Source organism: Sorangiineae bacterium MSr11954 (genome assembly GCA_037157815.1).
Classification (GTDB): domain Bacteria; phylum Myxococcota_A; class Polyangia; order Polyangiales; family Polyangiaceae; genus Pendulispora; species Pendulispora albinea.
The window spans coordinates 5,896,859-5,954,529 of sequence record CP089984.1; the positions used below are offsets into that span (position 1 = coordinate 5,896,859).

Annotated in this window: 46 protein-coding genes (2 of these 46 running past the window's edge); 33 read left to right on the forward strand and 13 right to left on the reverse strand. The window is 68.3% G+C overall.

From position 1 onward, the window contains the following. Positions 1-539: the 5' portion of a MerR family transcriptional regulator gene (locus LZC94_22695; GenBank protein WXB20020.1), read on the reverse strand. It extends 286 nt beyond the left edge of the window; only the first 539 of its 825 coding nucleotides appear in the window; its start codon is at positions 537-539; its stop codon lies beyond the left edge, outside the window. A 71-nt stretch (positions 540-610) separates the two neighbouring features. On the opposite strand from LZC94_22695, the gene LZC94_22700 reads away from it, so the two are divergent. The 3 genes from LZC94_22700 to LZC94_22710 are packed head-to-tail and all read left to right on the forward strand — an operon-like array spanning position 611 to position 4,643. After that, positions 611-2,329, forward strand: a complete 1,719-nt coding sequence (locus LZC94_22700) for an ABC transporter ATP-binding protein/permease (GenBank protein WXB20021.1) — start codon at positions 611-613, stop codon at positions 2,327-2,329. Next, complete coding sequence (locus LZC94_22705) at positions 2,329-4,077, forward strand: ABC transporter ATP-binding protein/permease (protein WXB20022.1); 1,749 nt, start codon at positions 2,329-2,331, stop codon at positions 4,075-4,077. The genes LZC94_22700 and LZC94_22705 overlap by 1 nt, the downstream gene beginning before the upstream one ends. Before the next feature lie 14 nt (positions 4,078-4,091). Then, positions 4,092-4,643, forward strand: coding sequence for an RNA 2'-phosphotransferase (locus LZC94_22710; GenBank protein ID WXB20023.1), 552 nt, complete (start codon positions 4,092-4,094; stop codon positions 4,641-4,643). A gap of 247 nt (positions 4,644-4,890) precedes the next feature. Here the strand turns inward: LZC94_22710 and LZC94_22715 are convergent, their stop codons facing one another. After that, complete coding sequence (locus LZC94_22715) at positions 4,891-5,583, reverse strand: MBL fold metallo-hydrolase (protein ID WXB20024.1); 693 nt, start codon at positions 5,581-5,583, stop codon at positions 4,891-4,893. A gap of 74 nt (positions 5,584-5,657) precedes the next feature. After that, on the reverse strand, positions 5,658-6,722 hold the full coding sequence (locus tag LZC94_22720; protein ID WXB20025.1) for a glycosyltransferase: 1,065 nt from the start codon (positions 6,720-6,722) through the stop codon (positions 5,658-5,660). Between the two features lie 482 nt (positions 6,723-7,204). Between LZC94_22720 and LZC94_22725 the strand changes: the two genes are divergently transcribed. From LZC94_22725 to LZC94_22735, 3 genes are all read left to right on the forward strand, one after another. Then, a complete protein-coding gene (locus tag LZC94_22725) occupies positions 7,205-11,395 on the forward strand; it encodes a protein kinase (GenBank protein ID WXB20026.1) in 4,191 nt (1,396 codons plus the stop codon). 149 nt (positions 11,396-11,544) lie between these two features. Beyond that, positions 11,545-11,757, forward strand: coding sequence for a hypothetical protein (locus LZC94_22730; protein WXB20027.1), 213 nt, complete (start codon positions 11,545-11,547; stop codon positions 11,755-11,757). Between the two features lie 49 nt (positions 11,758-11,806). Beyond that, positions 11,807-12,121, forward strand: coding sequence for a hypothetical protein (locus LZC94_22735; GenBank protein ID WXB20028.1), 315 nt, complete (start codon positions 11,807-11,809; stop codon positions 12,119-12,121). Between the two features lie 152 nt (positions 12,122-12,273). On the opposite strand, the gene LZC94_22740 is transcribed toward LZC94_22735, so the two are convergent. After that, a complete protein-coding gene (locus LZC94_22740; GenBank protein ID WXB20029.1) occupies positions 12,274-12,588 on the reverse strand; it encodes a stress-induced protein in 315 nt (104 codons plus the stop codon). 441 nt (positions 12,589-13,029) lie between these two features. On the opposite strand from LZC94_22740, the gene LZC94_22745 reads away from it, so the two are divergent. From LZC94_22745 to LZC94_22760, 4 genes are all read left to right on the forward strand, one after another. Beyond that, positions 13,030-13,422, forward strand: coding sequence for a YciI family protein (locus LZC94_22745; GenBank protein WXB20030.1), 393 nt, complete (start codon positions 13,030-13,032; stop codon positions 13,420-13,422). A gap of 23 nt (positions 13,423-13,445) precedes the next feature. Continuing rightward, complete coding sequence (locus LZC94_22750; GenBank protein WXB20031.1) at positions 13,446-14,696, forward strand: sigma-70 family RNA polymerase sigma factor; 1,251 nt, start codon at positions 13,446-13,448, stop codon at positions 14,694-14,696. Positions 14,697-14,934: 238 nt separating this feature from the next. Next, complete coding sequence (locus tag LZC94_22755; protein ID WXB20032.1) at positions 14,935-16,206, forward strand: hypothetical protein; 1,272 nt, start codon at positions 14,935-14,937, stop codon at positions 16,204-16,206. After that, the gene (locus LZC94_22760) at positions 16,196-17,011 is read left to right on the forward strand and encodes a hypothetical protein (protein ID WXB20033.1); all 816 of its coding nucleotides are present in this window, start codon (positions 16,196-16,198) and stop codon (positions 17,009-17,011) included. Before LZC94_22755 ends, LZC94_22760 begins: the two co-directional genes overlap by 11 nt. A gap of 24 nt (positions 17,012-17,035) precedes the next feature. On the opposite strand, the gene LZC94_22765 is transcribed toward LZC94_22760, so the two are convergent. The 5 genes from LZC94_22765 to LZC94_22785 all read right to left on the reverse strand — a co-directional run bounded on the left by LZC94_22765 (position 17,036) and on the right by LZC94_22785 (position 22,956). Continuing rightward, positions 17,036-17,884: a class I SAM-dependent methyltransferase gene (locus LZC94_22765; protein ID WXB20034.1), complete on the reverse strand. Its 849-nt coding sequence runs from the start codon at positions 17,882-17,884 to the stop codon at positions 17,036-17,038. A 183-nt stretch (positions 17,885-18,067) separates the two neighbouring features. Next, positions 18,068-19,150, reverse strand: a complete 1,083-nt coding sequence (locus LZC94_22770) for a hypothetical protein (GenBank protein WXB20035.1) — start codon at positions 19,148-19,150, stop codon at positions 18,068-18,070. 55 nt (positions 19,151-19,205) lie between these two features. Then, positions 19,206-19,727, reverse strand: coding sequence for an ester cyclase (locus tag LZC94_22775; protein WXB20036.1), 522 nt, complete (start codon positions 19,725-19,727; stop codon positions 19,206-19,208). Positions 19,728-19,886: 159 nt separating this feature from the next. Continuing rightward, on the reverse strand, positions 19,887-21,410 hold the full coding sequence (locus LZC94_22780) for an ATP-binding protein (protein ID WXB20037.1): 1,524 nt from the start codon (positions 21,408-21,410) through the stop codon (positions 19,887-19,889). 67 nt (positions 21,411-21,477) lie between these two features. Then, positions 21,478-22,956, reverse strand: coding sequence for a serine/threonine protein kinase (locus LZC94_22785; protein ID WXB20038.1), 1,479 nt, complete (start codon positions 22,954-22,956; stop codon positions 21,478-21,480). 162 nt (positions 22,957-23,118) lie between these two features. On the opposite strand from LZC94_22785, the gene LZC94_22790 reads away from it, so the two are divergent. From LZC94_22790 to LZC94_22820, 7 genes are all read left to right on the forward strand, one after another. Beyond that, positions 23,119-24,090: a hypothetical protein gene (locus tag LZC94_22790; protein ID WXB20039.1), complete on the forward strand. Its 972-nt coding sequence runs from the start codon at positions 23,119-23,121 to the stop codon at positions 24,088-24,090. A 96-nt stretch (positions 24,091-24,186) separates the two neighbouring features. Next, positions 24,187-26,901, forward strand: a complete 2,715-nt coding sequence (locus tag LZC94_22795; protein ID WXB20040.1) for a tetratricopeptide repeat protein — start codon at positions 24,187-24,189, stop codon at positions 26,899-26,901. Positions 26,902-27,019: 118 nt separating this feature from the next. Then, a complete protein-coding gene (locus tag LZC94_22800) occupies positions 27,020-29,191 on the forward strand; it encodes a S8 family serine peptidase (protein WXB20041.1) in 2,172 nt (723 codons plus the stop codon). Further along, positions 29,188-29,703, forward strand: coding sequence for a hypothetical protein (locus LZC94_22805; GenBank protein ID WXB20042.1), 516 nt, complete (start codon positions 29,188-29,190; stop codon positions 29,701-29,703). Before LZC94_22800 ends, LZC94_22805 begins: the two co-directional genes overlap by 4 nt. A 233-nt stretch (positions 29,704-29,936) precedes the next feature. Then, entirely contained in the window at positions 29,937-32,501 is a 2,565-nt protein-coding gene (locus LZC94_22810) for a hypothetical protein (protein WXB20043.1), read from the forward strand. Between the two features lie 123 nt (positions 32,502-32,624). After that, a complete protein-coding gene (locus LZC94_22815) occupies positions 32,625-33,869 on the forward strand; it encodes a DUF4360 domain-containing protein (protein WXB20044.1) in 1,245 nt (414 codons plus the stop codon). Between the two features lie 10 nt (positions 33,870-33,879). Beyond that, complete coding sequence (locus LZC94_22820) at positions 33,880-34,878, forward strand: NAD(P)-dependent oxidoreductase (protein WXB20045.1); 999 nt, start codon at positions 33,880-33,882, stop codon at positions 34,876-34,878. 74 nt (positions 34,879-34,952) lie between these two features. Here LZC94_22820 and LZC94_22825 read toward each other — a convergent pair whose 3' ends face one another. Further along, a complete protein-coding gene (locus tag LZC94_22825) occupies positions 34,953-35,684 on the reverse strand; it encodes an amino acid racemase (GenBank protein WXB20046.1) in 732 nt (243 codons plus the stop codon). Between the two features lie 394 nt (positions 35,685-36,078). Between LZC94_22825 and LZC94_22830 the strand changes: the two genes are divergently transcribed. From LZC94_22830 to LZC94_22855, 6 genes are all read left to right on the forward strand, one after another. Further along, on the forward strand, positions 36,079-36,774 hold the full coding sequence (locus tag LZC94_22830; GenBank protein ID WXB20047.1) for a phosphoribosyltransferase: 696 nt from the start codon (positions 36,079-36,081) through the stop codon (positions 36,772-36,774). Continuing rightward, positions 36,771-38,120: an erythromycin esterase family protein gene (locus tag LZC94_22835; GenBank protein ID WXB20229.1), complete on the forward strand. Its 1,350-nt coding sequence runs from the start codon at positions 36,771-36,773 to the stop codon at positions 38,118-38,120. Before LZC94_22830 ends, LZC94_22835 begins: the two co-directional genes overlap by 4 nt. A gap of 68 nt (positions 38,121-38,188) precedes the next feature. Next, on the forward strand, positions 38,189-38,890 hold the full coding sequence (locus tag LZC94_22840) for an alpha/beta fold hydrolase (GenBank protein WXB20048.1): 702 nt from the start codon (positions 38,189-38,191) through the stop codon (positions 38,888-38,890). Between the two features lie 96 nt (positions 38,891-38,986). Beyond that, a complete protein-coding gene (locus LZC94_22845) occupies positions 38,987-39,730 on the forward strand; it encodes a GNAT family N-acetyltransferase (GenBank protein ID WXB20049.1) in 744 nt (247 codons plus the stop codon). Between the two features lie 130 nt (positions 39,731-39,860). After that, positions 39,861-40,928 (forward strand): hypothetical protein, encoded by a 1,068-nt coding sequence (locus tag LZC94_22850; GenBank protein WXB20050.1) that lies wholly within the window; start codon positions 39,861-39,863, stop codon positions 40,926-40,928. A gap of 45 nt (positions 40,929-40,973) precedes the next feature. Then, complete coding sequence (locus tag LZC94_22855; GenBank protein ID WXB20051.1) at positions 40,974-41,777, forward strand: AAA family ATPase; 804 nt, start codon at positions 40,974-40,976, stop codon at positions 41,775-41,777. Positions 41,778-41,821: 44 nt separating this feature from the next. Here the strand turns inward: LZC94_22855 and LZC94_22860 are convergent, their stop codons facing one another. Beyond that, entirely contained in the window at positions 41,822-42,007 is a 186-nt protein-coding gene (locus LZC94_22860) for a hypothetical protein (GenBank protein ID WXB20052.1), read from the reverse strand. Between the two features lie 33 nt (positions 42,008-42,040). On the opposite strand from LZC94_22860, the gene LZC94_22865 reads away from it, so the two are divergent. Beyond that, positions 42,041-42,799, forward strand: coding sequence for a hypothetical protein (locus tag LZC94_22865; protein WXB20053.1), 759 nt, complete (start codon positions 42,041-42,043; stop codon positions 42,797-42,799). Between the two features lie 47 nt (positions 42,800-42,846). On the opposite strand, the gene LZC94_22870 is transcribed toward LZC94_22865, so the two are convergent. Further along, positions 42,847-43,275, reverse strand: coding sequence for a hypothetical protein (locus LZC94_22870; GenBank protein WXB20054.1), 429 nt, complete (start codon positions 43,273-43,275; stop codon positions 42,847-42,849). A 103-nt stretch (positions 43,276-43,378) separates the two neighbouring features. Between LZC94_22870 and LZC94_22875 the strand changes: the two genes are divergently transcribed. From LZC94_22875 to LZC94_22895, 5 genes are all read left to right on the forward strand, one after another. Next, positions 43,379-46,549, forward strand: coding sequence for a lantibiotic dehydratase (locus LZC94_22875; GenBank protein WXB20055.1), 3,171 nt, complete (start codon positions 43,379-43,381; stop codon positions 46,547-46,549). A gap of 44 nt (positions 46,550-46,593) precedes the next feature. Beyond that, on the forward strand, positions 46,594-47,805 hold the full coding sequence (locus LZC94_22880; protein ID WXB20056.1) for an HlyD family efflux transporter periplasmic adaptor subunit: 1,212 nt from the start codon (positions 46,594-46,596) through the stop codon (positions 47,803-47,805). Between the two features lie 14 nt (positions 47,806-47,819). After that, a complete protein-coding gene (locus tag LZC94_22885) occupies positions 47,820-50,549 on the forward strand; it encodes an ATP-binding cassette domain-containing protein (GenBank protein ID WXB20057.1) in 2,730 nt (909 codons plus the stop codon). Further along, positions 50,546-52,663: an ABC transporter ATP-binding protein/permease gene (locus tag LZC94_22890; GenBank protein ID WXB20058.1), complete on the forward strand. Its 2,118-nt coding sequence runs from the start codon at positions 50,546-50,548 to the stop codon at positions 52,661-52,663. The genes LZC94_22885 and LZC94_22890 overlap by 4 nt, the downstream gene beginning before the upstream one ends. An 80-nt stretch (positions 52,664-52,743) precedes the next feature. Continuing rightward, the gene (locus tag LZC94_22895; GenBank protein ID WXB20059.1) at positions 52,744-53,604 is read left to right on the forward strand and encodes a class I SAM-dependent methyltransferase; all 861 of its coding nucleotides are present in this window, start codon (positions 52,744-52,746) and stop codon (positions 53,602-53,604) included. A 6-nt stretch (positions 53,605-53,610) separates the two neighbouring features. Here LZC94_22895 and LZC94_22900 read toward each other — a convergent pair whose 3' ends face one another. Further along, positions 53,611-54,552 carry an AraC family transcriptional regulator gene (locus LZC94_22900; protein WXB20060.1) on the reverse strand — a complete coding sequence of 314 codons (942 nt, stop codon included), beginning with the start codon at positions 54,550-54,552 and terminating at the stop codon, positions 53,611-53,613. A gap of 122 nt (positions 54,553-54,674) precedes the next feature. Between LZC94_22900 and LZC94_22905 the strand changes: the two genes are divergently transcribed. The 4 genes from LZC94_22905 to LZC94_22920 all read left to right on the forward strand — a co-directional run. Continuing rightward, a complete protein-coding gene (locus tag LZC94_22905; GenBank protein ID WXB20061.1) occupies positions 54,675-55,643 on the forward strand; it encodes an SMP-30/gluconolactonase/LRE family protein in 969 nt (322 codons plus the stop codon). Between the two features lie 7 nt (positions 55,644-55,650). Then, a complete protein-coding gene (locus LZC94_22910; protein ID WXB20062.1) occupies positions 55,651-55,788 on the forward strand; it encodes a hypothetical protein in 138 nt (45 codons plus the stop codon). Between the two features lie 7 nt (positions 55,789-55,795). Next, entirely contained in the window at positions 55,796-55,933 is a 138-nt protein-coding gene (locus tag LZC94_22915) for a hypothetical protein (GenBank protein ID WXB20063.1), read from the forward strand. A gap of 492 nt (positions 55,934-56,425) precedes the next feature. Beyond that, positions 56,426-57,671 carry the 5' portion of a M4 family metallopeptidase gene (locus tag LZC94_22920; GenBank protein ID WXB20064.1) on the forward strand. It continues 218 nt past the right edge of the window, so only the first 1,246 of its 1,464 coding nucleotides appear in the window; it begins with the start codon at positions 56,426-56,428; the stop codon falls past the right edge of the window.

The following is a 57,671-nucleotide window of genomic DNA, read 5'->3' on the forward strand; positions in this document are numbered from 1 at the left end:
CGTCCATAATGGCGGCGGCCGCGCACGCGGATGGAGGTCATCAACTTTTCGTCCTCGTAATACCGAATCGTGGAGGTGCGCACGTCGTATCGGCGGGCGAGCGCGCCGATGATGCACGGACCTTCGCCCTGGAATCCGAACATCTCGTCGAGATCGCGACGGATGTAAGGGCATGTTTTCAACGGATTATCACTTGTACACGTCAGGAAATAACGGAGGTATTCGCAGGCCGTGCGGATCACGCGCAGCTCCTCGTCCAGCACGCTCGCCCGGGTCTCGAGCACACCGCGCCATCGGGTGCGCGGGACGGCGGGGACGAAGAGGGTTCCAATGTCGTCGAGCGAGAGGAGCCCGTGCTGCTGCCACATGCGAATCAGCCCCACCCGCCGGACGGAAGCCGGCCCATAAAGGCGCCGTCCGTTCTGGCGGGTGGCGGGGGTGACCAGGCCTTTTTCCTCGTAGAAACGGAGCGCGGAGGTGCGCAGCTGGAAGCGCTCCGCCACATCGCCGATGGAAGCGAGCCCGTCGCTCGCGCGCATTTTCATCTCCAACGGGAGCATAGGCCCCGCCCCCTTGACTTCAAGTTGACTTGAACTCCTAGCGTCCCGCCATGAATCGGGCGAAGACGATCGTTTCGTTGGCTTCGGATGTGCGCTGGCATGTGCTGGGCTCGTCCGGCATGCGCCTTTTGGTCGTGGGAAGTCGGATAAGCATCGGGCTGCTCATGGCCCGGGTGCTGGGCGGGGTGCTTCGGGGCGATGGGCCGTCCGGGGGCGCCGCGCTCGGGCTGGCGGTCGCGATTGCTCTTCAGTTCGCGCTGGTTTGGGCCTCGCACCGGGTGGCGCAGGCCACGGCGGCGGTCACCAAGGAGCGGCTGCGGGCGGCGGCCTTCGCCAAGCTGGTGGAGCTCGGGCCCGGAAAAATCGTGGGGGAGCGCACGGGGGAAATTCAAACGTTGATGGTGGAGAGCATCGAAGCGCTCGAAGCCTACTTCAGTGACTATCTTCCAGCGTTGGTCGTCGCCGTGGTGGTGCCGCTGGCGGTCGTCGCGGGGCTCGGCTTCGTCGATCCATGGCTCGGCGGCACCTTGCTGGCGTTCGTGCTGGGCGCGGCGCTGCTGCCGATCCTCTTCGATCGCCCGCTGGCCGCGAAGAGCGAGGCGGGATGGACGGTGTATTTGGCGCTCGGCGCCGAGTTCCTCGACGCCGTTCAGGGCATGGTGACCCTCAAGGCATTTGGCGCATCGCCGCGGCGCCGGCGGGAGCTCGAGGACAAGTCGGACCGGGTGGCCACCGAGGGCATTCGGACGCTCTTCGTGGCCCTCGGCCGCGCCGCCATCGTGACCGCGATGACCTTGGGCGGCGCGGCGGTCACCATCTGGCTGGCGGCCACGCGCGCCGCCGAGGGAAAGCTCGATCCGGCGACCTTGCTCGGCAGCTTGCTGGTGGTGCGCGAGGCGCTCCGACCCTTCTCGGATCTGGCGCGCGCGGTCCATGCCAGCCTCTCGGCCCATGGCGCCGCCGAGCAGCTTCACGCGTGGTTCGCCCAGACGCCCCCGGTGTCCGAGGTCGAGCAGCCCGAGCCGGTCCCCAAGGGCGCGCTGGACATCGCGTTCGAGCATGTCTCCTTTGGATATTCGCAGCGGGAGGGCACCGTCGTCCACGATGTGTCCTTTCGAGCCTCCGCCGGTGAAACCGTGGCGCTGGTGGGCGCCTCCGGCGCGGGAAAGAGCACGATCCTCGCGCTGCTCTTGGCCTTCGTGGCGCCGCGCAGCGGTCGCATCCTGGTGGGAGGAGCGAACACGCGCACGATGAAGCTCGATGATCTCCGCGCGCGCATCGCGGTGGTCTCTCAAGATACGTATCTCTTCGCGGGCACCGTCCGCGAGAACCTGACGCTGTCGCGGCCGAACGCGACCCCGGCCGAGGTGGAGAAGGCGGCGCGCGCGGCCGATGCGCACGAGTTCATCACCAAGCTGCCCGACGGCTACGATACGGTGCTCGGCGAGAACGCATTGCGCCTCTCGGGCGGGCAGCGCCAGCGCTTGGCGTTGGCGCGCGCGTTCTTGAAGGACGCGCCCATCCTGGTGCTGGACGAGCCGACGGCAAACTTGGACGCGCGCACCGAGGCCACGATCCTGGCGGCGCTTCGCGAGCTCTCGCGGGGGAAGACGACCTTGGTGGTGGCCCACCGGCTCTCCAATGTGCGCGAGGCCGATCGCATCCTGGTGCTGGAGAATGGAAAGGTGGTGGAGATGGGCCGGCATATCGATCTGGTCGCTCGGCGTGGGACCTACGCGCGTCTGATCGATGCGCAGGAGGTGGCGTGATGATGGCGCATTCGTCGAACGCTGGCGCCGAGAGCGCTCGGCCGCTGCTCGGTCTTCTGTCGCGGGTGCGCGATCGGCGCTGGGCCCTGGGCTTGGCCGCCGTTTTGGGCATCGCCGAGCATGGCCTCGGCGTGGTCTCCGCGGGGGCGCTGGGGTGGATCGTGGGGCGCGCGCTCTCGCACGAGTCGCTCGATCCTGGCGGGGTGGTGCTCGCCGCGTCGGTGGCGGGCTCCGCGATCTGCGCCTGGCAAAATACGCACTTCGCGCACCTATTTGCCTATCGCCACCAAGCCGCGCTCCGCCTGACGCTCTTCGACGGCCTGGAACGGTGCGCGCCGCGGCATTTGTTGGGGCAACGCACGGGCGAGCTGGGCGCGACGGCGATGGGCGACGTGGACGCGCTGGAGATGTTCTTCGCGCACTTGGCGTTGGGCGCCGTCGTGGCCATCGCGGTGGGGACCGGGGCGGTCATTTACCTCGGCACCGTCCATCCGGCGCTGGCCGCGGTCGCCGCCATCGGCATGCTGCTCGCGTCGCTCATCCCCGGACGGGCCGCGGCGCGCGCAAAGCCGGCGGGCGATGCGCTCCGGGGCGAGCTCGGCGCGCTGAACGCGGACGTGGTCGACGGCATTCAAGGTCTGCGCGAGCTGGTCCTCTTCCAGCGGACGAAGTCCTTCGCGGAGCGGCTGGGCGATCGAACGCGCAGCTACGTCGGGCAGCAGCGCAAGCTCGCGAGCATCGTGGGCTTTCAGCACGCCGCCACCGACGCCCTGGCCTCGCTCACGACCCTCGGCACCCTCCTGGTCGCGGTGGCGCTGGCATCGCAAAAGGTCATTCCCTTTGCGCTGGCGACCATGGCGGTGGCCGTGGTGGGCGCGGCGCTGGGCTCCGTGCTGGAGGCCATCGCCATCGCCGGCGGCCTCGCGCCGTTGCGGGCGAGCGCGCGCCGGGTGCTGACGGTGCTGGACCAGCCGTCCCCCGTCCCCGACACCGGCCGCTCGAACCTGGGCGAAGCCCTCCCCGACGTGCGCTTCGAGGACGTGCGTTTCGGCTACGAGCCGGGCGCCGAGGTCTTGCGCGGCGTGAGCTTCGAGGCGCGCGCGGGCGAGACGGTGGCGCTGGTCGGCTCCTCGGGCGCGGGAAAGAGCACGTGCTCGAACCTCCTCTTGCGCTTTTGGGACGTGGGCGCGGGGAGGGTCTCCATCGGGGGCCGCGATATCCGGACGATCCCGCTGGCATCACTGCGGCGGCGCATCGCGGTCATTCCCCAAGACGTCTATCTCTTTCACGGGACCATCCGCGACAACCTCCGCATCGGAAACCCCGACGCCACCGACCAAGAGCTGGAAAAGGCGCTGCGCGCGGCCAATCTCACGGAGCTGATGGCGCGCTTGCCCGATGGCCTGGACACGGACGTCGGCGAGCGCGGCGCGCTCTTGTCGGGCGGTCAGCGGCAGCGGCTGGCCATCGCGCGCGCCCTCGCGATGGATGCGCCCGTGTTGGTGATGGACGAGGCGGCGTCGAACCTGGACGCCGAGAACGAGCGCGCCATTCAATCGGCGCTGCGCGCGGCGCGCAAGGGTCGAACGACATTGGTCATCGCGCACCGGCTGGCGACCATCCGCGCGGCGGACCGCATCGTGGTGCTGAAGGACGGGCGCATCGTGGAACAGGGCACGCACGAGGCGCTGCTGCGCGCGGGAGGGGCGTATGCGGGGTTGGTGGCGTCGATGGACGAAGAGGCGTGATACCATCGGGGCGCATGGATCGAGCTCGCGCGACGCGCATCAGCAAGCTCCTGGCCTTCGCCCTTCGCCACGATCCCGGGGCGCTCGGGCTCGACCTCGATGGCGCGGGCTGGACCGACGTGGCGAAGCTGCTCGGCGCCATCGCCGCGCGCGGGGAGCCGCTGTCGCACGCGGAGCTCACGGAGATCGTGCGCGCGAGCGACAAGCAGCGGTTTGCAATCTCCGAAGATGGGACGCGCATCCGCGCCAATCAGGGGCACTCGGTGGCGGTGGACCTGGGGCTCGCGCCGCGCGAGCCTCCCGTGCTCCTCTACCATGGGACGGTAGCCCGGTTCCTCGCGAGCATCCGCCAGAACGGGCTGCTCCGCGGTTCGCGCACCCATGTGCACCTCTCGGTGGATACGCAAACGGCGGAGATCGTGGCACACCGGCGCAGCGGTCCGGCCGTGATCCTGACGGTGCACGCCGGGGAGATGCACGCGGCGGGGCGGAGGTTCTGGCGCTCCGAAAACGGCGTGTGGCTCACCGATCACGTGCCGCCGGCGTACCTCCGGGTGCCGGGCTAAAGTCGGCGGCGCTCGCGTCGACGCCGGCGTGGGAGATACATCGCGGCCCGCGACTGGAAGCCGCTTTCGACAAATTCAATCTTGTCGTCAATGATTTAAAATCACCATTCGAGCGCAGATCAAGAGCGCTCGACCCGCGGAGGGCGCTATCTTCGTATTCGAAAAACGCTGCCATCCACTCGATACGTAGGGATTCGGAGGCTCCCTCGACTTCGATGGGAGCCCGCGCGACTCATGAACAAGATCGTCAACCTATCCGTGAGGGATCCCGCCGCGGAAAGACCGGATTGATCCGGCGCACCTCCGACAGCGGCGCGTGCTCGCCCCCGTACGCGTGCCCCGGATAGAGGACGAGGTCGTCCGGCAGCCGGGCGAGCCTCTGTTGAAGCGTGCGACGCATCTCCTCGGGATCGCCGCCGGGCAGATCGACCCGACCGCACCCTTGGAGGAACAGCGTATCGCCCGAGACGAGCGCGTCGCCCATGCGGAAGCACTGGGACCCGGGGGTGTGCCCGGGCGTGTGGAGCAACTCCACCTCCAGCTCCCCCACCTGCACGCGATCGTTGCCCTCGTGCGGCACCAGATCGCTGGCCGAGAGGCCGGTCACTTTGCGGACGCCTTCGGCTTCGTTCTTGTGGACGTGCACCGGGCACGGGGTGAGCTCGATCAGGCGGGCGAGCCCCTCGATGCTATGGCCATAAAAGGAGCCGCCCACGTGATCGGGGTGGTAGTGCGTGACGAGGGCGCCGGTGATGGTCATGCCGTCGGCGGCGGCGCATTGCGTGATGCCCTCGACGTCCCATGCGGGATCGACGACGAGGCATTGGCCTGCGTCCCGATCCCCAATGAGGTAGACGAAGTTTTGCATTTGCGTGCCGGCGGCGTTCCCGCGCCCGACATCGCGACCCACGAGCAGCTGGCGTAGATAGGGAGAGCTCACATCCTCTCCCTAGCACAGCGCGTATGATGCGGAGGCTCCGTGCTCCAATCGGCGGGGGCCCGAGGCGACCCCCTTCAGCTCGCCCCCTTCAACTCGCGAAAGGCGCGCCGGAGGGGTTGGCCAACCTTGGGCGGAATGCACGCAAAGGCGAACATGCCGGCGGTGTGCAGCTGGTACGGTTTGTGGAAGAGGCTGCGCGCCAGGTGGGGGATGGCCGAGAGGTTCTGGCCGCGCTCCATCAGCTCGTTGCCGACCCACGCGTGGGCCTCGGCCAGCACGTCGTCGATCATTTCTTGGGGCAGCCGAATGCGGTCGCGCTCGCGTTCGATGACCGGGCGAATGGTTTGCAGGAAGCCCTGCGCAAAGTGGATTCGGTTGTCGTTGCGGGTGATCCGGTCGGGCCGGCCGCGCTGATAGAAGATGGTCGACACGTCGGCGTAGGCGACGGGGCCGATGCGGCAGGTGCGCAGGTGGTACTCGTAGTCCTCGCCCGCGTGACGCAGGCCCTCGTTGAACAAGCCGACCTTTTCGACGCGGTTGCGCCGTAGGAGCACGGTCGATGTGTGAACGAGGTTCCCCATGACCATCTGCGAGAAGATATCCCCCGCATAGAGCTTTTTGGCGCCGACGTGGGCCGCCAGAGCCGAGCGGGGCCCCGCCACTTCGGCGAGCGGGTGCGACTCGGTAAAGAGGTCGTCCTTGCCGAACCATTTGTACGCGCTGTACATGTCCCGCAAGAAGTTCTTGGTGACGACCCCCTGGTCGTCAATCGCATCCATGTCGGTCCAGATCATGCCGACGTGCGGCAAGCGCTGCATGGCCGTGACCTGCAGCTCGAGCTTCCAAGGTACCCACCAATCGTCCGAGTCGAGGAGCGCCACGAAGGCCCCCGTGGCGGCGCGCAGACCGTGGTTGCGCGCCGACGATACCCCTCCATTGATCTTTTCGAGGTAACGAAGGCGCGGATCCTTGCCATACGTGTCGAGCACCAGCTCGCGCGTACGATCGGTGGAGCCATCGTCGACGACGAGCAGCTCGAAGTCTTGATGCGTTTGCGCGAATACGCTGTCGAGCGTCTTCGCGATGCAATACGCGCGGTTGTACGTGGGAACGACGACGCTGACGGTAAATTCACTCATGGCGCGATCGCTACGGTAAGACACGGGTCGAGTCCGTCAATCATGCATTACACGCAATTAAACCAATCCGATGAAACGAAGACAGACGCGAAGAGTCCCACCGTCGAAGCTACACCTTTTTGCAGTGTCGCGTCCTAAACCGATATCGACTTCGACGCAAGGTGCCGCGAGGCCATGACCGTGCGCATCGCAGCATCGCGGCATCGCAGCCTGGTGGCAACCTCGCCTCGCGGCAACTCGTAAGTTGCAAGTTGCGCGCTCACGCAACACGCCCTTCACGCCGGAGACCCTCCACGAGCTGCCATGTGCGCCCATACGCGCTCCTACGCGACGGAGGACGCCACGACGGTAAGTCAGCATTAGCTGATCTTCGCTGCCAGATTCACATCCATGCGCCGTTGCCAACTTGGTTTGGCCGCCGTCCGGGATTCATTGACCGTATGATATGGCCGCAGCCGTTCTCGTTTTGGGAGGATCCGTCGATGGGCGTCCGAAATCGCGTGGACAGCTTCGAGGCTTCCGCAAGCTCGGGGGATCGCCCGGGTGGACCTTACGAGGGGGACCCGCTGGCGTCCACCATCACCGGCGGCGCGCGCAATGTATCGGCGGACAAGGTCACGGCCAAAGCCGGCCTCGATGGCACGTTGGTATCGGCGGTCGCCAACACCGTGGAGGTTCATCGCGATCCGGGCCAGCGCCTGGGCGGGCCGGCGGGAACGCGGTTCGAGGTGATCGAGCGGCTCGGTGGCGGCGGGATGTCCGTCGTGTTTCTGGCGCGCGACACGGTGCTCGATCGCACGGTGGCCATCAAGTTCCTCACCACCGGCGGGCTCGACACCGCCGAGGCGCTCGAGCGCATCCAGCTCGAGGCCCGCGCATGCGCCCGATTGAGCCACGAGAACATCGTGCGGATCTTCGATATGGGCGCGGACAAGGGGGTGCCGTTTCTGGTGATGGAGCACCTGGAGGGCCGGTCGCTCGACGCCATCGTTAAAGAGGAGCGGGTCGACGCGCAGCGCGCGGTGCGCATTTTGACCGATGTCGCGCGGGGGCTTTGCCAAGCTCACCGACTGGGCATCGTGCACCGCGATCTGAAGCCGAGCAACGTCTTCGTCACCCGGGATGGAACCGCCAAGATCCTCGACTTCGGGGTGGCCAGCATCGCCGACAAGCCCGGGGCCCCGGGCGATGGGTTCTCCGGAACCCCCGGCTACATGGCCCCGGAACAGTGGAGGGGCCAAGCGCAAGACGGGCGCACGGATCTCTGGGCGGTGGGGATCATGCTCTTCGAGCTGCTGGGCGGGATCCCCCCCTTCCCCATGGATACCCTCATGGCGCTGCGGGACGCGGTCACCTCCCCGGAGCGCGCGCCCTCCCTTCGGGCGGTGCGGCCGGATTTGCCCGAGGAGGCCAGCGTGATCGCCCAGCGCGCCCTGGAGAAGAGCCCCGGCGCCCGTTATGGCACGGCCGAGGAGCTGCTCGATGGGCTGGTCGCGCTGGAGGTCGTGCTGTCCCGCGCCATGCGCAAGAACCGGGAGCGGGGCGAGCGCGCAGGGAGGACCAAGCCCGATCGCCGCCCGGTCACCGTGGTGACGTGCGCGCTGCATGGCGCGTCCGAGCTGCCGGGCGAGTCCGGGCTGGACGAAATCGGGGAGACGCTCGACGAGTTCTTCGAGATTTGCACCACCGTCGTTCGGCAGCTCGAAGGGGCGCTCCTGTCATCCATCGGCCCCCGCATCGTCGCGTGCTTCGGTTACCCGAAGGCCCACGAGGACAACGCGCACCGCGCGCTCCGGGCCGCCTCGCTCATCGTGGACGCCATCCGGGGCTGCACGTCCGAGGGCGGGCAGCCGATGGCCGCGCGCGTCGGCGTGGCGACCAGCCTCGCCATCGCGGAGCGCATCGAGCGCGAGGGCTCCCCGCCCAACATCCGCGGCGACGCCCCGCACTTGGCCCAGTGGCTCGAACGGCGGGCGGGGCCGAACGAGATCCTCATCAGCGAGGTGACGCAGACCCTGGTGCGCAGCGTGTTTCACCTCGAGGCGCTCGGCGAGGCGGTGCCCGACGGCGGGGTGCAGCCCGTTCGCATCCATCGGGTGCTCCGCTCCAAGGAGGCGCCTTCCCGGTTCGACGCCATCACCCGCGGCGAGCTCACGCCGATGGTCGGTCGCGACCAGGAGCTCGAGGAGCTGGCCGCGCTCTGGGAGGAGGTGAAGGCGGGCCACGGACGGTTCGCGTGGATCGTGGGCGAGGCCGGCATTGGAAAGTCGCGGCTGCTCGAGCACCACTTGGAGCGCGCGGCCGCGGACGAGCGCCGCGTCGTGCATGGTCAATGCTGGCCGTATTTTCAGAACAGCGCGCTGCAGCCCGTGGCCGAGGGGCTCCTGCACGCCATGGGGCTGCGCACCGAGACCCCGGCCCACGAGAAGATCCGGCTCTTGGAGGCCGCGCTGGCCGAGATCGATCGGGCGGTCACGCGGCAGACGGCGCTCCTCGCGGCGGCGTTGGGCATTCCCACCGGCGACCGGTACCCCTCCCCGTCGCTCAGCCCCGATTTGCTCAAAAAGGAGACGCTCGAGACCTTGGTGGACCTCTTCGTCCACCTGGCCAAGCGTCAGCCGACGGTGCTGGTGGTGGAGGACGCGCACTGGAGCGACGCATCGACCCTGGAGCTCCTCGATCTTCTGCTCAACGCCATGACCGACGCGCGCCTCATGATCCTGGTGACGGCCCGCCCGGACTTCCACTCGCCGTGGCCGCAGCGCGCGCACCTGCGGCGCCTGCCGCTGGGGAGGCTCTCGGCCGAGCACACCGCCACCATGATCGCCTTCGCCAGCAAGGGGCGGACCTTGCCCGCGCGCGTGGTCGCGCAGCTGGTGCAGCGGACGGACGGGGTGCCGCTGTTCATCGAGGAGCTCACCCACCGGGTGGCCGATGCGATGGATCAGGCCGACTCCACGGACATCCTCCGCGCGCTCGACTCCTATGGATCCGGCGCCATCCCGGCCACCCTCGAGGCGCTCTTGCACGCGCGGCTCGACGCGCTGCCGCAAGAAGGCCGCGACGTCGCGCGCCTGATCGCCGTGCTCGGGCGGGACGTCAGCTACGATCGGATCGCCGCGACGTGGGAGCACACCGAGGGGCTCTTGCGGGTCGGGCTGATGCAGCTGGTGGAGTCGGACGTCCTTCGCAGGAGCGACCGCACGGTGGAGGCGCGCTACACGTTCAAGCACGCCTTGGTGAAGGACGCCGCGTACCAATCGCTCACGCGCGGCCGCCGCGGCGAGCTCCATCGGCGGGCGGCCGAGGTCCTCTCCGAGCGCTTCCCCGGGGTGGTGGAGCAAAATCCGGAGCTGGTGGCCGCGCACTTCATGGAGGCGGGCTGCCACGAGAACGCGGTGGTCTACTTCGAACGCGCCGGGGAGCGGGCGCTCGCGCGCTCGGCCAACGACGACGCCGCGACCCACTTCCGCCACGCGATCGATCAGCTGCGGAGGCTCCCCGAGAACGAGGCGCGTGATCCACGGGAGCTCGCGCTGCAGCTCGGCCTCGGCCGGGCGCTCCTGGCGGCCAACTGGTCCAACGAGATCCGCCAAGTGTACGAGCGGGTTCGCGAGCTGGGGCGCCACGCGGGGGGCTACGATGCGCAGCCCTTCTCCTCGCTGCTGGGGCTCTGGCGGTTTTATTCGCTGGCGGGCGATATCGCGAGCTCGGGCGAGCTGGCCCACCATCTGATGGCGCACCCCGAGACGAGCAAAGACTCCGGGGCGAAGTTCCTCGCGCACGCGGCGATTGGAATGCCCTCGATGCTCGCGGGCGACTTCGTCACCTGCCGCAACCACCAACGGGCGGCGCTCGCGCTCTACGACGAGACGGAGCACAGTGGGCTCACCTTGATGGTGGGGGTCGATCCCTGCGTGGACAGCGGCCTTTGCTTGGGCTTCACGTACTGGACGTTGGGCGCATTGGACGAATCGGTCCAATGCGTGCAGAACACGGTCGAGCACGCGCGCCGCAAGAATCACCCCTTTAGCCTCTCCCTGGCGCTGTTGCACGCGGGGTTCATGCACAACTTCCGCGGCGAGCCGGAGGGGAGCCTGGCGCGGGCCAACGAGGCCACCCGGCTGGCCACCGAGCACGGGCTCGACGCGGCGCTGGCGCTGGCGAAGGTCGTGCGCGGCTGGCGGCGCGCGGGCTTGGGCGAGCCGGGGGCCGTGCAGGAGCTTCAAGAGGGGGTCACCGAGCAGATCGAGTCGGGCCTGGTGACGGCCATCACCCTCTGCTTTGCGCCGCTGATCTGGGCGCGATGGAAGGAGGGCGATCTGGACGGCGCCACCCGCGCTCTGGATCAAGCGATGACCTTCGTGGACAAGGGCGAGCGCATCGCCGCCGTGGAGCTCTTCCGACTTCGAGGCGAGCTCCTACATGCAAAAGGAGCCAATCCCACCGTCGTGTGCGACTGCTTCGAGCGCGGACTGGACCTCGCGCGCGCGCAGCGGGCCCGCTCGTGGGAGCTGCGCCTTTCGCTGAGCTACGCGCGTTTGCTGGTGAGCCTGGAGCGCACGCCCGAGGCCAAGCAGCTCCTGAGCTCCATTCTGGCTCAGTTCACGGAGGGGCTTGGCACCCAAGACGTGCGCGAGGCGCGAGCATTTCGAGAGATGCTGGGGGTGTGATGACGTCATCCGAGCAACGTGCAACGTCTTGGGACGCGGCCCCCGAGCGAGGTACGTTCGATGGACCGTCATGCGCACGGCCGTCTGAAAAGGAGCCCCAGCAGATGCCCACGTCCAAGCCGTTTGATCTTCAAGATCGACTCTCCGAGATGCACTCCCTCAGGCACGACGTGCGCAGCCGCTTGCACCTCGCGGGCGCGGCGGAATTGAAAGAATGGCAAAAGCTCGAACCCGATACGATGGAGATCGAGCGCCAATCGGTGAGCGAGGGCCTGCGGGCGAACCTGGAGTCGGTCATCGCCCGGCTCGCCCGGCTTCGGGCCGCCATCGATCAGGGCATCCCCAGCTCGAAGGGGCACTGAGCGTGCATCGTCCACCGGTGCGCGGGATATCCCCCGCCGGAAAGGAACGATGATGAATACCTCAGGCACCGGCAACATCCCCACGCGGGGCGAGAGCTTTCCCCTCGACAACCTGACGTACGATCTCGTCACCATCATCCAGGAGAAGTCGAAGGCGCTGGAGGCCTATGGCCGCTATTGCGAAGACGCGCGCAACGACGCGGAGGTCCTCCGGGCCCTCGAACAGATCCGGCGCGACGACGCGGCCCACATTCAGCAGCTGACGCAGCACCTGTCGCGTTGTCTGCAAAAGACCGGTTCGTCCGCGCAAGGTTCGTCCGCGCAAGGGCAAGGGCAGCCGCGGACCACGCAGGGCTCGCGGTAAATAAAAGACGCGTAGGCTGCAAGAACCCCTGCATGGCCTTGCAGTCTACGCGTTGACGTTGGCGTCCGGTGTTTACGGACGCCATCATTGCTTATCCTTTATCGCATTTCGAATGTCGCCACTCGAATTCTGACTTTTCTGGTTTCTATTTTCTATCCTTTGTGGCTTTGAGCGCCGGCCTTGGCGTGCTGCTCCGAGCGATCGCCGCGATGCGCGTTGGCGCCCCGGGCTTCCCCGCCCTTGCGGCCGATTTCTGCCATGTGCTGGCGATCTTGGCTCACGGCCTCCCCACCTTTCCGGCCGGCCTCGCGCGCCTCCTCGGGGGTGAACTCGTGCGCGGTGCCCTTGGCGTGCGCAGCGTGACCGCCCTGGCTGGCGATCTTTCGCTGCTTCTCTTCGTCCATCGAGGCAAAGCCACGGTGGCTCGTGCCTTGATTCGAACCCTGCGTATGCTTGTCCTGAGCCATTCGTTGCTCCTTTCTGAGGGCTCACACCCGAGCGTCATCGCCCGAGCGCGCTTTCTCACCCGTCACGTGTCAGCTGGAACTTGGGTGAGTCATCCCTCGTCCTGCAGCCACCGTGCCCTCGCGCCTCGCCTTGGCGGCGCTCGAAGCGCGGCGCGGGTCGAAGGTGAGGCGCCATCGAAATCCATCGACGATTTCGCTCCACAGCGACACCTTGCCCCAGATCATGCCATTTTTGGCTCCCGACGCGTCAGAAGGCTGAACCGGGTGCCCTACCCCTCGACATCCCCGACGATCTTCGCGACATTGACGGGCACGAGCCCGGCTGTTCTGGCCGCTGGGGGGCAAAAAAATCGACGGGGTCATGTCGAGAACCCGGAGCGGGCTCCGACTCACCCCTGAACGCAGCCATCGAGGCGCGACATTCGAACAGGAGCCATGGATATGAAGTTCATTCTGATGATGAATATGCCCCGCGGTACCGGCGAGTACGAGATCTTCAAGTGGGCGCCCGAAGCCATCAAGGCGCACATCGACTTCATGAGGAGCCTCAATAAGGATCTGCGGGAGGCCGGCCAGCTCGTCAGCTGCGAGGGCTTGACCCCGCCGAATCAAGCGCGGATCGTGCGGGCCGGCAAGGGAGGAGCGCCCGAGGTGACGGACGGGCCGTTCGCCGAGTCCAAGGAGTTTCTCGCCGGTTATTGGATCGTCGACGTGGAGTCGCCCGAGCAGGCGTACGCGATCGCCGGGCGGGCATCGACGGCACCCGGGCGCGACGGAGAGCCCCTGAACATGGCCATCGAGGTCCGTGAAGTGATGAGCGGCCCTCCCGCCTAGAAGGTCTCGCGGTATAAGGGGGTGTGGCGGCATTCTCGGGCGAGCACCTGCTTCGCGATCTTGCACCGCAGGTGCTCGGTGTGGTGACCCGACGTTTCGGCGACTTCGCGGCCGCCGAGGACGCGGTCCAAGAAGCGCTCACGGCCGCGGCCATGCAGTGGCCCACGGCCGGCGTGCCCGAGAACCCACGCGCCTGGCTCATTCACGTCGCCGGCCGCCGCATGTCGGATCATTTGCGCGCCGAGAGCGCGCGGCGGCGGCGGGAGACGGCGCTGGTCATGGAGTCGCCATCGGCCGAAGAGCCGGTGGCGGCGGGCGAAGGCGGCGGCGAAGACGGGGCCGAGCACGATGACACGCTCGCGCTCCTCTTCATGTGCTGCCACCCCGCGCTCACGCGGCCATCGGCCATTGCGCTCACCTTGCGCGCGGTCGGCGGATTGACGACCGAGCAAATTGCCAATGCGTTTTTGGTCCCCGAGGCCACGATGGCGCAGCGGATCAGCCGCGCAAAGCAGACCATCAAAAAATCGGGCCTGAGCTTTTGCATGCCCACGGAGGACGAGCGCGCCGAGCGGCTCGGTGCCGTGCTCCACGTGCTCTATTTGATCTTCAACGAGGGCTACGCCAGCAGCGTGGGCACCAGCCTGCAGCGCGCCGATCTCGCGAGCGAGGCCATCCGGCTCACGCGCGCCGTGCACCGGCTGCTCCCGAACCTCGGCGAGGTGGCCGGGCTCTTGGCGCTGATGCTCCTCACCGACGCGCGCCGCCTTGCGCGAACCGGACCGGTCGGCGAATTGATTCCGCTCGACGAGCAGGATCGTTCGCTTTGGGACCGCGCGGCCATCACCGAAGGCGTGGCGCTCGTCAGCGAGACGTTGTCGCGCGGGGCCGTGGGCCCGTATCCGCTTCAGGCTGCGATCGCGGCCGTTCACGCGGAGGCCGCGCACGCGAAGGACACGGACTGGCCGCAAATTTTAGCCTTGTACAGCATTTTGATGCGCATGTCCGACAACCCCATGGTGGCGCTCAATCACGCCATTGCGGCCGCCATGGTGCACGGTCCGAACGCGGGGCTCGAGCTCTTGAAGCCGCTCGACGGCGACGAGCGATTGGCGGGGCATTACCGCCTCTCCGCCGTTCGCGCGCATTTGTTGGAAATGGCCGGCGATCACCCGGCCGCGATAGCCCATTACCGGACGGCGGCCAGTCGAACATCGAGCACGCCCGAACGGAACTATCTCCTCATGAAGGCAAGCCGCCTCGGCACCGCATAAACGGCGCGAGGGCGCGGATCCCCGCGATGACGCCGTCTCCAATCGCCTGACGCAAACGTGTGCGCTCTTGCCACGCCGGGGCAATGTCGCGCGGCCCGTGCCTGATGCGATGCAGGTGCGATGACCCTCGAAACAACGGCGAATTGCCGAGATGGCATGTCTCGTGCGACTTGGCGGCCCAATGGATTCGACCGGCAATGCGGTCGTCTCTTTTCTCGGTGCTTTCTAGGAGGACGAGATGAATCTTATGAAGACAAGGCTTGGCCCGCGGTCTTTGGCGAGGCGCTCGGCGTTGGTCGCAACGGTGCTCGCAGGCACCGCGTTCCTCACGACCACGAGCTGTATCTCCACCACCTCGGGATTGGGCGAAGGCAGCAGCGAAGGGTGCCCCGAGTTCAAATCCCAGACCGGCACGGTGGACGCGAACGTCAAGGTCGACGCGAAGGTTCGCACCTTCATGCAAGCGTCCGTGGACCTTCGCGCCATCGCCGACAAGGTGAAGGTGGACGTGAAGGGCGCCTGCATCAAGGTCGCGACGGATCTGGGTGCGACCGACACCTGGTCGACCTTCGGCGACCGCGACGAGGCCATCGCGAACAAGGACAAGACCGGCGCATGCGACGCCGCCCGCGCGCGCATCGTGGCCATCATGGAGAGCGAAGCCGGCAAACGCGCCAACTTCGCCCTATCCATATCGCGCGGCGCGTGCCACGCCGATTTCGAGGCGCAGGTGGCGTGCGAGGCCAAGTGCAACACGCAGACGAAGTGCGATCCGGGCAAGGTCGAGGAGCGCTGCCAGCCGGGGCAGCTCGCCGTGCAATGCCAGGAGAAGTGCTCGGCGCAGTCGTACTGCGAAGGACGGGTGGACGCCTCCGCCAACTGCGAAGGAAAGTGCGAAGCCGAGTGCACCGGGAAGTGCCAGGGCACGTGCGTCGACGAGAACGGGAAGCGCACGGAGAACGACGAGAACTGCCGCGGGAAGTGCACGGGCGCGTGCAGCGGAAAGTGCACGGGTAGCTGCAAGGTGGAGGCCTCCGCGGGCATCGCGTGCGGCGCCAGCGTGAAGTGCAAGGGCCAGTGCACGTCCACGTACACCGATCCGGTGTGCGAGACCACGTTCACCCCGCCCAAGTGCGAAATCGATCAATCGTGCTTCGCGGGCTGCCGCGCCACCACCGCGGCCAACACCAAGTGCGATCCGCCGCAGGTGAAGCTGGTGTGCGACGCGCAAGGGTCGGCCGACGTGCAGAAGCTGGTGGCCACCATCAACGCGAACCTCCCGACCTTGGTGGCGGCGGCCGAGGTTCGAGGCAAGAGCGTGGTCGAAGTGGGCAAGCAGCTCTCGGCGAGCGGCTCGGCGGTGCTGAAGGCGTCGGGTGATCTCGACGGCAAGTCGCTCTCGTGCGCCACGGCAGCCGTCCAGGCCGTGGATCATGCTTCGGGTACGTTGGACGTCGCCATCAATGCCGGCGTGGACGTGACCGATTCGTGCGGCTCGCATGCGCACTAACGCGCACGCGCTCCTCGGAGCCCGCGCGGTGGCCAGCATGATGGCCGCCGCGTCGCTCCTCCTTGCCTCCTCTCCGGCCTCGGCGCGCGGGCGCGCCGAGCAGGGGGAGGTGCAGGAGGGCGGGGCCGAGAGGGTCGAGAAGAAGGAAGACCGCGCGGAGCAAAGAGACGCGAGCACCAAGGGCGAGCCGCAACCAAAGCGCGAGATCGTGTGGATGAAGGCGGAGGCCGGGTTCGAGAGCTTGCACCTTCGAACGTTCAAAGCGGACATCGACACCGTCTCGTTGGGGATCCTGCCCGCCAACGCCGTGGGGCCCACGGTGGGGGTCGGCGTGGGGGTTCGCTTCGTCTTCGTCACCTTGGGTGTGCGCGGTCGTTTCAGCTCCTTTGGCGGCGATGCGCCCGGGCAACGCGAGGGCTTTCAGCTCTGGACGCTCAACGCGGAGCTGGGCTTGCGCGCGCCGGTCGGACGATTCGAGCCTTACGTTACGTTGGCGGGCGGATATGCCACCTTCGGCGGGCTGTCCACGGCCTTCGATGGGCTGCGGCGCGGGCTGGACGTCAACGGCGTGAACACGCGCCTGGCGATTGGGGTCGACTATTACCTCACGCAAAATATCTCGGTGGGTGCGTCGCTCGGCGGGGAGCTCCTCTTCATCACGCGACATGGCACCTCCGTGCGGGATCTGGCGACCCCGCGCGAGGTCGATACGTTGAACCAAGCCAAGGCGCGCGTGCTGGAGGCCAACGGCTCCAACGTGGGCGCAGCATGGTCGGGCACCGCCGGGCTCGGCGTGCATTTCTAACTTCGAGGCGGCGCGCGCGTCCGCTCAGACGCGCGCGTGCAAAATGCGGCCGACGACGGGACCGACCCGCAAATCGTCCTCGCGATCCGAGAAGTAGCGCGCGTTGATGGCGGGCGGGGCCAGGACATCGATATGCCGAAACCCCATGGCCGAGAGCTCACGGCTGAGGGCGGAGGGATCGAAGGAGGAAATCCAGGGCTCGCCGAGGGAGGCCACGGTCTCGGCGAGCACATCGAAGGCGCGGCGCTCGTCCTCGGCGAGCCCGTCCGGCGGCGCGGCGAAGTCGAAGACGATCTCCGAGCCCGCGGGCCTTTGGGCGACGAAGTGGAGGGTGGCCATCACGGCGCTCTTGGTGAGGTAATTGGCGACGCCGAGCCACGAGAAGAAAGCCGGGCTGGAGAAATCGAAGCCGGCGTTGGCGAGGCCTTCGGAGAGGGTTTGCTTCTCGAAGTCGATGGGCGCAAAGGTGAGCGAGGGCGGGGCTACGATGCCCGCTTCGGCGAGCCGTTCGCGCTTCCAAGCTTGGGTGGCCGGATAATCGACCTCGAAGACCCGCAAGGACGCATCCCGGTTTCGATATGCAAATGTATCGAGCCCAGCGCCGAGGATCACGTATTGGCGGACTCCGCGCAAGGTCGCCCACTCGAGCGCATCCTCCGTAAAGCGACTTCGCGCCACCAAAAAGGCGCGCAATGTCTCACGCGACCACACCTGGCGATCCGCCGGCTCCGATCCAATTTCATCCTTCGCGTGCTCGCCCACGATGCGCACGGCGAGCGGGTCTTCGAAGACCAACGGCCGATCGAGGATTTGATGAACGGCGCGGCGCACGGCGACGTGCATGGCGGTGGTGCTCGGTCGATTCTCTTGCATGGCGATCTCCACGGAGTGTGAAACCCGAAATCCAGAGAGACGGTCCGAGGGATCACGTAGGGCGCCGTGCATTTGAAATAAGTGAAAATCGTCTTTGCCCGCCGAGGCGCGAGCGAACCTGTCACTCGGTTCGTCGCAGGCCGGGCTCGCCCATCCATCGCACAACGAGGCGCCCGCGAGGTTTCAAAAACGCGTTTGAAGTCGAACGCCCGCCACACCGGGGGCGGTCATGGGGACGATCTGGGTTCGCGCCGTATGGCGTTCGCTCTTTGGCGCGAGCACCCAAACGAGGCCGCCCGCGATCAGCGCGGCGCCCGCCCCGCCGTACGCGATCCAGCCGAGGGTCGCGTGGCTTCGGCCCGTGTCATCGAGATCGCGAACGCGCGCGCACTCCGCGCTATTGGGGTTTGCGCACGCGTCGCGATCATGGCCAATGTCGTCTTTCTTCGATTGGGCGCTGAGCGAGAACGCCACCCCTGCCCCGAGCGCGGCCACGGCGACGCCGCCCAGGATCCACGTGGCGGTGGGCGGCATGCCCACCCCGCCGGATCGCTCCGCGGTCTTCGAGGGCGGCGACGGATCGTTCGAAGCCAACCCCGGGCCGGCCGCCGACGGCGCGCCCCCGGCGGCGCTGCTCGGTGGGGCGGCGCTGCCTGGTGGGGCGCGTGAGGGCAGATCGAGCGGTACGACCGTCTCTTTGCCCGCGGGCGCATCCACCTCCGCGCGCCGCAACACGCTGGCCACGACGACCTCGACGACGTGGTTGCCCGGCGTCACGTCGAGACCATTTTTTCGCTCTTCGCTGGGGATGCGAACGCCATCGACCGTCACGGGGGCCGTCTCCGGTACATCGATGCGCAAGTGGCCGACTTGCGGGATCAGCTCCTCGAGCAAGCCCTGCCCCTGCTCCTTCTTCTTGGGATCGGCCGCAGGATCCGCCAGGTACATCCGCAGGTGCTTCAACGCTTCGAGCGGGCGATTCGAATCGATTTCGGACCGCATCAAGCTCCACAGGGTTCGGGGCGACGCCACCAGCCGATACGACTTGAGAAACTCCAGCCGCGCCGTCTCGGCGTCCGCCCGCTTCACCGCATCGTGCCCGCGCCGGTCATGCTCTGCCGCCTCGCGCTCGCTGGACGCGGTCGATTGTGCACCGGCGGGCGATGCACACAGCGCTGCGAGCGACAGGGTCGCGGTGACGATCCGAGGGCGCAGACGGCGCAGAAAGCGCAGGCGGCGCGTGCAGCGGGGGTTCGGGGCATCCACGTGCGGCCCATCATAGCCGATGGCCCGATGTCATTCAGCCATCGACGGTGCGGGCTCAGCGAGCTTGGAGCTGCTTTTGGATCGACAGCTCGTCGGTGACCCGCCAATGGTCGGCGATGCGTCCATCGCGGATCTCCTCGATGTTGATCTGATTGACGCGAACCCGCCGGCCGGTGGGCGGGGCGCCGAACAATTCACCGGTGTTGGTGCCGGTCATCACCGTGCGCAGCACCACGCGGTCTTTGGTGACGACCATATCCTCGATTTGAAAATGAAGATCCGGAAAGCCTTGCCGAATGGCCTGCACGATGGGCTTGAGGCCTTTTGGCCCGCGAGGAGGGTTGGGCGTGCTGGGTGTATGATTCACGTAATTGTCGGTCAGCAGCTCGTCGAGCACATCGACCCGCCCCTGATTCCAAACTTCATTGAAATAGCGGGTCCCAATCTCCCGATTGTGCGCCAGCACACCGGCGTCCACGTCCCCCGCCGACTCCGCCGCCCGCTGACTCGCGCCGCCGCACCCCAAACCAAGCCCCACCGCCCCAAAAAGAACCGCTCCGCGAAGAACCCTCGTCATGCTCTGCACCATGCCGGAACGATAGGCTGAGCCACCTGGCGTGGTCAGTTGGCGCCCGCGCACATCGCGACTGCATCGATGCACAGGTTCGAGCCGGGCGGACGCGGGCGGGGCGCGCGAGGCGGATTCGGCGCGCGGGCGGATGATGCTTGCGGCGGACTAAGCGCGCAGAAGCACGGTCTCGCGACCGCCGGCCGTGCGCGTCTTCTCCACGCGCGTGCGCTCGGTCAGCGGAGGCGCTTGGCGACGGCGGTCGAAGATTGCCAGGAACCCGTGATGGAGGCCGAGCCGGGTCAGATAGCCTTCGAGCTGCGCCAAGCCTTCCGGAAGCGGATCGGGCCGTCCCTCGCGCCAGACTTTGAGCTCGATGGCCTCGCGCTGCCAGCCCGTCTTGTCGGGGAGCGGCCAGCGGACCAGCAGATCGATGCGGCCGCGGCCCACGCCGACCTCGCGCTCGATGTACCCGCCCCCGTTCACGATGCGCTGGAGAAACGCCATCAGCACGAGCTGCGGGGCCACCTCGTGGTAGCTCATCGCCGAGGCCAGAATTTCGCCGTGCTCCACCCAGAAGCGGGTGAACTCGGTCAGCATCTTCTCCATGTCGAGGTGGCCGTCGGGACGAACGAAGCTCTTCGTCTCGAGGGGAATTTGCCGCTCGACCCCCGACGCAAGGATCCGTGTGATGACCTCGCGGTAAATGGGATTGGCAATCTCGACTGTGGGACCAGCGGCCACGAGGCCCAAGTCGACCACGTATTGAAAGTCGTCCTCGTAGGTGTCCAAAGCCGTCGACGTGGTGCCCGCCAGCACGGGCTCCAAAATGCGGCGCACGCGATCTTCGTGCAGGCGCGCCACCAGCGAATCGAGGTGCGTGGCGCGCGCGAGGATCAGGCGCTCCTTCGCTTGCTCGATGTGTTCGCGCGTGATCCGCGCAGGCGGCAGGATGCTCATTTCTTCGAGGATCTCGCGACCGATGGCGTTGGTGAGCCAGGGCTGGCCGCGCGTGAGCTCCCAAATGCGCGAAAGTGCATCTTCGTCGATGGGTTGTCCCGTTCGATCGATGTGTTGCTGGTAGAGGGCGCGGACCTCGCCTTCCGTGAAATCACGAAGCCGGAGCGATGCGAGCTTGATGTTGAATGGGCTCGACGTTCCCAACCGGGACGGGTCGCCACCGCTCGCGGCCTTGTAGTCGCGCACGTCGCGCAGGCCGCACAGGATCACGGCGTGTGGAGCTTGGTGGGGCCGATCGAAAAATCCGCGGCGGAGCTGCCGAAGCACGGATCGCAGGCTCTCGCCTCGCAAAGCATCGATCTCATCGAAGAAGAGAACCAGCGGACGGGGGCATTGCTGGGCCCATGCGGTCAAGCCGAGCGAGAGCAAGGTGCTGTCGGGTTCCGCGGGCCACGAAGCGGGCGGACGAAGCTCGGTCGGAAGATGAATGTTGGCCGAGAGCGATATGGAGCTCAGGATCGCGCGCTGCGCCTCGGCAAAATCATCCTGCGCCGGCTCCGCGGCTTCGCACGAGAAGTGCAGCGCGGCATAGACCCCCTCCGCGGTCAGCGCGCGGGCGAACGCGTGCAACGCCGTGGTTTTCCCCGTCTGCCGCGGGGCGTGCAGGACCAGGTAGTCGCCTTGATCGATGTAGCGTCGAGCCTCGGGCAAACGCTGCATCGGCGGGATCATGTAATGGCGTGCCGCATCGCAAGGGCCGGCTGTGTTGAAGCGGAGCACGCCCCACATCGTACACGCGTCAGCCTGGGTTCGCCGGTAGTTTCGCGCTTGGCGACAGGGGCTTCGACGAGGACGATGCACTCGGCGGCGGCGTCGCCGGCACATGCGGCCTTCGCGCTCCCGAACCCGCGCCGGACACCACCGGCAACGTACCCGCTCCGGCCGATGCACCCGATCCCGCCGATGCACCCGATCCCGCCGATGCGCTCGGAGCGATCGGTGCACTCGGAACGACCGGCGCCTCGGGCGGCGCCGAGACCGTCGCGAGCACCGCGCCCATGGTTTCGCTGCCCCGCGCCGAAGGCGCTGACAACGTTGTCCCCGCGTTCGCCGAATGCCCCCGCATGCTGGCGAACAACCCCACGATCCCCGCCACGGCGATGCCCCCCACACAGCCCAATACCGCGTAGACGCCCTTGCCGCCTTTGCTCACGCGCGACGGCTTCGGCGGCGCCAGCGACTGCGCCGAGATCAACGTCGATGGACCTTGCGGCGGGGTCGAAGCCTGCGCCGGGGTCGAAGCCTGCGCCGGGGTCGAAGCGTGCACCAACGGCGAGGCGCGCACCGCGAGCGGCATCGTCTCGGCACCGACCTCGTCGCCCACGCCCACGCCCACGCGATCGACACATCGATGCACGCTCGCCGGTGCGCTCGCCGCCAATTCCTTCAGCGCACAGGCCGCCTCGCTCGCGGAGCCCATTCGCGCGTGCACCTCCCGCTCGAGGCAGCGGGCGACCAAGGCCACGAACCGAGGATCGACGTCGGGCGCAACGTCGAAGACGGATGGAATCGACCCGTGGAGAATCTCGGCCACCACGGCGTAGGCGTTTTCGCCGCGGAACGGAAAGGTGCCCGTCAGCATTTCGAAGAGCACCACCCCGAGCGACCACAAGTCGGCGCGGTAGTCGACGGTGCGATCGCCGCGCACTTGCTCGGGGCTCATATAGGCCGGTGAGCCGAGCACGCTCCCGGTCCGGGTGACCTGACACGACTCGAAGCTCTCGACCATCTTGCTCACCCCGAAGTCGAGCAGCTTGACGATGGGTTCCTCGACGTCGGCCTCGTACGAAAGAAAGATGTTCCCCGGCTTGAGATCGCGATGAACGATGCCCGCCGCGTGCGCCGCCGCCAGACCTTTGGCGATGTCGGCCCCGAGCCGCGCGGCCAGCGGCCAGGGCAGACGCTGATCGCGCATCAAGCGCTCGCTCAGGGTCTCCCCGCGCAAGAGCGGCATGACCAAAAACGGATCGCCCTCGTCCGTGAGGCCCGCGTCCAGAATTTCGACCACGTTCCGGTGCGCCACCCGCCCGCACGCGCGCGCCTCCCGGAGCATCCGCTCGCGAACGGCCGCATCCATGGCCGCCTCGCGATGAATCAGCTTCAGGGCCACCTGGCGATCGGTTTGCGTGTGAACGGCTGCCCAAACCGAGCCCATGCCGCCCTCCCCGATCGGGCGGATCAAACGATACTTCTGACCGACGACGTTCTCGGGTGCCATCTGCAGTCGACTCAGCCGTTGACCCTAGCACGGAAAAATTTTCACGTGTCCCCTACCAACGGTTGAGATGTCTGCTAAGGTGCGCCGCGCTTTGGTTCGACGCGCCGCCTTCGGGCCTCGATAATGAGAATTGCTCCGTTCCTTGGTATTGTCGGTCTAACGATGTCGCTCACCGGTCTCACCGGCACAGCGCGCGCCGACAATCCAAAAAATGCAACGAGCGCGAGCGATCCGGCGAGCGCGAAAGAAAAGGAACGTACCGCCCTTTTTCGCGACGGAACCGCCTTGGCGGACAAGGGGGATTGGCAGGGCGCGGTCGATAAGTTCCGAGCGGTCATCGCCATTCGCTCGGCCCCCAAAGCGCTGTTGGCGCTCGGCATCGCCGAAGAGCAATTGGGTCGCTTGGTGCGCGCAAAAGCCGCTTTCGCCAAGGCCGCGTCCGACGCGCACGAGGCCCGGCTCTTCGATGACGAACAAAAGGCGGTCTCCAGCCTCGCGCTGTTGATGCCGCGCATCCCGCGGCTGGTCCTGCAGATCCCTCCAGGTACGACGGTCGCGCGCGCCTCGGTCGACGGTGCCGATGTCACGGTCCCGAACGAAGGGCTCGAGGTCGATCCGGGGACGCACTACATCCTCGCCGAGCGCTTTCAAAAGACCGTGCACGTGGAGGAAAAACAGCGGCTCGAGGTGGTCCTCGATCCGCAGCGCTCCCCCGAGCCTCCGGCGCCCACGCCCACGCCCACGCCCGCGCCTGCGGCAGCGGCACCCGCTCCGGCGGAGCCCTCCATTGCGCCGCATGCGTCGCGCCCCATCGCCGCGTTGGCGGTGGGCGGCGGAGGTTTGGTGCTCGGCGCCGCGGGTGCGCTTTTTTTGGCGCTCGGCAAAGGCCAGGAGAGCGACGCCAAAGCGCTTTGCCCCGGCGGAGGAACCACGGGGTGCCCGAGCAGCGCCCGATCCGACGCGGAGGGTTCGCGCACCAAGATCCTCGTCGGCGACGTGCTCCTCGGCGTGGGCGCAGCGGCCGTGATCACGGGCGGGATCTGGTGGCTCGCATCGGGCAAGAGCGCGCCGGCCGATCCGAAAACGGGAATCGTGGTGGCGCCAAACGGAGTCGGATATCGGGGAGTATTTTGACGGCTTGACGGCCTTTTCATTCCGTCGGGCAAAATGGCAGTGGCCGCGGACGACCTGCTCGGCTTTCACGGACGTCGGTAAAGCGGTATACGTGGCATGATGCACGCCGGCGAGAACGTACCCTCGTTGCCCCTTCGGGGGGACGCGTTCGTGGGGCGAAAGCGGGAAATCGAAACCTTGCACCGGCTCTTCTCCGGCGGAGAGCGCTTGGTGACCCTCACGGGGCCCGCCGGCATCGGCAAGACACGGCTCGCGATGGAGTACGCCGCGGCAAAGGCGCGCGCGGGGGCCTCGGGACCTTCGTCCATTTCGGTGTTGTTCTGCGATGTGAGCGAGGCGCGCGAGCCCGGCGAAATGGCGGCGGCCATCGGGCGCGCGCTTCGTGCTTTGCCCACCGCGCCGAAGAAGATGGCGGGCCCCGTCCAGGTGACCCGCGCGGGCACGGAGCTCGCCGCGCTCGGGCGAGCGCTGGTGGTCCTCGATGGCTTCGAGCAGCTCGTGCCCGAGGGGGCGAACGTCCTGTCCTCGTGGTCGTCGCTCGCCCCGCGCGCGGCGTTCTTGGTCACCTCGCGCGAGCTCTTGCGCCTGCCGGGCGAGAACGTGCTCGAGATTTCGTCGCTGGGTTTGCCGACCTCCGTCGAGGCGGAGTCCGAGGCGCTCGATCTCGTGCTCGATCGGCTCCAGCGGGTTCGCGTGGGCTACGTTCCCACGCCCGAAGACGCGCGCGCCCTGGCCTCGCTGGTGCGCGAGCTCGATGGGTTTCCGCTGGCCATCGAGCTGGCGGCGGCGCGTATGAGCATGCTCTCGCCCTCCGTGCTCTTGCAGCGCCTGGCCGCCCGGTTCGACGTGCTCCGCCGGGCCTCTGGCGATCCGCGCGCGCGGCACGCGGCGCTGGAGACGTCGCTCGATGATTCATGGGCGCTGCTCGATCCGGCCGAGCGCGCGGCCCTCGCCCAGTGCGCGGTGTTCGTCGGCGGCTTCGTGCTCGCGTCGGCCGAGGCCATCGTCGACCTCTCGTCCGTCCCCGGCGCGCCGCCCGTGCTCGACGTGCTCCAGCGGCTGCGCGAAAAATCGCTCCTGCACGTTCAATCGCAGGGCGATCCGATATCGGGCGAGCGCCTGGGCCTTTATCGAAGTATCCGCGACTATGCGCAAATCCGGCTCGATGGCTCCGAGATGGCCAAAGGGGCCTATGCGCGCCACGCGAAACATTACATTTCCCAAGCGGAGGCGCGCGATCACGCGCTGCGGGCGGCCGAGCGCGAGAACGTCGTTTGGGCGGTCGAGCGCCTGCTCTCGGCCGAGCGCCCCACCGTGGAGAACGCCATATTGGCGATTCGCGGCGCGTACGCCATGGAGACCTTGCTCTACAGCCAAGGCTCGTTCCCCAAGGGCGCGGGCCCCATCGAGCGCGCGCTGTCCGTCCTCGAGGCGAACGACGTGGATCCCGTGTGGCGCGCGCGCGCCAAATACCTCCGCGCCAACGCCAAGCCCTCGGAGGAGCGCGGAAGCGAGCTGGCGGACGTGCTCGAGGGCGCGCGCCGGCGGGGCGATCGCGCGCTCGAAGCGCGGGTCCTGCGCTCGCTCGGCTCGGTGGACGGCCGCAAAGGCCGATTGGATACCGCCCTTCGCGGCCTCTCGCGCGCCCATGAGACGGGCCGCGACGCGGGCGATCGGCTGGTGGAGGCCATCACGCTCCAGAGCATGGGCAACGTGGCGCGCGAGCTCGGGCGATTTCCGGAGGCCGAGGGGCACTACGAGCGCGCGCTCTCGCTTTGCCAAGAGTTCCGCGACGTGGGGCGCGAGGCCTCCGTGCTGGCCGACGTCGCGTTCTTGCGCGTGGAGCTGGGGCAGCTCGAGGGGGCGCGGGCCGATTGCGTGCGCGCGCTGGGCCTTCATCCCAACTTCGGAAATGGCGCGCACTGGGTCCTGGCGCTCATTTACCACGAGCAAGGGGAGCTCGAGCGGGCCGCCCGCGCGTACGAGCACGCCGTGCACGTGGCGCGCGAGGCCCGCGACGGCGCCAAGGAGAGCGTGGCCCTCGCCTACCTCGCCCTCTTGCGGCACGAGCAAGGCGACTCGCGAACGGCGCAGAGCCATTTGCTGCCCTTGCCGTCCGCGGCGCGGGCGCTCGGCTACGCGCGCCACGAGGCGCTCTTCCTCGGCTTCCTCGGCGCGGTGCAGAGCGCCCTCGACTCCGCGGAGTCCGCGCAGCGCTCGTTCGACCTCGCCGCCTCCGCGCTTGCGCCCGGCGATCGCTACGCCGTCGCCCTCCACGTGCTGCGCGCCCACGCCGATCTGGCCCTCGCCCGCGGCGCGCTGCGCGCGGGAAATGCTGCGGCCGCGCGCGGACATCGGGTCGCGGCGGAGGCGCGCTTGGTGGACGCGCCGGCCGCCTTCGACTCGTACGTGCTGCGGCTCGCGCAAAGGCTGGTGTCGCGCGCATTCCCCGACGATCTTCCGGCGCAGGCCGCTGGCATGAGCCCCCCTGCCCTTCGCGTCGAGCGCGGCGGGCGATGGCTCTACACCCCCGCGGGCGAGCGCTTCGAGGTGGACGCGCACCGCGTGGTGCGCGCCCTGTTGTGCGCCTTGGTCGAAGAGCGCATCCGCGCCCCCGGGGTCGCGCTCTCGCCCTCCGTCCTGTGCGACGCGGGCTGGCCGGGCGAGCGCGTGGTCCCCAGCGCGGCCAAGAATCGATTGCATGTCAGCCTGACCCGATTGCGCAAGCTGGGGCTCCGCGATTTGATCCTCCGCCGCGAAGATGGATATCTGCTCGACCCGCGGGTCGTGGTCATGTGGACGTCATCGTAGAAGTAAGCGCCGTGTAAGTCGCTTACTCCAGGGCGGCGAATTACGTAGGCACCTCGCGGGCGAAGACGCCCGCTCTTCGGCGTTTCGCAGATCGCGATGAAGAAAGGTGTCATTCGAAATGAAAAAACTGGGTCTTCCTCATTTGTGCGTGCTCGCTTGGGCAGGTATCACGGGCGCGGCCGCCTGCAGTGATTCGTCGGCCAAGGCGCCCGGCGAGGGCGAACCGACGGCGACCGCGTTCACCCGCGCCTCGCTCTCGACCGACAGCTGGTCCAAGCTCGACGCGACCCTTCGCGTTCAAGCGCTGGAGGAGCCGCCCGCCCGGGAGGTGCGCGCCATCTTCGTTCAATCGAACGAGCCCGAGGAGACGCGGCGGATCATCGAGGCCATCGGGGGCCAGGTCGGCACCATCGCAGGCGACGTCTTGACCGCGCGCGTCCCGCTGGGCGCCATCGACACGATCGCGACCGCCCGCGCCGTGACGCGCATCGAGGGCGCGCTGCCGCTGCGCGCGAAGCTCGACAAGGCCATCGCCGCCTCCAAGGTGGACAAAGTTCGCGCGGGCGCCGCGCCTCTGCCGGCGCCCTTCACCGGCGCGGGGGTCGTGGTCGGCGTGGTCGACGCCGGCATCGACCTCCGTCATACGGCGTTCAAGAAGGCCGACGGCAAGACGCGCATCCTCTCGATCTGGGACCAAGGACAAAAGGGCGCGGCCCCGCCGGCCGGGTTCCGCTATGGAAGCGAGTGCACGGCCGCGCAAATCGACGCGAACCAATGCGCCCACGCGTCCACCGCCGACCATGGAACGCACGTCACCGGGATCGCCGCCGGCGGCAAGGTCGGAGACTCGCCCTACATCGGGGCCGCGCCGGACGCCGACATCGTCTTCGTCGAGGTCGGCGCCGCGCCCGGTCTCGCGAAGGACGTGGCCTTCACCACCGCCGTGTGCGACGGCGCCTCGTACATCTTCAAGGCCGCCGCGGCCGTGAACAAGCCGGCCGTCGTCAACATGAGCCTCGGCGAGCACACGGGCCCGCACGACGGCTCCTCCCTCGCCGATCGTTGCCTGGATAACCTTTCGGGGCCCGGCAAAATTTTGGTCGCCGCCGCCGGCAACGAGGGGCGCGGGACCAAACACGCGGAGCTCGGCGCCCCGGTGCTGGTGCACGCGACGGCCACCGCGAGCTCGACCCCCGTGGTCCTCAAGTGGCTCCCCGGCAAAGACGACGACACCAAGGTCACGCAGGAGAAGCTGAACGTCTGGGCCGACCCCAATGTGGAGCTATCCATCCAGGTGGGCTTCGACGCCGGCGACGGCAGCCCCACGTTCTCGAAGCCCATCACCGCCAAGCAGCCGCTCACCAAGACCATGCTCACCGACGGCAATGTCACGGTGGGCCCGGTGGCGGGCGACACCAGCCCCATCCCGGCCCCCGCCGCGCGCGGCACGCAAATCGTTCTGGAGGACGGCGACAAAGACGGCCAGGAAGCGCAGAAGCTCTGGCTCGTCAAGATCACGGGCAATGGCCGCTTCGACGCCTTCATCGACACCACCGGCGGCGGCGGCTTCCTCGCCAGCGGGCAGGATCGAGGCGTGACCGTCGACAGCAACATGACCATCGGCTTCCCGGCCATCGCCTCGAAGGTGCTGGCCGTCGGCTCCTACACCTCGCGCAACACCTGGAAGGCGGCCGATGGCTCCGAGCAGGTGGAGAAAGGCGACGACGACAAGCCGGTCACCCTCGGCGCGCTCAGCGGCTTCTCCAGCCGCGGTCCGAGCCGCAACCCGAGCGGCCCGATGAAGCCGGACATCACCGCGCCCGGCGAGGTGGTCATCGCCGCGCTGCACGCGGGGGCCAAGCCGAGCGCCGAGAAGATCGTCAAGGCTTCGCCCGACGGCTTCTTGATCTCCCAAGGGACGAGCATGGCCTCGCCCATGGTCGCGGGCATCGTCGCGCTCATGTTGCAGCGCAATCCGACCCTCACGGTCGACGACATCCGCGGGATCTTCGATCGCACGGCGGTCAAGCCCGAAGGCGTCGCGAACCCGTCGCCGACGGACTGGGGCCGCGGAAAGGTCGACGCCTTCGCGGCCGTGATCGCGACCCCGGCGCCCGCCCCGCGACCGGACGCCGACGGCGGCGCCGGCAACCCGAGCAACGGCGGCAGCAAGAACGACGGCGGCTGCCAGGTCGCGGGCACGGGCGGGCTGGTGCCGGGCTTCGGCGCGGGTGCGATGGCGCTCGCGTCGATCCTCGTGCGCCGGCGCCGGCGCGGGAAGGCGTCGTGAGCCGCCGGGCGATGCTCTTCGCCGGGGTGCTGCTGGTGGGGTGTGCGCGGCAGCCCGAGCATCGGCCGGCCGCCGCGCCGCCGGTGGCCGAAGGTCCGAGCATGCTCGTCTCCATCGTGCGCGCGGAGGGCGGTCCGCGCGCGAGCGGCGCCGTCGTCGACGCCCGATCGCGCTCGGGCGCGCTGCTCCTCGTGCGCGGTCCTTCGCAGCCGCGCGGGGCGGCCACCGTGGCGCGGCTGGGTGCGGAGCGCGCGGTGAGCAAGATCCAAAACGTGGTTCGCTTGCTCGACACCATCGAGGCCAGCCGGGAGCCCGATCCGGAGCTTCACGTGTTCCTGCAGGTCGACCGCGCCCGCGCCACCCACACGAGCCTCGCGTCCCTTGGCTTCGCGGCCGATACCTTGGCCGGCGACGTCGCCACGGGCTGGGTGCGGGTGACCGCGCTCGAGCGCGTATTGGCGAGCGACATCGTCCAACGTCTGGAACCTCCGGACACCGTCCACCTCCGCTGACCATCCCGGCGCGCGAAGCTTCACCTTCCGCCGACGTCGAGCGCGCGTACATCGATATCATCGCCCAGAGCCAGTCGGGCGACGGCTGCTCACCAAAGTAGCCAACGGCGAAGCGTCTCGGCGCCGAAAAGCGCACGATCATCTAACGCACTGAGTCAAATACCATTCGCACGCCTTTGGCGTGCGGATGGCCACTAGCGCGGCGAAAAGACGTAAGCTAAGCCCGATCATCCATGCTTCGCCTCGTCCACGCCAAGCGCGTTCTCTTTCCGCTCGTTGCTTCCGTCACGACCATCCTCGCGAGCTCCGCGGGCTGTGATTGGGTTGCACAAGTCGATCACGTCTCCGTCGGCGACAAATCCGACGGCGGAGACTCGGGGCCGGGTGCTCCCACGGCTCGGTTCAATGTCCCCGCCGGCTCCGCGACGGCACCGGAGTTCCTCCAAGTGCCCTTCCCGAGCGACGTCTACCTCGCCAACGGGCGGGTGGCCGCCGTGCAAGGGATCGACAAGGTGCTCGCGCCCGCGGGGGCCAATTTCATTGCCCACGATCTCACGGCGAACAATGGTTTTTCCCGCATCGCCTTGGCCGTCTTCTATGTCGACGACCCATCCAAATCGAAGGACGACGTCATCGGCGCGGCGGACATCGACAAAAAGAGCCTCCCGGGCGACGAGACCGCCTGCGCGGCCGACGCGAGCTCCGTCTTCTTGATCGACCTCCAAGAGACCGATCCGGCCAAGGCGCGCGTCCCCTGTCGCGCCATGTTCCGCGTCGACAAGAACGGCTCCCGTCCCGTGGTGGCGGTCGGCCCCGCGCGCGGCGTGGTCCTCAAAGAGGGTCGCACGTATGCGGCGGTGCTCACCAGCCGCGTGAAGACGACCGCGGGCACGAAGATCGCGGCCAGCGCGGACTTCGATCGCATTCGAAAGGGCGATCGCTCCGGGCCCATCGCGGGCCTCTATGGCGAGAAGTACGACAAGGTGAAGGCGGCCCTGGGCTCGGCCCTCGGCGCCGACGAGATCGTGGCGCTGGCGCCCTATACGACGCAGGCGATGAGCGACGAGCTGTTCAAGCTCCGCGAGGCCATCGACACCACGCCCGTTCCCAAGTTGAAGTGGGACGCCGCGGATCTTTTGCCGATGGGCAAGGCCAAATTCGGCGTGGGCGGCGTGACGGCCGGCTTCACGGCCGATCTGGACGCCTACTTTGGACCGGCGACCGCCAAGCACCCCTTCCCGCCCGGCACCGACGACGATCCCTCCACGCACCAAGTCGTTCGCGCGCACAACCAAATTGCCGCCATCGGGACCGCGGTCTTCGACGCCGTCAGCTTCCTCCAGACCAAGGCCGAAGGCTACCGGAGCCCCGATCACGCCACCTTCGTACGCAAGGCCAACGGGGAGCTGGACCTCACCGTTCCAAGCGCCACCAGGAAGATTTGGGCCACCTTCGTGGTCCCCAAGGCCGCGGCGCCCGCAGACGGCTATCCGACGGTCATCCTGCAGCACGGCCTCGGCGGCTCGCGCGATTACATCTTCGCGCTGGCCAATGTCTTTGCCGCCAAAGGGATCCTGACGGTGGCCATCGACAGCGTCACCTTCGGCGCGCGCTCCGCCGATCCGGCGCTCCAAGTCGACAAGAACAGCGATTACTGGCTCAATCGGGACGATAAACCGGGTCCGCCGAAGGTCCCGGGGACGCACGCAACGTACGAAGGTCCCGATGGCATCGCCGATTTGGTCAACGGCGGCCGCGCGGGCGCGACCGATCTGTTCGGCAGCTTGATCAACATTGGCGCCTTGCGCGATCAGATGCGGCAGGCTGCGCTCGATACCGTGCAGCTCGTCCGGGTCCTTCAGGACGACGAAAACAGGGTGTTGAAGGAGCTCAAGCCGACCCTCGGCACCGAGGACCCCAAGATCGACAAGACCAAGATCGCGTTCGTCGGAAACTCGCTGGGCGGGATTCAAGGTGCCATGGCCGCGGCCATCGAGCCTTCGATCAAGCAGTGGGTCCTCAATGTCGCCGGCGGAGGCCTCATCACCGAGCTGGCGACCCACTCGCCGCGCATTTACGATAGCCTCAAGAAGGCGGCCATCGGCAACTTCGGATTGGTCTCCGACAAGGTCAGCGAAGGGCACCCGCTGGCGACCCTGCTTCAAACCATCGCCGATGCGGGCGATCCCCTGAGCTATGCGGACGCATTGGTGACCAACCCCCGCTCGATCAAGGGGGTGCGCATCCCGCCGCGCAACATCCTCCAGGTCGAGGTCATCTACGACGAGCTCGTACCCAACGAGGCCAACGAGGCGCTCGCGCGCGCGGGCGGCTGGCACCTCGGAACGCCGAACGTGGGCTCGAACGCCGGCGTCTTGGACATCAAAGACCTCGCGAAGCGCGCGGGCGCCGTCCCGTTTGGCGAGGGGATCAAGCCGACGGGTGGTTTCTTCCAGAACACCCCCATCGATGGCACCACCGCCGTTCTTCTGCAGATGTCGCCTTCGCAGCATGGCACCAACCTGGAATCGGCCGGCACCCGCCGCGCCTTTCAGGCCCCGTACGCGCGCTTCGACACGGGCGATCCGTTCCCCGTCGTCGAGAACACCACGCACACCTACGACTTCGCCACGCCGAGCACCTACGAGCTCCAAGGGATCGTGGCCGGGTTCCTCCTCAGCGGTTTCGCCGGCAGCCCGAAGGTGGCCCCCTTCACCACCTTCGCCCCGAAGCGGGACGTCGACGCCGACGGCAAGCCGGACAACGAGGATCCGGATCCCAACGACCCCAAGAAGTAAGACGCCCGCCCCTCGTTCGGACGAACATCGTTCCGACGAAACCGCATCTCGTGCCGCAACGGATCCCGTTGCGGCGCGAGGCCGCGCGCGGATCATCCGCGCGATCCCGCCGCGCCCGTGCTCATGAAACGTCGCCCCCGATTCGGATGGTTCTTTCTCTTCGCGCCGTCCGCGCTCCTCGCGTTCGCGGGCGCCTGCACCGGTTCCTCGGCGGCCCCGGCACCCGACGCCAAGCTCCCCGCGGACCGCGACGCCTCCGAGCAGGCTCGCCCCGATGCCTCGCCCAAGGTCGACGCCGGCACCGACGCGCGCGCCGACGCGAGCATCGAGCCGCCGGTCACCCTGATCGACAGCGTGGGCGCCGCCATCGGCGCGATCACCTTCGCGGGAGCGCTGTGCGAGCCCGCCACCATGGCCATCGCGCGGTCGAACGACCGTCAGAGGGTCACCGTCACCTTCAGCACCGCCTTCAGCAGCGCGGAGGCCCCCGCGTCAGCGAGCTGCACCATCACCATCACCATGGACGTACCGGCGGGCTATCGCATGGGCCCTCTCCGGCCGAAATGGCTCGGCGAGGCCACGCGGAGCCGCGTATCACACGTCTATTGGTTCGAGGACGGCGCTACGACGGCGCCCGTGACCGAGGAGATCGCGGCGGCGGAGTATCAATACAACGATCATCCCGATCTCTGGTCGCCGGTACCGCCCGCGTGCACGGCCCCGCAGCGTGTTCGGTTCTCGGCCCGCATCGATGCCACCGTTCACGATGCGGAGTCCGCGTTTTATGCCGATTCGTTCGAGCTCGAAACGAGCTGGCGCGGCGGCGCCGATTGGGAACGGGGCTGCGACCTACGGAAGCCGTTCCGCGCGCCGCCGGGCACCGTGGGGGATTGGTGCGCGGGGAATCAAAAGCGCCCGTGCACACCGGGCCTCGGGTGCGAGTTCATGCTCACCGCCATCGCCGAGACGCAAGGGCAGTGCGTCGATCCCCTGGAGCGCGTACCGCCCAGCGAGGTGGGGCAGCCCTGCGGCGGCTTGCGGGACATCGCCTGCGCCGGCGACCGCGTGTGCTGGCGGCGGAGCCAGGTGGCCATCGACAAGGGCTACCTCGGACTGTGCCGCGAGCACGAAGGGGCCGAGGGCGCCGCGTGCGATCTCGGCGTTCCCTCCCTTCCATGCCGCGCGGGGCTCTACTGCGCGACCTCGCTGCGCCATCGGTGCGTCGAGGCCAATGGCGAGCTCGGCTCCATTTGTGCCCCGGAGCTCCCGGCTTGCAAGGCCGGTCTCGAGTGCAACGCCGAGCATTGCCGCGTGCCCAAGGGCGGCCAAAAGGCCCGCGCATCTCGACGCGAGCGCGACCGACCCTAACCAGCAGATCATGACAGTACTCGTCACCGGGAGCGCCGGTCACCTGGGGGAAGCGCTGATGCTCACCTTGCGACGCGCCGGCCGCGATGCGGTCGGCCTCGACGTGAGGAGCTCGCCCTTCACGGACCTCGTCGGGTCCATCGCGGACCGCGCCTTCGTCGCGCGCTCGATGCGGGGGATCACGGCCGTCGTGCACGCGGCGACCTTGCACAAGCCGCACGTCGGCACGCACACGCGCCAGCAGTTCGTCGACACCAATGTCACGGGCACCCTCAACTTGCTCGAGGAGGCTGGGTCGGCCGGTGCTCGGGCCTTCGTCTTTACGAGCACCACCAGCACCTTCGGACGCGCCCTCGTTCCCCCCGAAGGCGCCCCCGCGGCTTGGATCACGGAGGAGGTCGCGCCCGTGCCCAAGAACATCTACGGGGTGACCAAGGTCGCGGCCGAAGATTTGTGCCAGCTCTTTCAGCGAATCCAGGGGCTGCCGTGCCTGGTGCTGCGCACCTCGCGCTTCTTCCCGGAGGAGGACGATCAGGCGGGCGTTCGCGACGCGTACGACGACGGCAATGTCAAAGCCAATGAGCTTCTATACCGGCGCGCGGACATCGCCGATATCGTCGACGCCCACCTGCTCGCCCTGGAGCGCGCGCCCCAAATCGGATTTGGGAAATACATCATCAGCGCGACCACCCCCTTCTCCCGCGACGATCTCGCCGAGCTGCGCACCGATGCGGCCGCCGTCGTTCGGCGGCACGTACCCGCCTTCGAAGAGGTGTATTCGCGCCGCGGATGGCGGATGTTTCCAGGTATCGACCGGGTTTATGTCAACGCGCGCGCCCGCGAGGAGCTCGGCTGGCAGCCGCGCTACGACTTTGGCTTCGTGATGGCGCGCCTCGAGCGCGGAGAGGATCCGCGGAGCGAGCTCGCGCGCGAGGTCGGCGCCAAGGGATACCATGGCCCGGGCGAGGCCCGTCCCTACTGGACGCGGGGCCCGACGGAGCCGGCGTAGCGGGCCGCGCGATCGGGTAACGGGTCGAGGATGGACGAGAGCTCCGATATCGACGTAGCGAGAGCGTCGCTCGCTCAGGCGCGCGGGGCGATCGCGGGGGCATCCTGCGCGCGGCGTTCACCGATGGCCTTTCGAAGCGCCGCGCGCGCCAAGAGCCGGGTGGAATCCAAGGTCGGCAGCGGCGAGTCCGAGGGTGAAATGAGCAGTGGGATCTCGGTGCACCCGAGCACCACCGCGTCGCAGCCGCGCTTGGCCAGGGCATCGATGGCGCGAACGAACTCCGCCCGCGTATCGGTCGAAAACCGCCCTTTGACGAGCTCCTGGAAGATGTGTGCATCGAGGCGGATGCGCGCCTCCTCGGGCGGGGTGCACGACTCGATTCCATACGCGTCCAAGGTCGCGCGGTACACGGGGCCCTCCATCAGGAAGCGGGTGCCGAGCACCCCCAGCTTCGTGTACCGGCGGGGCGCCGCTTCTTCGGCCACCACCTCGGCGATGTGGAGCCAAGGTTTGGGCGACCACGCCCGGATCTTCGAGAGCGCCTGATGGATCGTGTTGTCGGGGCAGATCAGAAAGTCCGCCCCGCCCCGCACCAGCTTTTCGGCCGACGAGAGCATCAGGCTGGCCACGCCGTCCCATTCATCGCGGCGCAGCAGGCGCACATACTCACCGAGCGAGTGGGTGTGCATGCTGACCTCCGGATGGGCATGCTCCCCCATCGTACCCTCGGCCTCGAGGCAAATCGTGCGGTAGCAGAGGGCCGCGCCTTCGCTGCTGCAGCCCACGATACCAATGTGAAGGGTCATCGACGCCGTCCTTTCGTCATTCGGAAGTCGTAAAGCGGCCGCCCCGGGCGGTCTTGAACGTTTTTGCTCCCCCGAGCGTGAGATAGCGTGCCCGCGCCTTACCCTCGCGCAAAAGTTGACCGATGCGCGCATCCCTTGGACCAAGCGCGCGCCCCCGAACACGAAGCGGCAGGATCGTTCCATGTCGGGACCTTCCAGGCGAAGGGAGAGCTCGGCTTACCCATGCCATGGGCGCTCGAGCACGGCTCGCCCTCGACATTCTCGCAATAATGAAGATGTCGCCATTTGCTACGGCGTAGGAAAATGAACCGGGCCGCCGCATCGCTCTTTTTTCCGTGCGCCTCCGCGCGCCGGCGTTCGCCGGTAGGGCACACGAGATGCAGCCACGCGCCGGATGGCTGCCCGATTTCTCGATCGACGCGACGCGGGACGCCGGCTGTCGGCGAAGCTGACCCACCACGCCGGAACGGACGCGATCGTCCTTGCGCTGCCGCGCGGCGGCGTGCCCGTAGGCTACGAGGTCGCGCGCGCGCTGAACCTCGATCTGGACGTCTTCATCGTGCGCAAGCTCGGGGTGCCCGGGCATCAGGAGCTCGCCATGGGCGCGGTAGCCTCCGGCGGCGTGCGGGTCACGAACCCCACGGTGATCCGCGCGCTCGGGATCCCCGACGCCATCGTGGAGCGCATCGCCGAATATGAAACGAACGAGATCGCGCGGCGGGAGCAGCGCTACCGCGCGGGGCGCCCGCCCGTCTCCACCGAGGGGCGGCCCGTGATCGTCGTCGACGACGGGCTCGCCACCGGCGCATCCATGTACGCGGCCATCTCGGCCATTCGCGCGCGGGGCACCTCCCGCATCTCGATCGCGGTTCCCCTCGCATCGCCCGAGATCTGCGCGGACATGCGATCGCGCGCCGATGAAGTCGTGTGCCTGTGGACCCCGGTCGCGCTCTACGCCGTGGGGCTCTGGTACGAGGACTTTACGCAAACCACCGACGAAGAGGTGTGCGAGCTGCTCGGGGTCGATCGCGCGACCCGCGAACGGCGCGCCGGGGCCCCGGCAAGAGGGAGGCGACCGTGGGCACGATGAGCGAGCCCGAGCTCGAAGCCATCCGGCGCCTCGCCGTTCCACTGTCCGGCGCGATGGAGGATTACAATCCGCTCCTCGAGCGCATCGGCGAAGCGCGCTTCGTCTTGCTGGGCGAAGCGTCGCATGGAACGCACGAGTTCTACGGCGAGCGCGCCCGCATCACCACGCGGTTGATCGCGGAGAGAGGGTTCGACGCGGTGGCCGTGGAGGCGGACTGGCCCGACGCGTACCGCGTGCACCGCTATGTGCGCGGCAGCAGCTCGGACGGCGACGCCGAAGAGGCGCTCCGCGGCTTTCGCCGCTTTCCCACGTGGATGTGGAGGAACGCCGACGTGCTCGACTTCGTGGGGTGGCTGCGCGAGCACAACGAGGAGCGCGAGGCGCGCAGCTCGCTCGACGGGCGCCCGCCTCCGGTGGGGTTCTTCGGCCTGGACCTTTATAGCCTCTACGCCTCGATGGCCGAGGTGCTCCGCTACCTCGAGGTGGCCGATCCCCACGGCGCCACCAAGGCGCGCGCACGCTATGCCTGCTTCGATCACTACGGCGGCGACGCCCAAGCGTACGCGTATGCCACGGGGCTCGATCTCAGCGCGTCGTGCGAGCGCGAGGTCATGCAACAGCTGCTCGATCTCCAGGCCCGCGCCATGGAATTGCCGGCCCGCGTGGAGGACGGGATCGGCGAAGCGCTCTTCGACGCCGAGCAAAACGCGCGGCTGGTGAAGAACGCGGAGCAATACTACCGCCATATGCTCCACGGGCGGGTCTCCACCTGGAACCTCCGGGATCGGCACATGATGGAGACCTTGCGGGCGCTCGATCGGCAGCTGGCGAAGACCTTGGGTCGAAAGCCAAAGATCGTCGTTTGGGAGCACAACTCGCACGTCGGCGACGCGCGCGCGACCGATATGAGCCGGCGCGGCGAGTGGAACTTGGGTGAGCTGGTGCGGCAGACGTACTCCACCGAAGCGTACAACATCGGCTTTACCACCTACGAAGGGACGGTCACCGCCGCATCCAATTGGGACGCGCCCGCCGAGCACAAACGGGTGCGCCCCGGGATGCGCGGCAGCTACGAGGAGCTCTTTCACCGCGTGCGGATCCCGCGCTTCATGCTCGTGGAAGAAGACCAATCCGGCTTCGCGTGGCGCGGACCGAGGCTCGAACGCGCCATCGGCGTGGTGTATCGACCGGAGACGGAGCGATTGAGCCATTACTTCCACGCTCGCTTGTCCGAGCAATTCGATGCCGTGATTCATATCGATCGCACGCGCGCGGTGGAGCCGCTCGAACGCGACGTGCCATGGCAGAGCGGCGAGGCCCCCGAGACGTACCCGTTCGCGGTTTGAACGGCGGCGGGGGCCCTGCGAAAGGTCGGATCATCCACGCTGCTGGACCAACGAGAGGAGAACTGCCAATGGAACCTACGGTTCGGAGATTTACCTTCGAGCGCGAAGATGGGCCGGTCACGGAGTCGCGGGAGCTGGTCTCGATTCGCGCGGGCGATGTCCGCCTCGAGGGGGAGCTCGCATCGTCGCGGACCGGCCGGGGCTTGGTCATCTTTGCGCACGGCAGCGGGAGCAGCCGCCATAGTCCGCGCAATCGATTCGTGGCCCAAGCGCTGCGTACCCAAGGGAGGGTCGCCACCTTGCTGTTCGACCTTCTGTCCGCGGGGGAGGGCGAGCTCGATGCGCGCACCGGACACCTTCGCTTCGATATCGATCTCCTCGCCGAGAGGCTGGTCGCCGTCACGGATTGGGCGCTCGCCCGGCGTCCTGCCGACGCGACGCACATTGGCTACTTCGGCGCCAGCACGGGCGCGGCCGCGGCCCTGGTCGCGGCGGCCGCGCGCCCCGATCGCGTGGCGGCCGTGGTTTCGCGCGGTGGCCGTCCCGATCTGGCGCGAGGCTCGCTCGAGCGGGTGCACGCGCCCACCCTTCTCATCGTGGGCGGCGAGGATCCCACCGTCGCCGAGCTGAATCGCGATGCGATGAAGTACCTGCATGCCGAGACGCGCCTCGACATCATCGATAGGGCCTCGCACCTCTTCGAAGAGCCTGGCGCCCTCGACGAAGCCGCCCGTCGCGCCGCCGGTTGGTTTCAACGCTTCTTCGTTTAGCTCGTTCGCGCTTCGCGCTTCGCGCTTCACGCTTCACGCTTGACGTTGGCGAGCTTCTGGACGTGACGAGCTTTTCGCCCATATATGCTCCGAAGGATGAGCGAAACCGTCAGCAAGCCCCGCCTTAACGCCGTTGGCCAGCCGATCGGCGAGGCGATCCTCGACTGGAAGCCCGTTCCGCGGCCCCCACGAACGCCCATCGACGGCCGCTACTGCCGCATCGAGCCCATCGACCCCGCGCGGCACGCCAAGGCGCTCTTCGAAGCCGTCTCCGACGACCAAGACGGAGCCGGCTGGACCTATTTGGGGGCGGGGCCGTTCTCCACCTCGAGCGCGTACGAGGCCTGGATGGCCGCCACCTGCCTCCGCGACGATCCGCTCTTTCACGCCATCGTCGACAACGTATCGGGCGCGCCCGTGGGCGTCGCCGCCTACCTTCGGATCGAGCCTGCCGTGGGCGTGATCGAAATTGGTCATATCCATTACTCCCCTCGCCTTCAGCGCACGCGCGCGGCCACCGAGGCCATGTACTTGTTCATGCGGCGGGTGTTCGAGGAGCTCGGCTACCGCAGGTACGAGTGGAAGTGTGACTCCTTGAACGAGCCCTCGCGCCGGGCGGCGGCGCGCCTCGGCTTCGCATACGAAGGAACGTTTCGTCAGGCCACCGTGTACAAAGGCCGCAATCGGGACACCGCGTGGTTCTCGATCCTCGATCGGGAGTGGCCTGGGTTGAAGACGGCCTACGAGGCATGGCTGGATCCGTCGAACTTCGACGCGGATGGCCGGCAGCGGCGCGCGCTCCACGAGCTGACCGCCGAGGCGCTTCGCCCGCTGCGCTAAAGCAACGCGGCGATCCCGATCCCATCCTCGAAGAGGGCGCCAGGCGCGCTTGACAGCTTTGGTTTGTCCCGATAAATGAAAATGAGAATCATTTTCGTTTTTGAGACGGGACGGACCAAGGATGACCTCGATGGCACGTGCGATGGCGATGGTGATGGTGATGGTGACCGCGGGGATGCTCGGCTGCGCTTCGTCGGTGACGCCCCCGCGTCCATCGTTGGCGAACGCATCGGCCAAAGGCGCAGAGGGCAACGGCGCGCAGGGCAACGGCACGCAGAGCAACGCCACGCAGAGCAACGCCGCGGACGCTCCGCGCCGCGCGTGCGATCCGGCCCGCGATCGAGCCGCCATTCGGGCCATGGCCGGGGAGTACCGCGTCTCGTTTGCGTTCGACGAGACGGAGCCTCGAACCAAGGGGTATGTGCCGCACGCGCCATATCGAGCCAGCGCCAGCGAGGTCGTTCAGGTGCTAGAGGAGACGGACCGCAAGGTGGTGCTCCAACACGTGCTGGTGCACGCGGGCACGAAGAGCGCGAACGACGCGCCCTCGGTCATGAAGCACTGGCGGCAGGACTGGACCTTCGAAGACCGCGAGCTCCTCGAATTCCGAGGAAACGGCGTGTGGGAGCGGCGCGCGCTGAGCGCCGAGCAAGCCGCCTGCACATGGTCGCAGGCCGTCTTCGAGGTGGACGATGGACCGCGCTACGAGAGCTTCGGCCGATGGACGCATGAGCGCCAAGGGGAGACCTCGACGTGGACGTCGGAGGAGACATGGCGGCCCCTGCCCCGCCGGGAGTACACGAAGCGCAGCGACTACGACGTCCTGATCGGCACCAACCGCCATGTGGTCACGCCAAACGGCTGGAGGCACGAACAAGATACGCGCAAGCTCGTGCTCGAGGGCCGCCGGGAGCTGGTGGGCGAGCGCGGGCTGAATCGTTACGAGCGCACGCCCCTCGACGGCGCCGAGGCCGCCCGCGTCTACCTCCGCGACACCGCCGCCTTTTGGCAGACCGTTCGCGACGAGTGGCAAGCTGTCTTCACGAAGAACCCCCGCGTGCACGTGCAGGCCGAGACGGACGGTGGCGAGCGCCTCTACGATCGGCTCTTTCCGATGGCCCGGACCGCGCGGGACCTCCGCACCGAGGATCGCAAGCAAAAGGTGCGCGAGGCCATCGCGTCGTTCGTGGTCCGCTGATGCGGGACCTGGTCGCGCGCGAACCGCGTGTACAATGCGCGACGGATGCCGAACCTTCTGCGACTCTCGCGTAAGACCGCGCCGGCCGGGCGAGGCGCAAGCGCGCGCTTTCCATTCGACGTGCCCGCCATTGCGACCCTGACGACCCTCGATCTCCGCGCCGATGTCACGTTCTTCGTCGGGGAGAATGGCTCGGGCAAGTCCACCCTGCTGGAGGGCATCGCCTGCGTCGCGGAGCTCGAGACGATTGGCGAGCACGACGCGGCCTCGGACGCGACGCTCACGGCGCAGCGCGAGCTGGCGGCGGATCTGCGCCTGGCGTGGGGCCGGCGTTCGCGACAAGGATTTTTTCTACGGGCGGAGGACTTCTTCGGCTATGTCCGGGGGCAGGCGCGCACCGATGCGCGCATCGTCCGGGAGCAGCGCGAGGCCATGGGCATCGCGGCGCCGGCCGAGGGGCCCGAGGATACGTTGGGCGCGCGGCACGTGGACGAGCGCGACGCCGCCGGCTACCTGGGTCGTTACGACGCGCGCTCGCACGGCGAGAGCTTCCTCGATTTGTTCTCGGAGCGGGTGCGGCCCGGCGGTCTCTATTTGCTCGACGAGCCCGAGACGCCCCTCTCCCCGAAGCGGCAGCTCGCCTTCCTGGCGCTCGTTCGCAAGGCGGCGCGCGCGGGCGCGCAGTTCATCATCGCGACCCACTCGCCCATCCTGCTCGCGTGCCCCGGCGCCCGCATCTTCAGCTTCGATGAGAGCCCCATCGCGGAGGCCTCCTACGACGCGCTGGATCACGTGTCGGTCACCCGCGACTTTCTGAACCATCCCGCGAAGTACCTCGACGACATGTAGATCGTAAGCCATTTGGCGTACGGGTACCAAAAACGGCGGTGTCTTCACCGTGCAACACGTGGGATCGTGAAAAATCGAACCTCTCCGCGGACGTCGCAGGACGAAAGAAGAAGAATGTCGGCGGTACGGCGATTGCTCTTCTTGGTGGTGAAGCAGTGGAAGCTGTGCAGGCGGTACGTCAATGGCGGGCGGTTGGCGAGGATCCACTCGAACCACGGGGTCGTATGCATTCTTTTCTTTTTCGTTGTGTCGTTCCCTTGAGCGTGATGTGGCCCGTCGCGGCGCACGCGCAGACGCCCGCGGGCGGCGAGGTCACATGGTCTTCGAAGGCGCCCGTGGAGGCGCCAGCTCCCGAAGAGGCTTCGACGAGCGGTAAGGTCAGGGTCGAAATCACGGGCGATGCGCCCGACATCGCCGTTCACGAATGGGTTTACAACGAGGACGTCACCTCGATCGACAAGCCCGATCCGACCACGGGTCGCTCGTTGATCCACCACGACTTGCAGCCGCGGTATGCCACCCTTTGCGTGGCGCCGTGCACCACGACCTTCACCCCCGGAGAGCACCGGCTCGCGCTCTCCCACGGCACGGCGAAGATGGTCGAGCTGCCCAAGCCCGTCACCATCACGGGGCCGACCCGCCTTCAGATCGCGTACACGTCGAACGCGGGGGTGAGGGCCGCCGGGTACGTGCTGGTGCTCGGGGCGACGGCCGGCGCGGTGGGGATCTTCTATGCGGGCCGCACGGGCAAGCGCACCTGCGATCGAAAGACCGGCAAGTGCACCGAGGAGATTAGCCCGGAATCGCTCGTGGGGGGCATCGCCGTCCTCACCGTCGGGGTGATCGCGGGGGTGGCGCTCGCGTTGGTCTCGGACAAAGCGGATATCAAGGCCATCCCCTTGCCGTCCGCCGGCCCCATTCGCTTCGTACCGCAGGTATTTGCCTCCTACCGGGAGCGCGGGATGGGACGAGGGTCCGACGTGCTCGAAGGCGCCGGCTTGGCCATGCAGTTCGATTTCTGAACGTGAACGCGCGCCGCAGAGCCGCCGAGGGTCCGCGGCGCGCGGGCTCAGGCCTTCAGCACGATGCGCACGAGGGCCGCGAGCGCGTGATCGCCCGTGGGATCCTTGCCCGGGATGCGGGCCAGGATATGGCGCTCGTCGATCTCGATGCTCCCGCCCCCGGCCACCGCCGTCAGGATGGTCTTCTGCGTATCCTTCGACTTCAGGAAGGCGGCCGTCTCCTCCGGGGTGTCGGTCGACACGTACACCACGTCGTCGAAGGCCGGATCGCCGACCTGGATCTCCTTTTTGAACAGCTTGACCAACTTTTTGCCAAGGCCCTCGTGGGTGAAGCTCGCCTGAATCTTGGGCGGGGTGGTGAGGGCGAGCGTGGTGACCACGAAGTCCTTCGTCGTGTCCTTGCCGTCGATTTCCACGGTCTCCGTCGTCTCTTCCACCTCGTACCTGATTCCCAAGCTATCCAGTTCGTCGCTCATGGCTTCCTCCAAATGGCGAATTGCATAACCGGCCCATCCTACAATAGCCAGGAGCTCGCCCGCTACCGAACAATCCCGTACCTTGAGGCTCGACCGGGCCAATATGATCCACGAACTCGAGCATCACGGCGCTTGCGTCGTCCGCACACCGCTCCTGCCATTCGATGTGTTGCAAACAGGCGTGACGGACGAGCTCCTGCGCCAGCTCCTCTCGGATCCCATCGTTCGTGAGGCGTTGTTTCTGGCCTCGCCCTCCCTCGATTCGGCGCTCGACGCGTGGCTCGCCGATCCCCGCGCGGCGCGCGCGCACGACGCGGTGCCCACCGCCCTTCGCTACCTGGCGCGAATGGCGTCACGGCCCACGCCATTTGGCTCATTCTCCGGGTGCGCGGTCGCCCGCATCGAGGGCACCACATCGCTCGGCGTATGCGATCGCCGCGCGTGCCGCCGGCGTTCGCGGCTCGACATGCAGTACCTCGCGCTGGTCACCGAGACGATCCAGCGCGATCCCGAGCGCCGAGAGGCGCTGCGCTATCGGCCGAACTCATCCCTCGTTCGGGCCGCGGCGGCCGAGGACGATCTGCGCTACGTGGAGGCGCACCACGACGCGGCCGCGCGCATCCGGCGGTTTCAGCTCGTGGCCGTGGAGCACAGCGCGGCCCTGGCGGCGGCGCTCGAGGCCGCGTCGAAGACGGCCACCCTCGAGCAAATGTGCGACGCCATTTTGCGCGGCGATCCGCGGGTGCCCCGCGCCGAGGCGCGCGCGTTCGTGGAGGCGCTGATCGACGCCCAGCTGATCGAGTCGGTCCTGCAGCCGACCGTCACGGGCGAGGAGCCCGCCTCGGCCTATGCGCGCGCGCTCGCGGCCCACGAGGGCACACGGGCCATCGGCCGATGCCTCGAGGACGCGCAAGGTGCGCTGGCGGCCCTCGACGAGGGCGGGCTCGGGGCCACCCGCGATGCGTATCGCGCCATCGCATCGGCCCTCGAGGCGATCCCGGCGCCGCTCGATCCGGCGCGGCTCTTCCAGGTCGACCTCTTTCGACCGAGCGCCGGGCTGCGCCTCGGCGAGGGGGTCGTTCGGGAGGTGAAACGGGCCATCGATCTTTTGCATCGGATCGCGCCGCTCCCCGGCCATCGGGCCATGCGCCGCTTTCGCGAGCGCTTCGTGGATCGGTATGGCGATCGCGAGGTGCCGCTCGCCCTCGCGCTCGACGAGGAGCGCGGCCTCGGCTTCGACGCGGAGCCCGGCGCCACGGCCGATGGCTCGCCGCTCCTCGCCGATCTCGCGTTCCCTGCGGCGAAGCCCTTCGGCGAGCCAAGGAGCGCGCACGATGCGCACAAGCTCGCGCGCGTGCTCGCCTTGCTCGCGTCCGGGCACCGCGAGTGGCAGCTCGACGATCGCGACCTCGACGCGCTCACCGCGCCCGATCGCCCGCCCCTTCCGGACGCCGTGGCGGCCATGCTCACGATCGCGGCGCCCTCGAGCGCGGCGATCGATCGCGGCGAGTTCGAGCTGTTCCTTCACCATGTGAGCGGGCCCTCGGGGGCGTCGCTGCTGGCGCGCTTTTGCCACGGGGAGCCGGGCATCGCGGCCCTGGTCGAGCGCCACGTGCGCGCCGAGGAGACATGCCGCCCGGAGGCGGCGTTTGCCGAGATCGTTCACTTGCCGGAGGGGCGGCTCGGAAACATCCTTTGCCGCCCCGTGCTGCGCGCGTACGAAGTGGCGTACCTCGGTGCGTCGGGCGCGCCCGAAGATCGGCAGATCGCGCTCGACGATCTGCGCGTGTGCGTGCGCCGCGGCCATGTGCATCTGCGCTCGGCGCGGCTCGATCGCGAGGTGATTCCGCGCCTCTCCAGCGCGCACAACCACCAAGGCTCGACCCTCGCCGTGTATCGATTTTTGTGCGCGCTCCAATACGAGGGGGTCGCCAGCGGCTTGCGGTGGGATTGGGGATCGTTGCAGAGTGCACCTTTTTTGCCGCGCGTGCGGCGCGGTCGTATCGTCGTGTCGCTCGCGACGTGGAACGTGGACCCGCGCGCCCTCGAACGATGCGCGCGCGATCCGGGCGTTCGGGCGGCCCTCGGCTTGCCCCGGTGGGTGTCGGCCGTGGAGCGGGACCATGTGCTGCCCCTCGATTTGGAGCGCGACGATGCCGCCGCGCAATTGCGGGCGCTCGCGCGCGGACGCGAGACGATCCGGCTGCAGGAGCTCTACCCCGAGCCGGAGCGGCTCTGCGCCACCGGCAACGATGGGCGCTACCGGCACGAGATCGTGCTGCCGTTCACGCGGGTGCCCGGGCCATCGCCCGCGCGAGCGCCCGCGCGAAGGGTCGCGCGGGCCGCGAGGGACACGGCGGCGCGGACCTTTGCCCCGGGATCGCGGTGGCTCTATGTCAAGATCGAGATGGGTCCGGCCACGCAGGACCGCATCCTCCGCACCGTCCTCGCGCCGCTCGTGCACGAGCTGAGGGCCGCGCGCGCGTTCGAGGGCTGGTTCTTCATCCGCTACGCCGATCCCGAGCCGCACCTTCGCCTTCGTTTCCAGGGCGATCCGGAGCGCCTTTTGGGCCGCGTGCTCCCGCGGCTCCACGAGCGCCTCGCGCCGCTGCTCGCGTCCGGGCGCGTCGCGCGCATGCAGCTCGACACGTACGAGCGCGAGGTGGAGCGCTATGGGGGGCCGCGCGGCATGGACATCGCCGAGCGGATCTTCGAGGCGGACAGCGATGCGACCCTCGGCATCGTGGGGTCGACCGCCGGCGAGACCGGCGCCGATCGGCGCTGGCGGGCTGCCCTTTGCGGGATGCACCGGCTGCTCGCCGACGCAAAGGTCGACGGCGAAGCGCGCCGGACGCTCGTGACCGACGCGCGCGATGCCTTCGCCGCCGAGCACCGGCTGGACGCGGCGGCGCGGCGATCCATGGGGGCGCGCTACCGCGCCGAGCGCGCGGCCATCGAGCGCTGGCTCGGCGAGAGCGACGGCCGCGACGAAGGCGACGGCGACGCGTCGCACCGCTCTCACGTCTTTCGCCTTCTTCGCGCGCGCTCCGCCGCGTGCGCGCCGCTCTTCGCCGAGCTGCGCACCCTGCACGACGCGGGGGAGCTCGAGGTGGAGTGGGACGACATCGTCCGCAGTTTCCTCCATATGCATGTCAACCGCGTGATCCGCGATCGCCCACGTACGCACGAGCTTATGTTGTACGAGCTCCTGCTGCGCACCTACGAGTCCTCGGCAGCTCGTGCGCGCAACGTGCGCGACTCGACCCGTCGGTAGCAGCCACCCGTTTCCAAATGCGTTAACGTAGCCGCGCCTCGCCCATGTCCGACGCATTTGCACGCACGTTCCGCGCAATCGATGGCGACTCCGCGTCGCGATCCCACCTTGCGGCCCTCGTTGCCATTCTCGTTCTCGCTGCATGGACGGTGTGGCTCTTTGCGGCGCATCTCTCCATTTATGAGACGAGTGAGGCCGCGCGGCTCGAGGTGGTGCGGGCGGCGCATCCTTTCGATGCGCCCATCGCCGGGCGCGTGGTCAAAGCGACCATCGCGCTCGACCGCGACGTTCGCGAGGGCGATGTGCTGATCGAGCTCGACGCCGAGCCCCAGCGGCTCGCACTTGGCGAAGCAAAAGCAAAAGCGGACAGCATCGCGCCGACGCTCGCCGCCACCCGGGCCGAGCTCACCGCCGAGAAGCAGGCGCTCGCCCACTTCCGCAGCCAAGGAAAGGCGAGCCTCGACGAGGCCGAGAGCCGGGTGGAGGAGGCGCGCATCGCCGAGGTCCTCGCGCGCGACGAGCTCGGACGCGTCGAGCACCTGCAGAAGACGGGCGCCGTCGCCGAAATCGACGCCGTTCGCTCCAAGGCCGACGCCGAGCGCAAGAGGGCGACCGAGGCCGCGCTGCGCGCGCAGCAAAGCAAGATCGAGCGCGAGTGGATGACCGGCCAGTCCGATCGCGGCACCCGCATCGCGGCCTTGCAGCTCGATGCCGTGCGCCTCGAGGCGGAGCTCGGACGGATCCAGGCGCAGATGGCCTCGCTCGAGCACGCGATCGAGCAGCGGCGCATTCGCGCCCCGGCGAGCGGCCGCGTGGGCGAAGTGAGCCAAGTGCGACCCGGCTCGTGGGTGGAGGAGGGCGACCGCATGGGCACCATCGTCGCGCAAGGCGAGCTGCGGGTGGTGGCGGAGTTCAAGCCGGCGTCGGCGTTCGGGCGCATTCGCACGGGGCAGGCGGCGCGCGTGCGCTTCGACGGGTTTCCCTGGACGGAGTTCGGCGAGACGCGCGCCCAGGTCGCCGACGTGGCCGGCGAGGTTCGAGACGGGCGCGCGCGCATCGAATTGAACGTGGTGACGCCGAGCGAGCGGATCCCCATGCAGCACGGGCTCCCTGGCAACGTGGAGATCGAGGTGGAGCGCACCACCCCGGCCGAGCTCCTGCTCCGCGCGGCGGGCGAGCTCCTTCATCGGCCGGGGAGCCCACTCCCCGAGCCTCCGGCCTCCCGCGATCGCCATCTGCGCATCACCCGGCAATGAAACGCCAAAAGGGAATGAAGCGCCGATTCTTGGCGCCGGAGGTCATTCAAACCTCACAAATGGATTGTGGCGCGGCCGCGCTGACATCGCTCTTCACCGGACTTGGAATTCCAATCAGCTACGGCCGATTGCGCGAAGCTTGCCAAACGGACGTGGACGGCACGTCGATCGATGTGCTCGAGGACATCGCCAAGAGCCTGGGGCTGGACGCAGGGCAAACCCTCTGGCCCCTCGATTACATGATGGTGCCCGAGGTGGACGCCTTCCCTGCCCTCCTGGTCACCAAAGATCCCGTGGGCGCCCCCCATTTCGTGGTCGCGTGGCGGCGAATCGGACAGCGCATTCAGCTCATGGACCCTGCGCGCGGGCGGCGCTGGATCAATTTCTCCACGTTGCGAGAATTGGCATTTACGCATCGCATGCCCGTGCGCGCGGACGCCTGGCGTGATTGGATGGAGTCGGAGGAGCCGGCGCTCGCCTTCGCGCGCCGGTTTGCGCGAATCGGCGCGCGCTCCGAGGGGCACCACCTCGTTCGAACGGCCCGCAGCGATCCCACCTGGCGCTCCTTTGCGGCGCTCGATGCGGCGCTGCGCATGACGCAATCCCTGGTCAGCGAGCGCGCCATCGCGCGGGGCGCACCGGCCGCGGCGCTGTGCGCGTCCCTCTTCGAGCAAGCGCGAAACGATGTCCGCAGCTCCGATCCGGAGTCGCTCGATCATGCGGTCGTGCCCTCCACGTATTGGTCGGCGACACCGGCGCGCCCGTCGCCCGACGGCGCCCCGCAGGTGGTGCTCGCAGGGGCGGTGATGGTCCGCGTTCACGGCGTGCGGGCGGAGCGCGCGCCGCGCCCCGAGCTCTCACCCGAGCTCGAGGCGGCCATCCGGGAGCCTCCGGTCGAGCCCGTGCGCCAGCTCGCGGCCATGTTGCGCCAGGATGGCGCGCTCGCGCCGGCGGTGCTCGCGCTCTCGCTGCTGGCGGCATCCACGGGCGGCGCGCTGGAGGCGCTCGTTCTTCGAAGCACGTTGGAGGTCGGGCGCCACTTGGGCGTGCTCGCGCAGCGCCTCTCGGGCATGGGCGTGCTGCTCGCGCTCTTGGTGCTGCTCTTGGTGCTCGATCTCACCTTCGCGGGCGGGGTCCTCCGCATGGGCCGGCGGTTCGAGGCGCGGCTGCGGGTCGCGTTCCTCACCAAAATTCCACGGCTCCATGATCGCTATTTCCAAAGCCGGCCCGCCTCCGATATGGCGCACCGCTGCCACGCCATTCACCCGGTGCGCGAGCTTCCCATGCTCGCGGGGCGCCTCGTGCGCTGCGTGATGGATCTGCTGGTGACGACCGCCGGGCTCCTTTGGATCGATCCGGAGAGCGCGCTGCCCATCGCGCTGGGAGCCGCCCTCTCGCTGGTGGGTCCTTGGCTCGCACAGCGCGCGCTGTCCGAGCGCGATTTGCGCGTGCGCTCGTTCGACGGCGCCCTCTCCCGCCATTACCTGGACGCGCTGCTGGGGCTCCTGCCGCTGCGCGCCCACGGCGCCGAGCGCGCGCTGCGGCGCCAGCACGCCACCACCACCCTGGAGTGGGCGCGCGCAGGGTTCGATCGCCTGCGGGCCTCCGTGCTGGTCGATGCGCTCGCGCAGATCGTGGGGTCCGCGCTCGCGGTGTATCTGGTCTTCGATTACCTCGCGCGCACCCCGGAGCCGGCGGCCATGCTCCTCCTTTTGTATTGGGCGTCGAGCGTCCCCGCGCTCGGGCAGGAGATCGCGAGCACGGCGCGCATCTATCCATCCATGCGCAATCGCCTCCTTCGCCTGGCCGAGCCTCTGGGCGCGCTGGAGGAGGCCGAATCGACGAACGAGCGGGGCGATGCCCCCGAAGCGGGCACGCCCTCGCCGTCCCCGCTGCGATCCCGATCCCGATCGCGGCGCGCCGGCGCGGAGCTTCGTCTTTGCAACGTTTCGGTGCGCGCATCGGGGCACGTGATCCTGGAGGGCGTCGATCTCGCCATTCCGGCGGGCGCCCACGTGGCGGTCGTGGGGCCATCCGGGGCGGGGAAATCGAGCCTGGTGGGGCTCTTGTTGGGGTTTTACCGACCGAGCTCCGGGGAGGTGCTCGTCGACGGCGTTCCGCTTCGCGGCGAGCACCTCGGCCGCGTGCGCGCCGAAACGGCGTGGGTGGATCCCTCGGTGCAACTTTGGAATCGTTCCCTCTTGGCCAATTTGGAGTACGGATCCTCGCCGGACCATGGTGCCATGATGTCCACCTTGGAGGACGCCGATCTCCTCCGCCTGGTCGAGCGGCTGCCGGATGGTTTGCAGACGGAGCTGGGCGAAGGCGGCGCCCTCGTCGCGGGCGGCGAAGGGCAAAGGGTGCGGATCGGGCGGGCCATGCTGCGCAAGAGCCCGCGCCTGGTGATCCTGGACGAGGCGTTTCGAGGCCTCGATCGGGAGCGCCGCCGCGCGCTGCTCGCCCGGGCACGCGCCCGCTGGAAGGACGCCACCCTCCTTTGCGTGATGCACGACGTATCGGAGACGCGCACCTTCGATCGCGTGCTCGTGGTCGAGCGCGGCCAGGTGCACGAGGACGGCGCCCCCGAGGAGCTTCTGGCGCGCCCGAGCTCGCGCTATCGGGCGATGCTCGAGGCCGAAGCCGAGGTGCGCGAGCAGCTGTGGAGCGGGAACGGCTGGCGGCGCTGGAATGTGCGCCGGGGGCGCCTGGAGACCCGCTCCGACGATGTCCGAGGCGAAGCGTGATCCCGCCCATCGACGCATGCCATTGGCCGCTGGCCCGCGCGGGCGAGGCGCTGGAGGCGCTGGCGTTGGCGGCGGGCCTTCCCGGCTCGCCCGGTACGGCCGGTGCGTTTGGTTCGTCCGGCGCAAACGGAAGCGCGGCGGCGAACGATCTGGAGGCGCTCGCGCAATCCATGGGCCTGGAGGCGGAGCGGCTCGTCCTCGCCAACGCCGATCTCGTCGCGACGTTGCGCCACGCGGGCCCCACCTTGCTGCGCGCCGGCCCCGCGGCGGCGCCGTGGATCGTCGCCATCCTCGAGACGGGCCGCGCCCGCGCCCGGGTGATCGCGCCCGATCATGCGATCCGCACCGTCCCGCTCGATGCGCTGCACGACGCGCTCCTTCGCGACACAGAGGAGGTCCACGCCCCGCGCGTCGATGCCATCGTGCGCCGCCTTCCGCTCGCGCCCGCCCGCCAGGGCGCCGTGCGCGCCGCGCTCTTGCGCGAGCAGATCAAGGCGCTCCCGCGCGACCTCGGCTGGTCGCTCCGGCTCTCCCCGTCGGCGCCGTTCCTCGCGCAGCTCCGGCGGGCCGGCATCGCGCGCGCCCTTCGCGCCATGACCGCCGCCCACGCCGGCAGCTTCGCGGTGTCGCTCGTGGCGTGGTGGGTCATCGGACGCGGCGCGCTCACCGGGCACCTCGATCGCGGGAGGCTCTGCGCGTGGGCGCTCTTGGTGGCCATGCTGATCCCCATTCGCGTGCTCACCACCTGGCAGCAGGGCCTGGCGAGCATCGGGGTCGGAATGTTGCTCAAGCAACGGATGCTCCTGGGCGCCCTGAAGCTGGATCCGGACACCATCCGCCATCAAGGCATGGGGCACCTGCTCGGCCGCATCCTGGAGGTCGACGCCGTCGAGGATCTGGGCTTTCACGGCGGTCTAGTAAGCGTGGTGGCCTTGATCGAGCTCGCGATCACCGTCCCCGTGCTGGCCATGGGCCCCTCGGGTCTCGCATCGGTGCTGCTGTTTTTCGCCTGGCTCGCCTTGGCGGGCGTGCTGCTCGGGCGCTTCGCGGTGCGCTGGCTCGCCTGGTCGCGCGCGCGCCACACCATGACGAACGATCTGGTCGAGGGGATGCTCGGCCATCGCACGCGCATCGCCCAAGAGCCGCCGGCCGATTGGCACCAGGGCGAGGATCGCGCGCTGGCCGCCCACCTCGAGCACCTGCGCGGCCTCGACCGGCTCGGCGCATGGATCACCGGATGGCTCCCGCGCGGGTGGCTCGTGGTCGGCATGGCGTCGCTCATGCCGGCGTTGGGATCGACGGCCGGCGTGCTCCCCGAGAAGCTCGCCGTGGGGCTCGGCGGGGTGCTCCTGGCGCGCGCCGCGCTGATGCGCCTCGCCTCGGGACTCACGTCGCTCACCGGCGCGCTCTCCGCGTGGCAGCACGCGCGCCCGCTCTTTCACGCGGCCGCACGACCCGAGCCGGGCGATGGGCGCGAGGCCGAGCGGGGCCCCGCCGCCGCCGATATCGTATTGGACGCGCGCAACCTCGTATTTCGTTATCGGCCGGGCGCGCCGCCCGTCCTGCGCGACGTCACCTTCCGCATCCATGCGCGCGACCGGGTGCTCCTGGAAGGCCCCTCGGGCGAAGGCAAATCCACCTTGGGCTCCCTCCTCGCGGGCCTTCGCGCGCCGGAGTCGGGGCTTCTTCTGCTCGATGGCCTCGACCGCACCACCCGCGGCGCCCGGGGCTGGAGGCGGCATATCGCGGCCGCGCCGCAATTTCACGAGAACCATGTTCTCTCCAACACCTTCGCCTTCAACCTCCTGATGGGACGCGACTGGCCACCGCGCAAAGAAGACCTGGCCTTGGCCGACACCCTTTGCCGCGAGCTCGGCCTCGGTCCGCTCTTGGATCGCATGCCGGGTGGCCTGATGCAGCGGGTCGGCGAGACGGGCTGGCAGCTCTCCCACGGCGAGCGCAGCCGCCTCTACATGGCCCGCGCCCTCTTGCAGCGCGCCGATCTGCTCATTTTGGACGAGAGCTTTGCGTCCCTCGACCCAGAGACCCTCGCGCGGGCGCTCCGCTGCGTTCTGGATCGCGCCCCGGCGCTGGTGGTGATGGCGCACCCCTGACGCACCGGATCGAAAACCACGCCGATTGGAACGAAACCAACGCCCTCCCGCGGGCCGCGCGCGGTCACTACATCCGTCGCATGCAACCCGGAACGAACCCCACGAATCCAAAGCCACTCGACGATTGGAACGGCGCCCGCGGCGCGCGTTGGGCCACGCACCACGAGTGGCTCGATCGAAGCTTCGCCGCCTTTGGCGCGGCGGCCTTGAACGCGGCGTGCTTGCATCCCGGCGAGCACGTGCTGGACGTGGGCTGCGGCGCCGGCGCGACGACCTTGGAGCTCGTCCGGCACGTGCAGCCGCACGGCCGCGTGCTGGGCGTCGATATCTCGGAGGCGCTGCTCCAGCGCGCCCGCGAGCGCGCACGCGCGCAGCCGACCACCCAGGCCACCCTCGATTTCGAGCTCGCCGACGCCAGCCGGCATGCCTTCGCCCCCGGCTCGTTCGACGTTTTGTTCTCCCGCTTCGGCGTCATGTTCTTCGCGGATCCGCCGCGCGCGTTTACCCATTTGCACGCGGCGCTCGCGCGCGGCGGCCGCGCGACCTTCGTCTGCTGGCGAAGCCCGGCGGAGAACCCCTGGTTCCACCTGCCGCTCCGCGCCCTCCAAGGCGTGCTTCCCCCCGGCCCGCCCGCCGATCCGCTCGCGCCGGGGCCCTTTGCCTTCGCCGATCGGCATCGCATCGAGAGCATCCTGCGCCAAAGCGGGTTTTCGGACATTGCCATCACCCCCTTCGACGCGCCGCTCTATGTCGCCGCCGACGCCGACGAATCGTTCGATCAAACCCTGCGCATCGGCCCCTTCGCGACCATGCTCGAAGGCCACCCGGAGGACGTGCGCCAGCGCGGAAGGGCGGCCATCCGCGCAGCGCTGGCCGAGCACGCCGACGCCCACGGGGTCTCCCTCGCCGGCGCCACGTGGATCGTGCGCGCCCGCGCCTGATGGCCCTCAACGATGCGAGGACGTCCCGCGCGCGCGGCTGGGTGACATGCCAAAGCGGCGGACGAACTGGCGCGTAAACTTTCCGGGCGACGTGTAGCCGCAGCGAAGCGCGATCTCGGTCACGCCGAGCCGCCCGTCGCAGAGGAGCACGCGCGCGAGCTCCAGCCGCTCCTCGAGCACGAGGGCACGCAAGGTCGTGCCCTCGGCCGCGAGCCGCCGGCGCAAGGTCGCGGCGGAGACCCCGAGGGAGCGCGCCACGCCCGCGGCAGGCCACGCGACGTCGGGCGCGCCCCGCACCAGGTTGCGAACGGCGTGCGCCACGTTGGTCGCGGCCTGTGCGCGGGCCACCGATGCGCGCGGGGTGGCCTCATCCATCAACAAGGCCAAAAGGAGCCCCTCGATGCGATGGTGGAGGAGCCTCGGGTGCGCGGCCGGATCGAGGAACGTCTCGCACACGTGCGCGAGGGCCTGCAACGCGGCCAGGCTCGCGCGAAGCGTGCGCCCCATGCGATGGGCATCCGTCAGCCACGCGCCGGCATCGCGCACGAGATTCGGGTGGTGCCTGCGAACGAGCGCGTGCGCGTCGCCGGGGATCTCCACGCCGAGGGAGCGGTAGCGGCGCGAGGCACCATCGGGCACATTGGTCACCCCCATGGGGACACCTTGCGGCAACAGATACGCATCGCCGGCGCGCAGGACGTGGCTCGCCTTCCTATCGATGCGCTTATGGCCCTCGAGGACGAAGATGAGCCACGAGGAATGAACCTCGACCCGATCGATGCGCTCGCGCGCGCCGCACGCGTACGCCAGCAAGCGCGCCCCGGGGACGGCGGCCGTGCTTGCGGCACCGCGAAGGGTCGCCATCTCGCCGAGCGCGGCCAGCCGCTCGAGCACCCGGGCGCGCGGATCGTCGCGTTCGAGCGAGGGCGCGGGGTGCGAGGGCGGCATGGGCGCCCATCAACGTAGCGGCGCCGACCCGCTCGCGCAACACGGCAAACTGAGCGGATCGGGCGCGTGATTGCGCCGTTCGGAGCGGCGCTCCCCGCGGCCGCGGGCCTAGCTTCTCGCGCATGAAACGCATTCCTGCGACGCCCCTCGTCCCCTACGCCCTGACGGCTCTCGCGGCCTTCGCGATCTGCGCGACCGCGGCCTGCGCGCCCTCATCGCCCGAGAAATCGCCTACGAAAACGGCCACGGCCGAGACCACCGCCACGGCCGCGACCACCGCCGGCTCGCTCTCCGTGGGCGGCTTCTCCGCCCCGGAGTCCGTACTCTACGACAAGGAGCGCGACCAATACTTCGTCAGCAACCTCGTAGGCGACGCATTCACCGCCGATCACGATGGCTTCATCTCGCGCCTCGCGCCCGATGGACGCATCACCGCGCTTCGTTTCATCGACGGTCGCGCCACACAGGACGGCCTCAGCGCGCCCAAAGGCATGGCCCTCGTTCACCGCACCCTCTACGTGACCGACATCGATCGCATACGCCTGTACGACGCCGACACGGGCGCCGCGCGCGGCATCATCCCCATCGCAGGCTCCACCTGCTTGAACGACCTCGACGCCGCGCCCGATGGCACCGTCTACTTCACCGACACCGGCATTCGCCGCGACGGGACCGGCTTTGCGCCCACCGGCACCGACGCCATTTATGCCATCACCGAAGGGCGCTCCGTGCGCCGAATCGCCCGCGGCGATCTCGGGAGGCCCAATGGCATCATCTGGAACGACGGCAAGCTCGAAGTGGTCACCCTCGGAAGCGGGGAGTGGCTGACCGTAAGCCTCGCGGGCGAAATCCTCCAGCGCACGCCTTTGCCGCACGACATCCTCGACGGCCTGGCGAAGCTCGACAGCGGCGCATTTCTCATATCGAGCTGGGGAGGTTCGCGCATCTACCGCATTCTCCCAGGCGGCCTCGCCGAGCCCATTCTATCCGCAAAATCACCCGCCGACTTTGCATACGACAAAAAACGCGCGCGCCTGGTCGTTCCGCTCATGCTCGAGGACCGCGTCCTCTTTGCGCCGCTCCCACATTGACGACCGCATGCTCCCAGGCGGCCTCGCCGAGCCCATTCCATCCGCAAAATCACCCGCCGACTTTGCATACGACAAAAAGCGCGCGCGCCTGCTCGTTCCGCTCATGCTCGAGAACCGCGTCCTCTTTGCGCCGCCCCCACATTGACGACCGCATGCTCCCAGGCGGCCTCGCCGAGCCCATTCTATCCGCAAAATCACCCGCCGACTTTGCATACGACAAAAAACGCGCGCGCCTGCTCGTTCCGCTCATGCTCGAGCACCGCGTCCTCTTTGCGCCGCCCCCACATTGACGACCGCATTCTCCCAGGCGGCCTCGCAGAGCCCATTCTATCCGCAAAATCACCCGCCGACGTTGCATACGACAAAAAAACGCGCGCGCCTGGTCGTTCCGCTCATGCTCGAGCACCGCGTCCTCTTTGCGCCGCTCCCACATTGACGACCACCGTCCCGCGAAGCTCCCCGCACCGCCTATCACGCCAGGATTGCAATCGCGGATGTCGAAGCGGCATGAAGCGATGTTGCGGGCCGTTGAACGATTCGAAAATTCGAATGCGATGATTTTTCGATGGCCACAATCCACCCTCGTGATACCCATTCCCACGTGCGTATCTCCATCGGTGCGATTCCATCGCGCCCGAGCGGCACGCAATCGATCGGAGACTGAACCGCAGCTCCGAGAAGGATTGCTCGTTTTTCCTTTTCGTTCGCCGAAAGCCTCGGCGCATCCGGACTGAACGCGCTCTGAGGTTTCCCCATCTCTCCTATCGTCGGGAGGACTTCGCATGATGCTCGAGACCTCGTTCATCCGTCGCTCATCGCTTTTGCTCGTAGGGATTGCGCTCCTGGCTTGCACATCCGGGACCGATACCTCGCCCCCCACCTTTCTCGAGGTGGAGGGCGCAACGGGAGCTGCAGCCGGCCCTAGGGCTTTGCAGGTTTCGCAGGTTTTTCAGGCATTTCGGGCGGACCCCGCGGAGCTTACCGTCACGCGCGAGCATCGCGACGAGCAAGGCGATGTTCACACACGCTATGCGCAATTCAAGAACGGGCTGAAGGTGCTGGGCGGTGAGCTCATCGTGCACCGTCGCGCCGGTGCCGGCATCGGTTCCATCTATGCGGCCAATGGCAGCGCACGCGCCGATCTCGAGGCGCCCGCGGCCCCTGCCCTTTCACCGTCCCAAGCCATCGCCTCGGCGCTCGCGGAAAGGCCGGGGCTCGAGGCCGAGCACGATGCGCCGCTGGCGTATCGCCTCTCCGATCGCGGCGACGCGCTCGCCCTCGTCTACCAAGTCACGGTCACCGGCACCGCGGACGATGGGTTGCCCATCCGCGACACGGTGCTCGTGAACGCCGCCGACGGCACCATCGTCGATACCATTGCACGCATTCAGACGGCCAAATACCGTCAAGTGCACAATTGCGCGAACCGCGTTCCTCCCTGCCCCATCGCCCGCGCCGAGGGCCAACCGCCCGCGCCCGACCCCGTGGTGAACGCAAACTACGATGTGCTCGGACACGTGTACGATGCCTACAAAAATCTCTTTGGCCGCGACTCCTTCGACGGCGCCGGCGCCAAACTGGTCAGCACCGTCCGCTATCCGGGCAGCAGCGACTTCCTCGTATTCTGGGGCAGCACGCATATCGTGTACGGCAATGGCGACGGGATTCAATTCTCGAACCCCGCGTATTCGCTCGACCTCACCGGCCACGAGATAACCCACGGGGTGATTGAACGCACGTCGAACTTGACGTATTCGGGGCAACCGGGCGCCTTGAACGAATCGCTGGGCGACATCTTTGGCGCGGTCATCGAGTGGTATGGCCAGGGCAAGGTGGTCAGCGCCGGCACCTGGCAGTTCGCCGAAGACATCTACACGCCGCACCGCGCCGGCGACGCCCTTCGCTATTTGAACGATCCGAAGAAAGACGACTACTCGCTCGACTTTTACCCCGACTACTACAACGGCGTCGACATCCACTACGCCTCGGGGATTTCGAACCTCGCGTTCTACCTGTTGTCGCAAGGCG

Excerpts from the sequence above, each read along its gene's own strand:
- LZC94_22760 (WXB20033.1), top strand. The coding sequence starts at position 16,196 with ATGCGCACTAACGCGCACGCGCTCCTCGGAGCCCGCGCGGTGGCCAGC.
- LZC94_22810 (WXB20043.1), top strand. The coding sequence starts at position 29,937 with ATGCTTCGCCTCGTCCACGCCAAGCGCGTTCTCTTTCCGCTCGTTGCT.
- LZC94_22780 (WXB20037.1), bottom strand. The coding sequence starts at position 21,410 with ATGATCCCGCCGATGCAGCGTTTGCCCGAGGCTCGACGCTACATCGAT.
- LZC94_22710 (WXB20023.1), top strand. The coding sequence starts at position 4,092 with ATGGATCGAGCTCGCGCGACGCGCATCAGCAAGCTCCTGGCCTTCGCC.
- LZC94_22900 (WXB20060.1), bottom strand. The coding sequence starts at position 54,552 with ATGCCGCCCTCGCACCCCGCGCCCTCGCTCGAACGCGACGATCCGCGC.
- LZC94_22785 (WXB20038.1), bottom strand. The coding sequence starts at position 22,956 with ATGGCACCCGAGAACGTCGTCGGTCAGAAGTATCGTTTGATCCGCCCG.
- LZC94_22820 (WXB20045.1), top strand. The coding sequence starts at position 33,880 with ATGACAGTACTCGTCACCGGGAGCGCCGGTCACCTGGGGGAAGCGCTG.
- LZC94_22730 (WXB20027.1), top strand. The coding sequence starts at position 11,545 with ATGCACTCCCTCAGGCACGACGTGCGCAGCCGCTTGCACCTCGCGGGC.
- LZC94_22705 (WXB20022.1), top strand. The coding sequence starts at position 2,329 with ATGATGGCGCATTCGTCGAACGCTGGCGCCGAGAGCGCTCGGCCGCTG.
- LZC94_22720 (WXB20025.1), bottom strand. The coding sequence starts at position 6,722 with ATGAGTGAATTTACCGTCAGCGTCGTCGTTCCCACGTACAACCGCGCG.
- LZC94_22860 (WXB20052.1), bottom strand. The coding sequence starts at position 42,007 with ATGCATACGACCCCGTGGTTCGAGTGGATCCTCGCCAACCGCCCGCCA.
- LZC94_22790 (WXB20039.1), top strand. The coding sequence starts at position 23,119 with ATGTCGCTCACCGGTCTCACCGGCACAGCGCGCGCCGACAATCCAAAA.
- LZC94_22895 (WXB20059.1), top strand. The coding sequence starts at position 52,744 with ATGCAACCCGGAACGAACCCCACGAATCCAAAGCCACTCGACGATTGG.
- LZC94_22815 (WXB20044.1), top strand. The coding sequence starts at position 32,625 with ATGAAACGTCGCCCCCGATTCGGATGGTTCTTTCTCTTCGCGCCGTCC.
- LZC94_22840 (WXB20048.1), top strand. The coding sequence starts at position 38,189 with ATGGAACCTACGGTTCGGAGATTTACCTTCGAGCGCGAAGATGGGCCG.
- LZC94_22835 (WXB20229.1), top strand. The coding sequence starts at position 36,771 with ATGAGCGAGCCCGAGCTCGAAGCCATCCGGCGCCTCGCCGTTCCACTG.
- LZC94_22870 (WXB20054.1), bottom strand. The coding sequence starts at position 43,275 with ATGAGCGACGAACTGGATAGCTTGGGAATCAGGTACGAGGTGGAAGAG.
- LZC94_22765 (WXB20034.1), bottom strand. The coding sequence starts at position 17,884 with ATGCAAGAGAATCGACCGAGCACCACCGCCATGCACGTCGCCGTGCGC.
- LZC94_22885 (WXB20057.1), top strand. The coding sequence starts at position 47,820 with ATGAAGCGCCGATTCTTGGCGCCGGAGGTCATTCAAACCTCACAAATG.
- LZC94_22855 (WXB20051.1), top strand. The coding sequence starts at position 40,974 with ATGCCGAACCTTCTGCGACTCTCGCGTAAGACCGCGCCGGCCGGGCGA.
- LZC94_22830 (WXB20047.1), top strand. The coding sequence starts at position 36,079 with ATGGCTGCCCGATTTCTCGATCGACGCGACGCGGGACGCCGGCTGTCG.
- LZC94_22755 (WXB20032.1), top strand. The coding sequence starts at position 14,935 with ATGAATCTTATGAAGACAAGGCTTGGCCCGCGGTCTTTGGCGAGGCGC.
- LZC94_22850 (WXB20050.1), top strand. The coding sequence starts at position 39,861 with ATGGCACGTGCGATGGCGATGGTGATGGTGATGGTGACCGCGGGGATG.
- LZC94_22875 (WXB20055.1), top strand. The coding sequence starts at position 43,379 with ATGATCCACGAACTCGAGCATCACGGCGCTTGCGTCGTCCGCACACCG.
- LZC94_22825 (WXB20046.1), bottom strand. The coding sequence starts at position 35,684 with ATGACCCTTCACATTGGTATCGTGGGCTGCAGCAGCGAAGGCGCGGCC.
- LZC94_22905 (WXB20061.1), top strand. The coding sequence starts at position 54,675 with ATGAAACGCATTCCTGCGACGCCCCTCGTCCCCTACGCCCTGACGGCT.
- LZC94_22800 (WXB20041.1), top strand. The coding sequence starts at position 27,020 with ATGAAAAAACTGGGTCTTCCTCATTTGTGCGTGCTCGCTTGGGCAGGT.
- LZC94_22880 (WXB20056.1), top strand. The coding sequence starts at position 46,594 with ATGTCCGACGCATTTGCACGCACGTTCCGCGCAATCGATGGCGACTCC.
- LZC94_22795 (WXB20040.1), top strand. The coding sequence starts at position 24,187 with ATGATGCACGCCGGCGAGAACGTACCCTCGTTGCCCCTTCGGGGGGAC.
- LZC94_22725 (WXB20026.1), top strand. The coding sequence starts at position 7,205 with ATGGGCGTCCGAAATCGCGTGGACAGCTTCGAGGCTTCCGCAAGCTCG.
- LZC94_22775 (WXB20036.1), bottom strand. The coding sequence starts at position 19,727 with ATGACGAGGGTTCTTCGCGGAGCGGTTCTTTTTGGGGCGGTGGGGCTT.
- LZC94_22915 (WXB20063.1), top strand. The coding sequence starts at position 55,796 with ATGCTCCCAGGCGGCCTCGCCGAGCCCATTCTATCCGCAAAATCACCC.
- LZC94_22735 (WXB20028.1), top strand. The coding sequence starts at position 11,807 with ATGATGAATACCTCAGGCACCGGCAACATCCCCACGCGGGGCGAGAGC.
- LZC94_22740 (WXB20029.1), bottom strand. The coding sequence starts at position 12,588 with ATGGCTCAGGACAAGCATACGCAGGGTTCGAATCAAGGCACGAGCCAC.
- LZC94_22745 (WXB20030.1), top strand. The coding sequence starts at position 13,030 with ATGAAGTTCATTCTGATGATGAATATGCCCCGCGGTACCGGCGAGTAC.
- LZC94_22910 (WXB20062.1), top strand. The coding sequence starts at position 55,651 with ATGCTCCCAGGCGGCCTCGCCGAGCCCATTCCATCCGCAAAATCACCC.
- LZC94_22845 (WXB20049.1), top strand. The coding sequence starts at position 38,987 with ATGAGCGAAACCGTCAGCAAGCCCCGCCTTAACGCCGTTGGCCAGCCG.
- LZC94_22700 (WXB20021.1), top strand. The coding sequence starts at position 611 with ATGAATCGGGCGAAGACGATCGTTTCGTTGGCTTCGGATGTGCGCTGG.